Source organism: Brevibacillus sp. MER 51, assembly GCF_023714195.1.
GTDB lineage: Bacteria > Bacillota > Bacilli > Brevibacillales > Brevibacillaceae > Brevibacillus.
On sequence record NZ_JAMAUS010000007.1, the window covers coordinates 227092 to 284762 of the forward strand.

Below are 57671 nucleotides of genomic sequence, written 5' to 3' on the forward strand. Positions count from 1 at the left end.
TTAGAGAAGCTGAGCTTGAAGACGGAAGTAAGTCATACGCTAAACAACAAATAGCATCGTGGCGAAAAGCCGTTTACGTCGATGGTTCAGGCGTAACGGCTTTTTTTCGTAATGGCAGAGCATGAACAAAATGACGTTAATCACTTTTATTGCGGTAAAAGGTTTAATAAACATAATGTTTCATTTGCGGCAGCGGATTGTTACAATAAAAAACGCACTTTATCGGTAATAATAATCATTATCAATTACATCGAGTGAGGGACAAAAAATGAAGCAAACAAACGGAATGAAGCGTCTCGGCTATATGTTTTGGACGCTTGCACTGGCAGGTACAGTATTACTGACCGGGTGTGGCAGCGCAGAGCAAAAACAGCCAGCAGCAGGTCAAGATAGTGGGCAAACCGCACAAAAGCGCATCGTGAAACACGAGCTGGGCGAAACAGAAATTACCGGAGACCCGAAAAGAGTCGTCGCGTTGGAGTACTCCTTTGTAGAAGGGTTATGGGAGCTGGGAGTGACGCCTGTAGGAATCGCGCAGGAGAAGGATAAGGACGTAGAAGGATTGATCGGCAAAAAAATCGAGTATACCCCTGTGGGGACACGCCAGCAGCCGAGTCTGGAAGTCATCAGCTCGTTGCAGCCTGATTTGATTATCGGTGATTTGAATCGCCACAAGGACATTTACAAGGATTTGCAAAAAATTGCACCGACGATCATTTTGAAAAGCCGCAACTCGACGTATCAGGAAAACTTGAGCTCGTTTGCCACGATTGGGGAAGCACTGAACAAGCAAAAAGAAGCAGAACAGCGCCTGATCAAGCACAAGGAGATCATCGCAGAGTTTAAAAAGAAAGTACCGGCTGAAGATTCCCGCAAAGTCATGCTAGGAGTATTCCGCGCAGATTCGCTGTCTGCACATGGAGCGAAATCGTTTGATGGCGAGTTGCTCGAAATGATTGGAATCAAAAATGCCATTCAAGATGCGCCAGAACCAACAGTAAAAATCAGCCTGGAGCAAATGGTGCAGTGGGACCCAGATGTGATTTTCCTGGCGGAAGCCGACGACGCGCTTTTGAACGAATGGAAGAAAAATCCGCTCTGGAACAATATCACCGCAGTCAAAAATCAAGAAGTACACAAAGTAAATCGTGACCTCTGGACGCGCTATCGTGGGTTGAAATCTGCGGAACGCATTGTAGAAGAGGCAGTGAATCTCTTATATAGCAAAGAAAAATAACATACGATGCAAATGCTGGAAAAGACCGATCGCTGATCTGGTCTTTTCCGTGTTCCTGCACGTCGTAGTTGATCGAGGTGGCTTGTATTGCAGAAAACAACGACACGACAACGAAAAAGTACCTTCGTCCTCATTGCAATCGGCTTGGCAATCCTCTTGTTCATTGGTTTGTTGCTGAGCTTGTTTACCGGAGTAGCTTCGCTGCAAATTCGATCATTAGTGACGCATTGGTTATCTGGTGAATACTCCAAAGAGCTCTTGATTTTCCAGACCATCCGCGTTCCGAGAGCTGTGCTGGGAGCTATCATTGGGGCGAATTTGGCTGTGGCAGGAGCCGTGATGCAGGCCGTTACCCGCAATCCACTGGCATCCCCGCAAGTATTTGGCGTGAATGCGGGGGCTTGTTTGGTGGTTGTACTCGCGATTGTGTTTTTACCGGATATCGGGAAAGCCAATCTCATCTATTTTGCCTTTGCTGGAGCGATAGTCGGGGGACTTGTTGTCTTTGGATTCGCAGCTTCCCGCGGGATGACCAATCTCAAGATTGCTTTGGTAGGAATGGCGATCCACCTGCTGCTCACCTCCATTACGAAGGGAATTATCATTTTTAACGAACACATCTCGAATGTATTGTACTGGTTGTCTGGCTCTATTAGCGGAGTGGCTTGGACGGATGTGCAATTGATTTTGCCATGGTCGATAGCGGGACTCCTGCTGGCGATCTGGCTGTCCGGCTCTTTGTCAGTGTTTCGACTGGGGGAGGAAGTCGCGATGGGGTTGGGACAAAAAATCGCCCGCGTCCGACTGCTGTCTTATGTTGTGGTCGTTATTTTGGCAGGCGCCTCTGTTGCTGTCGCCGGAGCTGTTGGTTTCGTCGGATTAATGGTTCCGCATATCGCAAGGAGGCTCGTGGGTACGGACTATCGGGTCGTTATCCCTGTGTCTGCGCTTGGTGGTGCCGTCCTGGTGACAATCTCCGATGTACTGGCTCGATTGATTTCCTATCCGTTTGAGTCTCCTGTAGGAATTGTAACGGCTCTCTTGGGAACCCCGTTCTTCCTTTACTTGGCGAGAAAAAAGGGGAGGGAAATGGTATGAGTTCGCGAAAAAACACCCTGCTCCTGGTTGGCCTCGGTGCCCTGGTCATAGTGGCAGCGTTGCTTAGCATGGGGATCGGCCCGATCTTTATCGGCCCTGATCAAATGATCCGAGTGATCATGGGCGAACCTTCGTCGCTTACATTTATGATTGAAAACTATCGATTGCCGCGGGCGCTGCTCGCGATTCTTGCCGGAGCGGGCTTCGCGATCGCTGGTGTGATTTTGCAAGGAATGATTCGCAATCCGTTGGCATCTCCGGATGTCGTAGGGGTAACCAAAGGGGCGGGCTTGTTCGCGGTTGTGGTCATCATTTTGTTTCCGCTGGCTTCACCACTTCTTCTCCCGATTGTCGCGTTTTTGGGAGCATTAGCGGTAGCGATTGCCCTCATCTATTTCGCTCGGAAAAGCGGTGCACAGCCAACTACGTTTGCCTTGGTCGGCATGGGAGTAGGGGCAATCTGCCAAGCGTTGACGGAATTCATTATGGTGAAGTATCCGATGCAAGCCAATGATTCTCTTGTCTGGCTGGCAGGGAGCTTGTGGGGGAAAGGTTGGGATGAAATTTACGCTTTGCTGCCGTGGCTGCTCGTATTCATTCCTATTAGCTTTGCCCTGCATCGTAAGCTGGACATTATCAGTCTGGATGAAGGAAGCTCTACGGGGCTTGGATTGAATGTCGTGCAAACACGCTATATGCTCTTGCTGCTCGCGGTTGCCTTGGCAGGCGCATGTGTAGCGGCAATTGGCTCGATTGGCTTTGTGGGATTAATTGCGCCACATATGGCGAGAAAGCTGTTCGGTCATCAGCATCGTTATCTGTTGCCGGGTGCGGCGTTTTTGGGAGCGTTGATTCTCGTCATTGCAGATGCATTGGGGAGGGGACTGAATCCTCCAATCGAGATTCCCGCGGGTATCGTGACTGCGGTCATCGGTGTTCCGTACTTCTTGTATTTGGTGCGTCAAGAGAAGAGAAAGTAAAAAAAGCCATCGCTTTTGTCCTTCATAAATTGGCGTGCAGCTGATCATGCTACTACTGACAGCTCATTCCCGACCATTTCCTTTCATGGTAAACTGTCATGTAAGTGTCATGCTTCACTCATTCTTTCCTACCAGGTGGTACATACATGCGGTCTATATGGAAGATTTACAAAACGGACTGGATTAACATTTTCAAGGTCCCGACCGGGATTTTTCTGATCATCGCCATCATTCTCATTCCTTGTTTATACGATTGGATCAACATCAAATCAGTATGGGACCCTTACGCCAATACGCAAGGGGTCAAGGTGGCAGTGACGAGCGAGGATCAGGGAGCTATGGTTGACGATAAAAAGGTCAACATCGGAGACGAGCTGATAAAGAGCTTGCATAACAACCAGAAACTAGGGTGGACCTTCGTGGACAAAGAAGAGGCCAGACGAGGCGTGGAGCGGGGCGATTATTATGCCAGCATCCTGATCCCGGCTGACTTTTCCACAAGAATCACGGGAATTGTCCATGGCAACCTGACCAAGCCCGAAGTGATCTATACGGTCAATGAAAAAGTGAACGCCGTCGCACCCAAAATCACCTCGTCAGGTGTTTCGGCGATTGCCAAGCAGATCAACGAGAGTTTTACGGAAAGCGTCAGTGAAGCCTTGCTCACGAAGCTTACAGAGATCGGCATTAAAATTGAAGAGCAATTGCCGACCATCCGCAAAATCGAGAGTGGCGTTTTCCAATTGGAAAAAAGCCTGCCTGAGATTCATGCCGCAGGGCAAAAAGTACTGGAGATTGAGAAGAAACTTCCCGAGATTCACGAGAAAGCCCAGATCATTCTGGAAGTGGAAAAAAGAATCCCCGAGATCAATCAAGCAGGGCAGGCCGTCCTCAAAATCCAGCAAAACTGGTCGAAAATCAATGAGGCCGCGTCTGTCATTATCGGGATGGAAGACAAGCTGCCGGTGATTGAGCAAGCCGTTGGACGAATTGAAGAGCTGGATCGAAATTTTGATAAAGTCGCAAACGCAGTGACTACAGCCACAGAAAAAGCGAGTCAGGCCATTGAGATCGTTTCGGCTGCGCAACAAGCGTTGCCGCGTATCGCTGATCTGACTGATAAGGGCGCGTCTGTTGCCGATCAGCTCAATGACTTTTTTGCGAAGCATGACGGTGCCTTTGAAACGATTGCACCGCTGATCAAGCAAAATCTCATCTTAGCCCAGCAAGCCGCGGATGCCCTCACACAGCTTACGGACAGGCTGCTGCAAATCAATCCGGATCGCCTGCCTACTGCCAGTGAGGTAAATGCCGTGAAAGACAGGTTATCCAGGGCTGCGAATGTTTTGGGGCATACCGCATCGATTGTAGAGAAAGTAAACAGTTATATTCCAGGACAGCCACTGAGTCATTTCGCAGAGCGGCTGCGTACGATTGAGAACAGAATGAACCGGCAAATCGAGATTCTCGGCATGATTGCAAGCGCGCTGGAAAACGGCAAACAGCCTGCGAAAGATTTGGTGGAGAGCCTGAATCAGCTCTCGAAAAACACCAGTGCAGAATTGGGAGACATCCTGTCCCGTTACGATAGCGAAATCGTCCCGAAAATATCCGAGGGCATTGACAGGCTAAAGGTGATCACAGGAGAATCTGCTGATCTACTGCATAAGGCCAAAGAAAAACTTCCGGATATCGAAGCGATTCTCCAAGAAACAAAGACGGGCTTGGAGCTGGGATTGGCAGAATTGAAGCGAATCCAGCAGGAGATGCCGCAAATACGGGCGCACGTCCACGAGCTAGCACAAACGCTCCGAAGCAAGTCGGATGCTTTTGCAAATGCGATTCGCGTAGCAGGGCCATTCCTGAAGAGCAATCTTCCTGCCATCGGGAAAAAGCTCAACGAGGCGGCAGCATTTGTCCAGAATGATTTGCCCAAAGCGGAGGCAGATTTGACCAAGCTGGCTGATTTTGTGCGCTACAAGCTCCCGGAAGTGGAGACAGGAGTCCATAGAGTTGCTGCATTGGTTAGAGACGATCTGCCTAAGCTGGAGAGTGCCATTGGGCATGCGGCTGACAAGCTGAGAGAAGTCGAGGCGAACAACAACTTCGCCGATCTTGCCAAGCTATTGCGCGGCGACATTAAAAAGGAGAGCGAATTCCTCTCAAGTCCCGTGCAGATCAAGGAAAACCGCCTATACCCGATTCCGAATTATGGTTCGGCCATGTCGCCGTTTTACGGTGTGCTGTCTCTCTGGGTAGGCGCGACCTTGTTGATTTCCCTGCTGAAGCCGAATGCGGAAAATCCAGGCGGCGTATACAAGCCGTATCAGTTGTACCTCGGTCGCTTGGGGACATTTGTGACAATCGGGTTATTTCAAGCGTTGTTCGTCACACTTGGTGATATTTACATCCTCGGGGCCTATGTAGCGGATAAAGCTCCGTTTGTGTTATTCGGTATGCTGGTCAGCCTGGTGTTCGTCACGATTACGTACACGCTGGTGTCCGTCTTCGGCAACGTGGGCAAAGGCATAGCGATTATTTTCATGGTATTCCAATTCTCCAGCTCGGGCGGTACGTTCCCGATCAGCATGACCGCGCCGTTTTTCCAAGCGCTGAACCCATACATGCCTTTCACGTATGCGATCAGCCTGTTGCGTGAAGGGGTGGGTGGCATTCTCTGGGAAACGGCGATTCGGGATATATTCGTACTATTTGGCTTTATCGGTATCAGCCTGTTTGTGGCGCTCGCGCTGAAGCGTCCGTTGAGCGGAATTATTGAAAAGTCGATGGAGAATGCGAAGAAGACCAAGATTATTGGGTAAAGGACACCTTTTTAAGGTGTCCTTTTTTCTTGAACAGGTACAGAACGTGTCGCCAGTCGGGCAGCAGATACCAACCCCAGTATGACGATGAACGTCTGAAGGAGCAGGGAAACCGTAATACCAATAGAAAGTGAAAACGCAAAGGCAGTCATCACAGATAGGATGGCGCCTCCCACCCCAATAACAATCGCAGGCGTAAATGTATCAGCGATAGATAGTTCAGCAGATACTTTTCCTTCTTCACCGGATTTTGCCAGAGAAAACGCAATAGCACCGCTTGTCGGGTGAGCCAAACCGATTCCGAAGCCCATAATGATCTGGCTAACAATCGCGGTCACGATACCGAAAAGGTCTTGTTGAACCAACGTCAGCGGTACGGTGGAAGCGACTCCGATGAGCATAATGACGAGACCGATGATAATTCGCTTTTTGCGACCAGCTCCCTGATCTCTTTTGTCCAGCTTTGCCTGTACATTGGCGGCCAGCGACCAACTAATTGCTGCGGAGGCAACAGCTAAACCAGCTTTGTCGGCGGTTAATCCTAAAATCGAAGTGAGTCCAAGGACGAGATACGTTTGTGTGCCGTAATAGGCGGCGACAAATAGACCCCGAGACGCCATGACGGCAGGTAAGCCTGGGCGTGCGACGAGGGTTCCTTTAGGCATCAGCTTATACAACGGGACACTAAGGGCAAGCAAACCCGCGATGGATAGCAAAAAACCGAAGATCGAGGGAATTTTGCCGAGTCCAAAAAGCAAGGCACCAGTCCCTATAGCCAAGAAAAAGGGTTGAAGAAGACTACGATTGTTTGCCGTGCTTGCTTTTGGCGACTGTAAGCCTCGGAAAGAGGGAGTGGTTAAGAGTGCAGACAGAAAGATAAAGGGAAGGATCAACCAGAAGACATATCTCCACGACAACTGTTCAGCAATAATCCCGGCGACATACGGTCCGAACAGGCCTGGAAGGATATAAGCGCTGGAGAAGACAGCAAGAATCTGAGGGCGAAGAGAATCAGGGTAACGCAAAGTAATCATGGTATACACACAATTGACCAAGGCACCGGCTCCGAATCCCTGCATCACTCGTCCAAGCAGTAAAGTAAGCATATCAGGCGCAATTGCAGCAACTACAATGCCAAGGGCAAAGAGCACGATAGTGACAATAAAAGGCTGGGCAGGCCCTTTTCTATCGACGAATTGACCTGTGACCACGGTTCCAATCAGCTGAGCCAACAAATAAGCGCTGAATACCCACCCATAGAGATCCTCACCCTGTAGCTCTCGGGAAAGACCGGGGGCGATTGTCGTGACAGCCAAGCCTTCAAATGCTGTAGCAGTCACCACAAGAATGATACCAATCGTCAATGCCCGGTAATGCGTGCTCCAAATCCCTTCTGTGCTCATCAATTTCACTCCTTTTTTGTATATATTTCGCCTTGAAAGTTGTTATAAATACTGTTGCTACAACAACTAATTATATACAAAAAATGACAGCCTGCAATGGTTTTTGTTTTTACAAGTTTTTTACGTTCTCATAAATGATATTGAGTGTTCTTCGAAATTGGTTCACTTCTTCTTCGGTCAATCCTGCAATGGTTTTCTCGTACGCTTCAATGGAGGGAGGAAGGACCTCGTCTTTTAAAAGTCGCCCTTTTTCCGTCAGATAGACACGTAGAGAGCGACGATCCTTTTTATCTGTTTCGCGATGAATGAACCCTCTTTCTTCCATGAGAAAGAGCATCCGTGCGATATTTGTTTTGTCCTTGTAGGTACGATCCGCCAATTCGTTCTGGGTCAGACCTTCTTCTTCCCATAACACGACAAAAATCATCCACTGATCGATGGTGATGTTATACGGATTGCATACTTTTTGATAATAGTTGTTCAGTTTTAAATCCGTTCGTTTCACGATGACGCCAATATACTCATCCAATTTCATTGCGAAACCTCCTCGGTTAGGCAGTCAGTGCAACTGTTGATAAGACAACTATAAGGATGCTTCCGAAAAGTGTCAATTTGCAGGGATGATATGTTGGACGCATGAAAAAGCCAAATTTGCTCAAAATAACAGCGGGATTTAATACTTATCAAAAAGGAGAAGGAATAGATGACTCCAATGCTCAGGAAAGTAACATTGTTGATGATTTGCGTGGCATTGCTTGGTGTGCCCGGTATGGCAGCAGCCAAGGAATCGCAAGGAAATGTAAAGCAGGCAGAATGTATAAAGCCGAAAGAAGTAAAACTACAAGGCGATATGCGCAGGCTCTGGATTGATCATTTGCTGTGGGATCACACCTATATGGTAAGCGCCTTGGCAGGGCTGGAAGACAAAGACGCCGTACAGGCACGACTCTTGAAAAACCAGGTGGATATCGGGAACGCAATCAAGCCGTATTACGGAGAAGAAGCAGGTAAAAAGCTTACCGAATTGCTGACGGCTCATATTACCATTGGCGGCAAAATCATTGACGCAGCCAAAAAAGGTGATCAGGCTACTGTGGCAAAGCTGGATAAGGACTGGCACCGGAATGCGGATGAGATCGCCAAGTTCTTGAGTAGTGCCAACCCCAATTGGAACGAGAAAGAACTAAAAGAGATGATGTACGTGCATCTGAAGCTGCTCACTGATAATCTCCAGGCGAGATTGAGAAAAGACTGGGAAGCGGATATTGCTGCGTTTGATCAAGGTGAGGATCATATCATCTCATTCGCTGATGTACTGACAGCAGGCATCATTAAGCAGTTCCCGAATCAGTTCTAAAAGAAACCTCTCTAACGAAATGAACGCCAGCACTTATCGTATTCCGTGCTGGCGTTTCTTTCTTTTTATCCTTGTGCCGTCTTTTTCAAATAAGCTCTCCATGTGATGCACCATTGATCAGGATCATCGAGCACGGACTCTAATACACGGTGACCTGTACTATTATGCGGCGCTGTTTTGACAATCTCCGGATTCTCATAGGCTTCCTGTGAAATATGGGTCAGTGCCGCGATGTATTCGTCGAGCTCTGCCATGGAGTAGGACTCCGTCGGTTCCAGTGTAAACGGCTCCGGCACGACGTACGGGTGGTGACTGGTCCAGTAATGGTGGGCAAAGTCGACCATGCGGCGCTGAACATCGTATGTCGTGACGCCTGTGTCTTCTTTTAGCTGCTGCCAGCTATAGCGAACCTGCTCCAGACGTCTGCCTTGTATATACGGAGCACTCGCACCACGGATTTGCAGGATTTTGTGATAGAGATAGTTGTTGTTGAGGCAAGCAATTTCGGCGACTTCCCTCAAGCCGTCAGCTCCAAGTGCACGGACCCAAGCGTAGGAGCGCAGGACAGCAGGTGGTACCCCATAAAAGCTGCGGACTTTTCCGATGCTGTTTTTCAAGTCACGCTTATAAAAGTAACGCTCTCCGTCGAAATCTACGATCGGTCCCGGCAGGAATGGCGCAAGCTCGGCAGTGACCCCGATAGCGCCTGTTGCAGGTCCGCCGCAAGCGTGTGGCACGGAAAAGGTTTTGTGCAGGTTGAAGAAGCATATGTCAAAGCCTGCTTCCAGTGCGCGGGTAATGCCGAGCAAGCCGTTGGCGTTTGCCTGATCGTAGCAGCACAGTCCCCCTGCGGCGTGGACGACGTCTGTGAACTCCTTGATGCGGGAGTTGTAAATGCCTGTATCCTCTGGATTCGCTACGGCAAAGGCAGCGGTTCGCTCCGAGACGAGGCCCTTTAGCGCTTCCAGATCAGGGTAGCCGTTTTCATCGGCAGGTACATAGATGATTTTGAAGCCTTTGACTGCGGCCGTCGCGGCTTGGGACGGATGGGAAAAATGGGTGGTAATAAACTCGTTGCGCTGCTCTCCTTCGCCGCGAGATTCGTGGTATTTGCGCACGATAGAGGCTTGGGTAAACAACGCCTGTGTGCCGCTGCCCGGTTGGAACGAAAATTTGTCCATTCCCGAAATCTCGCGAAGATATAAATCGAGCTGGTACGTCATCTCCAGCATCCCTTGGACAGTGGACTCGTCTTGCAGCGGATGAAGCTCCGCCATTTTCGGCGAGCGCACGAAGCGTTCATTGATTTTCGGGGAGTATTTCATCGTGCAGGTGCCTTGCCCGATCTCTACGTTGAAATCCGACCCCAGAACCTCCTGAGAGATGCGGGAGTAGTGACGGATCACGCGATACTGACTGATCTCGGGAAGATTCGGCCGTTTTTTCCGGCGCAGGCTGTCTGGCAGCTGAGAAATGCCATCGCCTACGGTCTCTACGATTTGTGGCTCGACGGGTGGTACCTCGACGCCACGCTCACCGGGCTGGCTCAGCTCGAAAATGACAGGCTCATCCCACTTTGCTTGGTGGAAGCGGCGTACCTTATGGTCTCTCGGAATCCGTTTCATTTTGTCGATTGTTCCTTCGGATGTTTTCATGGGCGGTTTCCTCCTTTTTCGTTTTTACAAAATGCTTTTCATGGCAGTAACGAGCGTATCAATATCCTCCTGGGTATGGACCTCCGTGACGCAGTAGAGTGCACATTGACCCAATTCCGGGTAGTGTTCAGTCAAATCAACTCCGCCGAAAATGCCTTTGGCGAGAAGTGCAGCGTTGATGTCTTTGACGGTTTTGCCTGTTTGCGAGAAGTCGATCACGAACTCCTTGAAGAAAGGAGCGGCGAATTTGGCCTCGACCCCGGGAATGGAAGAGAGCTGCTTGGCGGCGTATTGGGAGCGTTGCATGATGCCTTGCCCGACTTCTTCCATGCCCACTGGTCCCATCGTCGCCAAGTACACGCCTGCGGTGATGCCCCATAGCGCGGTTTGCGTTCCGACGGACTCCTTACCTTTTTCACGTTTGGCAAAAGAGGTGCGGTCATACGCGACATCTCCGAAGCCGTATTCGCCTTCGACCTCTGTCGGAGCGATTCCGAACAGGCGGGACGGATATTCCATGACGTAGGTCGGGTCGTCATGCGTCGCGATAAAGCCGGATTGTCCGCCGCCGTAATGCATGTGTACGCCAAGCGGTTGCAAATCTCCGCACACGATGTCCGCGCCGTAATTCGCCGGAGCTTCCATCACGCCGAGAGAGATGGGATCGACGCCGACTACGCAAATGGCACCCGCTGCATGAGCCAAGTCCGCAATCATCTGTCCGTTTACTTCCACGGAGCCGAGGAAGGTCGGGTTTTCGAAATAAACCGCTGCTGTATCTACACTGAGCTTTCCTTTTAGATCATTGAGGTCGAGTCTGCCTGTTTCGTTCTCAAAGTCGATCAAGGTGACGGTAAGATCAGGAGACGTATAGTTTTTGATGATCAAAAGCTTGTCGGGATGGATATTTTTTGAGACGAGTAGCTCTGTGCGTTTGGTGATACGTGCTGCCATGCGCAGAGCAGTAGAAGCAGCCTGTGCCCAGTCAAAGGTCGGAACGTTCACAACATCCATATCGACCAGCTCAGCTACGAGGCTTTGGTACTCGAACAACGCCTGAAAGCGCCCTTTGTCTTCATAAGGCTCACCAGCATACGCCGTTACAAACTCTGCACGGGAGTTGATTTCATCACAGACAGCCGGAACAAAATGGGGCCAGCAGCCTGCGCCGAGGAAGCTGATATTTTCTTTCGTTGTTTTGTTTTTGTTCATGAGCTGGTTGACGTGGCGTTCCAGTTCGTATTCGGTCAAAGCTTTCGGGATGTTCATTTTTTCTTTTAGGCGCAGCTCCTCGGGAATGTCCGCATAGATATCCTCGATGCTGGAAAAGCCGATTTCGGCAAGCATTTTCTCTTTGACTGCAGGTGCAGAATTCGGAATATACGGGTGGGCATAACGCTGTACGCTCATCTCAGGTTCCTCCATCTCTTCGTTGGAATATTCAGTCGGAATAATGAAAAATTAAGCCAAACCGCCGCCATCGACGACCAGTACGGAACCCGTCACCCAGGATGACAGATCGCTGGCAAAGAACAGGACAGCATTGGCAATATCTTGCGGAGAACCGAGACGCTCCAGCGGACGCCCTTGGGCGGAGGAGACGAGGAATGCTCCTTCTTCCTTTTCCAGCTGGCGCGCTTCTTCACGCAACAGAGGTGTGTCGGTATCGCCAGGTGATACGCAATTCACACGAATGTTTTCCGGACCGTGGTCAATCGCCATTGCCCGCGTCAGGTTGACGACGCCTGCTTTTGCCGCGCAGTAGGCCGCAGCCTTGTCACCGCCCTTGATGCCCCAGCCAGAGCCTGTGTTGATGATGCTGCCTCCGCCTGTTTTCGCCATGACCGGAATGACGAATTTGGATAGGTTGTAAGCGCCCTTCAAGGAGACATCGACGACCAGATCCCAATCGTCTTCTTCCAGCTCGACGACCGTTTTTCTTCTGATCACGCCTGCGTTGTTGAACAAAATATCGATGCGACCGTACGCTTCCTCGATCGCTTGCGTTACTTCACGACAATCCTGTTGGGAAACTACATTGCATGTAAAATAACGGGCTGACCCGCCCTCTGCTACGATTTCTTGTGCCGCCTTTTCCCCTAGCTCCTCGTTGATATCAAGCAGCATAACGTTTACTCCGAATTGGGCCAGTCGTTTCGCTGTTGCAAGTCCGATACCGGAAGCAGCACCTGTCACCAAGGCTACCTTTCCTTGCAGATTGAATACCTCGTTCGTGTTTACCATGGTTGATCACTCCCCCTAGATGAAAAGTTTATAATGCAAACACTGTGCCAAGTGAGAAGTGAATCCCGCTGGGCAACATGCTCCTTACTGGACCGCAAAAAACGAGGTTCCGCCTGTGTTTCGTACCGTTATGACAGTGACAAAAGTGGCAATGAGTTGTCATGATTGGCAAACATCAGTGGCAAAACGTTTGTGAACTATCTAAATATTTCGTAAAATGGAGAGCAAGGACAATAAGCAGGGAGGATATCCATGGTTTCGTTGGATCTGTGCAAACCAGCCATCGAAAAGGTCATTACAAGCATTTCAGATATATTGAACGTGGATGCAGCGGTGATTAACGAGCGCGGTCTCTTGGTCGTGAGTACGGAGCGCTACTTGAAACAAAAAGGCGAAAATGTACATGTGCCCTCGATTGAATTCGTGTTGGCAAAAGGACAGTATGTCGTAGACAAACCCGGCTCCATGGAAATGTGCAAAGGGTGCCGTTTTCTCGACAGCTGCCCTGCCAAAGTCGAGCTGCTCACTTCCATTAAGGTAGCCAATCATGCAATCGGGGTCGTTTCTCTCACATCCTTTACGAAAGAGGGACAAAATCGGCTCTCCAGGCATACAGAGAGATACCAGCAAATCCTGACAGAAGTCAGCGAGATGATTACGGCGATAGTACAGTCCCATGAGACGAGACAGATCGAATCGTCTAATGACACCATTCGGCTATTGGAGGGGGCACTGGATACCGTCGCCGATGCGTATTTCACCTTTGACCGAAGTGGCAATGTCATTCACACGAATGCCAGCGCGCGCAGACTGCTGTCCCAGCATGAGCTGCTGCCAGCGGAGGTTTCACGGATGCTGCTACCGTCATTATCCGGGATGACCGCGCATTCCTTGCCGATCGCCAATTGTCTCGTTGACAAGCTGGATGCTCCGACCGAGGCCACGCCGATCATCGTTAACAATCAGCTCATCGGCGGCGTGCTTCGCGTGCAGAGGGGATCGCTAACCGTTCCGCGTCTGATGGATCATCAAGGGAGCGGTAAGCCCGGCAAAGCGGATAGCCTTGCTCAAATCGTAGGAAACAGCCCAGCCATCAAGCAGGTCAAAGAAATGGCGATGAAAATCGGTAACAGCAGCTCCACGGTACTGATTACCGGCGAAACAGGGACAGGCAAAGGGCATCTGGCAAAAGCGATTCACGAGGCAAGCACGCGCGCTTACTACCCGTTTGTCGCCATCAATTGCGCCAGCATTCCGGAAAATCTGTTCGAAAGCGAATTGTTCGGTTACGAGGACGGCGCGTTTACTGGAGCTAAAAAGGGAGGAAAGCCAGGACGGTTCGAAATGGCAGAGGGAGGTACGCTTTTTCTCGATGAAATAGGCGATATGCCGCTATCGTTACAGGCAAAGCTACTGCGTGTCTTGCAGGAAAAGGTCGTGGAACGCATCGGCGGCACGCGATCATTTCCCATCAATGTACGAATCATCGCGGCGACGAACCAGAACCTGGAGGAGCTCGTGGAGAAAAAAGTGTTTCGTGCCGATCTGTACTATCGGTTGAACGTCATTCCGATACAGGTCCCGTCACTCGCAGAGCGCAAGGAAGATATCGAGCTCCTGGCCGTTTCATTTATGGAAAAGCACGGAGAGCAAGCTGGACGCACCTTCTTCGGAATAGCACGAGAGGCGATCAACCTGCTCATGGACTATCACTGGCCGGGCAATGTGCGGGAGCTGGAAAACGCCATCGAGTACGCCATGAACATGGAGCAAGACACGGTTCTGACTGCTGACAGCTTGCCTCCGCGCCTTCGTGCATGTCCTCCAGTGGCTCCTTCGCATTCAGGTCCAGCTATCAAAGCGAGAGTCGCCGATGCACAAGCGGACGCCATTCGCGCTTCGTTGCAAAAGCACGGCAGTGATTTGAAAGGGAAGCAGCGAGTGGCAGAAGAACTCGGGATCGGGCTCCGCACCTTGTATCGGAAGCTAAAGCTGCTCGGTATTTAAGAATTCGGCAGGAGCTTGGTGTAAACTTGTGGGAGAAACGATAGGGGGAGGAAGAAGCATGAGTGAGCTGAATGTTTTATTTCGGAAAAGAATCGGTATGCCTGAAAATGAAACGATTACCTTCGATACATTGGATCGCCTCCTTGATCTGACAGCATTGGCGATTCCTTTTGAAAACCTGTGCATTGTGGAAGAGCGAACGAGCGTAATCTCCAGACAGTCCATCATGGAGAAGATATTGGTCAAAAACGAAGGCGGTCTTTGCTACGAGCTCAATCCCATACTGTATTACTTCTTGTTGGAAAATGGCTTTGACGCTCATCTGATTCGTGGAGTTGTTTACAGGCATGACGTTGGCGATTATTACACGATTGGCCGAACGCATGCCACGATTTTGCTTACATATGAGGGGCAAACGTATTTGCTCGACACGGGCTTCGGCTCGAACCTGCCGTTGAAGCCTGTTCCGTTAACAGGGGAGACCGTCTCTTCGCGCAATGGTGAATTTCGGATCAAGAAAGAGCAGACGGAGTATGGCGATTATGTACTCGAAATGAAGCTGCGGCACAAGGATACGGACTGGAGGACCGGCTATACGTTTGATTCACAGAAGCTGGTGACGGATGAAACGGAGTTAAACGAGATTCAGACGATCATCGCTGAACATGAACAGTCTCCCTTCAACAAAAGCCCATTGCTTACGCAGCTTACAGAGAGAGGCAATGTCACGTTGACGAATAGTTCTTTTACGCAATGGGTGGATGGTGTTATGACGAAAGAGACGATTGATGAGGAACGATCTAAAAAGCTGGCGAAGCAGCATTTTGGGTTATAAGAAAAAAGCAGAAGCGATTAAAAACGATGAAAACCCATCAGATGTTCTTAACCTGATGGGTTTTATAATGGGGTTACTACTGTGTATTCGCATTCAAAAGCAGCTTCATCGGATCAACGGGTATACCATTTTCGAGAACCTGGAAAGCAAGATGCGGTCCTGTGCTGCGTCCCGTACTTCCCAACAGCCCAATGAGCTGGCCTTGGGTCACAGTAGCGCCAGCGGTGACCTCCAGCTTTTCCAAATGAGAGTAAACGGTTTGATAACCTCCTTCATGCTCCAGAATGACCTGGTTGCCTTTCCCTGTTTTTGTATCGTACTCAGCTTTGAGTACCTTACCTGCGGCGGCTGCCTGAACGGGCGTATTCAGGTCGTTTACGATTCTCAAGCCCATTGTTTGGTCAACAGGACTTTTGAGTGTACCTTCTGCGGGGACGACGAAGGCATGCTCGTTCCCAAGTGCTTTTGTTGCATCGGTCAAAGTGAAGACGCCTAAAGCCAAGACGACCACGATACCAGATAGGGTCCACGTATACGCCCGTTTTTGAAAGTGACGAATCATTTCTATTCTCCTTTTCACCTGTTTTTTGGAGCTGGAGAACCCGGCAGTGAAGTGGATTTGTTTGGGCTGGGCATACAGCTCGAGCATTTTGATCATGGTGTATCCGTAGCGAGGTACCTCCGTCTCCTGCAAATAGCTCAAAGCCAAGGCATCACAAGCCATTTCCTGGTCCTGACGCATGCGGGAAGCGGCGTACCATAACAGCGGGTTGAACCAGTTGAGGATCAACAGCACGCTCATGATGCTGTTCACAGGAATATCTCGTCTTTTCCAATGCGCCAGCTCATGCAAAAAGATGTGGCGCAGCTCGTGCTCGTTGAGCTTGTCCAACAGTTTTGCTGGCAGCCAGATTTGCGGTCGCCAGATTCCCATCAAGGCAGGACTTGTCATCTGATGACTCATGCGCAGGGGAATGGATTTGGTGATGCCCATCTGTTTTTGGCATTGGGAAAAGACGCGCAAAACAACTTCATCCTGTACGAACACTTCGTTTTTTAGCTGAGAGAGCAATCGGTATGTACTGCGAGTCATGGTGATAGCGAAAATAGCGATGCCGCCGAACCAGATGAGGGAAAGCAGGCTAATCCAGGAAAAGCTCGCTTCGTTTGCTAGAGAGGAATCTGGTTGGAAGGCAGATTCATGCGGTTGCAAAGCCTCAGTAGCGAGAACGATCAGTTCCGTAGGCGGGTACGCTTCCTGCACGGATGTCCAGGACGAAGTAGGCAGCCAGTTATACAAACTGATCGTGCTGTCTATCGACCAGGGAACAGCGAGCTTCCAGAGAAGCAGGAACCATACGGCGTGGTGCCAGCGGATGGGGAAATGCTTTTTGCCGAGCTGCTGGCAGAGCAGGATCAGGATTACAAGAAAACTGGCCTCGATGGAGTTATACAGTGTCCACGTAAATGCTTGGTTGAGGGTGAGTGTGAGCCATTGCCAATCCACCAGCTTATTTCTCCTTTTCGGAAAGGATTTTTTTCAGCTCGTCAATCTCTTGGGAGGAGAGCTTTTCTTCTTTTAAAAAGTGAACCAGCATGGGCTTTAAGGCCCCGCCGTACACGCGCTGCAAAAAGGATTGGCGCTCTTGGCGCTTGCAATCTTCCTCTGTGAGCACAGGGGAGTAATAGTAGACGCGATTGATCTGCTCATAGGTGAGAATGCCCTTTTGCAACAGGCGGCTGAGCAAGGTTTTGATTGTGTTGTCTTTCCACGTCTTGTTGTCCCGCAGGGCGTGGATGACATCGGCTGCTGTTGCGGGTGACTTTGCCCAGATGACCTTCATAATCTCCCACTCGGCATCCGAGATTCGCGGTTGCTCGTCCAAGTACGAAACCTCCCTTGACTACATTTGTAGTCGTGAATTCTGTTTTAAAGATTACACTTGTAATCATCGTGTGTCAACTATCATTTTTGTAAATCTGTTCCATGTGACTGTCGTTGGAAGATGACGAGCGAATTGGTACACTGAAGAAAAATCGGATAAAGGCTGTGATAGATATGAATCTGGCTGAGCATTTTGGCGATATGGATATTTACTTGTTTGATCAGTTGTTAAAGGGGCGGGTAACGAAGGAAATGCAAATACTCGATGCCGGTTGCGGTTCGGGGCGGAATTTGGTCTACTTTTTGCGAAATGGCTATTCGGTGTATGCGGTTGACCAATCGGCTAAAGCCATTGAAGCTGTACAGCGAATGGCATCGCAACTGGCACCGAACTGGTCAGCGGAGCGCGCTCGTGTGGAACCGATTGAGAGCATGGGCTTTGAAAACGAAAGCTTCGATTTCATCATCAGTAATGCCGTTCTACATTTTGCTGAAAACGAAGAGCATTTTCGCCAGATGCTAGAGGAGCTGTGGCGAGTTCTGAAGCCAGGAGGCATTCTATTTATGCGTCTTGCATCCTCGATTGGGATTGAGGATGCTGTACAGCCACTGGGGAACGAACGTTATTTGCTGCCGGACGGAAGCACCCGTTTTCTCGTAAACGAACGGACGATGGTGGGCATGACGGAAAAACTGCAAGGTTTGTTCCTGGAGCCAATCAAAACAGTGAACGTAGCCGGACAGCGTTGCATGAGCACGTGGGTAATCAAAAAGAATGATTAAGCACAAGAAGCCGCCTTCCAGTTGGAGAGGCGGCGTCTTTTTCTCACTCAAAAATCACGCGTCTGATCAAAAATAGCAAAAAGCTCATCTACATCTACTTCCACACCTGCAGTAGCCAAATTCCGTTTTGCCGACTGAAGCAGCTCATCGAGCACAACGAAAATTTCTTCCCGCTCAACCGTTTCAATAAAGCCTGTTCGTCGGTCTATCTTGTTGAAAGTCTCTGTGTACTCTTTGACCAAGGCACGCAAAGCAGTTCGTATTTCTCCCGCATTTGTCGCGTCTTCGCTGCCTTGCTTTTCGAGCGCGTTAATCGCAGTGTTCATTTTTTTATAGAGACTGGCGGCTTTGTTGGCGTGAGCCTTTGAGATGTGTTCCCTGCCATCCCAATCGCGAAACGGATTAATCAAATTATTGGCCAGCCATTCGGGCTTGCGCGGCTTGGTGATGGACAAATCCAGCCCATTTTTCACTTCTTTTTTATAGGCGGCTTTAATGGTCTTGGCCGCTTCTGCTGGGAGGCTCGTCATCCAGAGCGTGGAGAGCTTGGGACATTGATCAGGCGAAGGGAACTCGTCCCCGGAGAAGCCAAACAGATCGTAGGTCGTAAACGTCAGTAGCTCCTTCAAGTGCTTGATACTGCCCAGATTGCTGAGGGTACCAGGCTTGCCCCATAGACGGATGTCCCGGAGAGAGGGATACCGCTGGACGAGTGGCTGCAAGTCCAGCTCCGTCACATTACGCAGACGAAGTGCTCCTAAAAGGTCAAGTCCGCGGTGTAACGGCAGCGAATCCGAGAACGAGGCGGTCAGCCAATACCCGGCCTCTTCGGCTTCTATGAACAGGTTGGATGAAATGCCCTTGTCCAGTATGAGTTCCCTAAGACAATCGTTCAGATGCAGTGACTCCAGGCCGTCTGCGTTTTGGAGAGAGAATTTACTGAGATGGCTTCCTGTCAGATCAAGAGAGGAGCCATTGGCTTTTTCCAAGTGAAGCTCCAGTAAAAACGGATTGCTTTTGACAAAGGCAAGCAAGGAATCGGTGAGCTCCTCTGCATAGATTCTTGTCAGGCAAGGGAGCTTTTCCAATTCAGAGATGTCCGTCAGGCCTTGCAGGATGTCGGCATGAAGGACGTTGATTGATCGGCGCAGGTTTACCCCGCCTAACGAAATCATCGTGTCATCTTTTGCGGCTTGTTTAAATAGCTGGCGACGCTCTTCGGGAATTTGATTCCATCTATGCTGACGATAGAGGCTCCCTCCGACATCCCAACTGCCGTAGCTTCTTGTTTCTTCTGTCACGAGAGGGGGTATATTCCCTACTTTTATGTAGCCTTTAGGCACCACATTATCGACATAGCTGTGCTCGAGCACATTGTCCCAGAAGAAGTAGTCACAATATAAGGGCTTCATCTGGTACAGCTCTGATTCATCAGGCAGTGTATCGCTGCTCCAGTCCAGCTCGAGGATACTGATGAGGTTGGATTTACTCGTGCCAGGCTCTTTGATCGATGTGACCTGGCAAGCTGCGTACTTTTGCAGCTTCTCGACAAAAACACAGTAGATGTCTCCGACTGTGGGTGTCATTCCTACCATCCTTTCCATCTCGCAAGGCTTGTCATTATGGCTATTTTTACATATTTTTCATGTGTTGTCGTTGTTCTTGCTGTTTTCTATAATGAAAAAATAAACACGGATCGGACATTACGGCGTGTGGAAGGCGGCGAAGAGATGAAGAGAGAAGAGAGTACGGAAAAGTGGATGAGCCGCGTATTGGAGGCCATTGTTGAAACGTCGCGCGATCATTTGTTAATCACGGACCCTGAGGGCTACATCCGGCTGGTTGGCGATTCGTCCTATGAAGTGTATGGCATCGGGAAGGAAGAGCTCTTGGGCAAGAACGTCATCGAGCTGGAAAAAAGGAAGGTCTTTTCTCCATCTGTCACGCGAAAAGTCATGGATGCCAAGACGCCGCAGACGATCATGCAGGAAATACCCGGGGGCCGAAAGCTGATGGTGACGGCGTTTCCCGTCTGGAACGAAGATGGCAGCATGCATTCGATTATCAGCTATTCGCATGACCTGACTGAAATTATGGAATTGAAACGGCGCTACGAAGGTCTGACAGAGCAGCTCAAGCAGTTTGAAACCGAGATTGAGGAGCTGCGAGAAAAGCATCAGGAGGGCTTCGTGGCAGTGAGCCAGCCGATGCAAGCCATTGAGCGTCTCATCAAAAAAGTCGCGGCTGTCGATTCGACTGTCCTGATCCTCGGAGAATCGGGTGTCGGGAAAAATGTGATCGCAAAAGAAATTCATCGCAATAGCCGCCGTGCGGGTGGGCAATTCGTGGAGATCAACTGTGGCTCGATCCCGGAGGGCTTGCTGGAATCCGAGCTGTTTGGTTATGAGGCGGGTTCGTTTACAGGTGCCGCCAAGCAGGGCAAGCAAGGGATTATCGAGATGGCGAACCAAGGGACTCTCCTCTTGGACGAGCTGGGGGAACTGCCACTGACCTTGCAGGCCAAGCTGTTGAAGGTGATTCAAGAAAAACGGTTGCAACGCGTTGGGAGCACACAGTACCGCGACGTGGATTTTCGTTTGATTGCCGCCACCAATCGTGATTTGGAGAAGATGGTGAAGGAAGGGAAGTTTCGGCAGGACCTGTATTTTCGCCTGAATGTTGTCCCGATCCACGTCCCGCCGTTACGAAATCGGCCCGAGGATATCGCGGCTCTCCTGAAACGCGCCGTGCGCTCGCTCAATGAACGATACGGAATGGACAAGCGACTGGACCCTGCCGTAACACATGCCTTGATGCAGTACGAATGGCCCGGCAATGTACGCGAGCTGGAGAACGTTTTGGAGAGAATGGTGGTCACAGCGGACGAAGACGTGATCACTTCTTCGCACCTGCCCGTTGAAATCAGATTGGCAGGGGAAGAGCAGACAGCTATGGAGCCGAGTCTGGCAACTTCCAAGATGTCGCTACGGGAAGCACTGGAGCAGGTAGAGGAAAAATGGCTGCGCTATGCATCCGAGCACTGCCGGACCACGGGAGAAATCGCGGAGTTTCTCGGCATTAGCCAGCCATCTGTCGTGCGGAAGCTGCAAAAATATCGGATTCGTTCCAGGTGATTCAAAAATGAATCGTTTATTCAAAAACGAATCGAACATTCGGGTGTTTTGATTCATTTTTGAATAATTTGATGTAAACGTAGTACGGAAAACGCGATTTCATCAAACTCTGGCGTTTGGCATAGGTATTGCTACATATAGTAGTTGAGTTTACAAGCAAGCAATCCAACCAATACCATCTCGAACGAGGAGAGGAAACGATATGTCCAAACAACGTCAATTTGTAAACGTAGCTGCTGGTGTGCCAGGTCCCAAGGGAGCAGCCCTGATTGAAAAAAGAAAGCAGTTCGTGCCAAAAGGTGTCGGCAACAATACCCCTGTTTTTGTAGAGTCAGCTTCAGGCGCATTGGTAACGGATGTAGATGGCAATACGTATATCGATTTTGCCGGAGCAATCGGTACACTGAATGCCGGACACTGCCCGCCGGAAGTTGTTGAGGCACTAAAAGCACAGCTGGACAAATACATTCATCCTTGCTTCCATGTAGGGATGTATGAGCCATATGTGGCCTTGGCTGAGAAACTGACGCAAATCACGCCAGGCAGCTTTGAAAAGAAGACGATGCTCGCAAACAGCGGGGCAGAAGCGGTAGAGAACGCGGTGAAAATCGCCCGCAAATACACAGGACGCCCAGGCATCATTTCCTTTAGCCGCGGCTTCCACGGTCGTACGCTTTTGGGCATGTCACTGACTTCCAAAGTGAAGCCGTACAAATTCCAGATGGGTCCATTCGCTCCAGCTACGTATAAAGCGCAGTTCCCGTATCCACTGAACAAGCCGGAATCCATGACAGATGATGAGTACGCGCAATTCTGCGTGCGTCAGTTCGAGGACTTCCTTTTGACTGAGGTTGCACCGGAAGAAGTGGCTGCCGTGATTATGGAACCGATTCAGGGAGAAGGCGGCTTTATCGTTCCGCCTGTGTCTTTCGTTCAAGGCGTCTATAACATTTGTAAAAAGCATCAAATCCTATTTATTTCCGATGAGATTCAAACAGGCTTCGGTCGTACGGGCGCCATGTTTGCCTCCACCCATTTCGGAATCGAGCCAGATATCATCACCATGTCCAAATCCATAGCGGCAGGCTTGCCCATCTCTGCGGTTACGGGACGCGCAGAAATCATGGACGCGCCAAACCCGGGCGAGATCGGCGGTACCTATGGAGGAAGCCCGCTTGGTTGCGTAGCGGCGTTGGCAGTCATTGAGAAAATGGAGCGCGAAGACCTGGCAGGCCGCGCGCAGGCGATCGGGGACAAGATCAAAGCGCATTTCCACGCGTTGCAAAAAGAGTTCCCTGTGATCGCGGAGGTGCGCGGACTAGGTGCGATGTGCGCCGTAGAATTTATCGATCCAACAACCAAACAACCAGCGAAGGAGCTCGTTGCTGGCTTGACCAAAGGCTGCTGCGAGTCTGGCGTCATCGTGCTTTCTGCTGGCGTCCACAGCAACGTACTGCGCTTCCTGTCTCCGCTGGTCATTACAGACGAGCAACTGGAAGAAGCGCTGGACATTATGACGGATGTTCTGAAAAGCCAATACGTGACGAACTAAAAACGCCCGAGGGGGTTCTCCATACTCATGAAAAAGCATCTCTACATCAACGGACAATGGAAAGAAGCAAAAGAATACGCGCCGCTCCACTCCCCGTATTCTGGGGAGCTGCTGGCTGAAATCGCTCAGGCAGACGATCATGACGTCGACGAGGCAATCAAGGCGGCAAAAGCTGCTGCCAAAGTCATGGCGAAAATGCCAGCTAGTCAGCGAGCTTTGATACTAGAGAAGGCCGTTGCGATTATGGAGGCACGCAAGGAAGAACTGGCGATCATCCTCGCACAGGAAGCCGCCAAGCCACTTCGCACGGGTCGTGTAGAAATTGCTCGGACGATCCAGACCTACAAGTTTGCAGCAGAAGAAGCGAAGCGTATCCACGGAGAGACGGTGCCGCTCGATGCAGCACCGGGCGGTGAAGGACGTCTTGCTTTTACCGTACGCAAGCCGATTGGCGTAGTTGGCGCGATCACGCCTTTTAACTTTCCATTCAATCTCGTGGCACACAAGGTCGGGCCTGCCATTGCCGCAGGAAATACTGTCGTGCTGAAGCCAGCGAGTCAGACGCCGCTCAGCTCGCTGATCCTGGCCGACATTTTCGCAGAGGCGGGATTGCCTGCCGGAGCGCTCAATATTTTGCCTGGAAAAGGCGCAGTCGTAGGGGAAAAGCTGGTCACTGACAGCCGAATTGCCGCGATCACGTTTACCGGAAGTCCTGCGGTTGGAATCGCGATGAAAAACAAAGCGGGACTCAAACGCGTGACCTTGGAGCTTGGCTCCAACTCCGCAGTGATCATTGACCACAACGTGGAAATTACGCAAGCATTGATTGATCGTTGCGTGACGGGTGCCTTCTCCTTTAGCGGTCAAGTGTGCATCTCGCTGCAACGCGTCTATATTCACCAGAGCAAGTACGAAGAGTTCCTGGAAAAGTTTAAGGCTGGCACAGAAAAGCTCGTGCTGGGTGATCCGCTGAACGAAGCGACAGACATGTCCTCCGTGATCTCCGCCAAGGATCATGAACGCATGGGAGCATGGGTACAGGAAGCAGTAGAAGCAGGGGCACACGTAGTTACTGGCGGGAAGCCTGTCAGTGACAACCTCTTTGCCCCTACGATTCTGACCAATGTCGGCGCTCATGTTGCCGTCTCTTGCCAGGAGGTATTCGGTCCAATCGTAGTCGTTACACCGTTTGAGACGATGGACGAAGCGATTGAAGCGGTAAATGACTCCCGATTCGGCTTGCAGGCAGGTATCTATACGAGTGACATTCACGCGGCTATGCGCGCAGCGGAAGAGCTGGAGGTCGGAGGCGTGATGATCAACGACATTCCGACGTTCCGCGTGGACAACATGCCGTATGGCGGTGTGAAAGACAGTGGTTTTGGCCGCGAAGGTATCAAGTATGCGGTCGAGGAATTAACGGAACTAAAATTAATCGCGATCAAACTGTAACAGCGAATGACGGGCCCGATGAGGCTCGTCTTTTTTTGATAATAGCGTCTTGATGGCGATTTTCCCAATTTCCATAAATTGTCACATATGAAACCGCTTCATAAAGTTGTTTGATTTAGATGGTTATGTTAGTCTAGCGTGTGGAGGCAGACTATGTTCATTTTTGCGGAGGAGTGTTTGATTACACTTGACTTGTTGCGCAGATGAAATAGTCGTTTTTTTATGCGAAAAGGGCATTTCTTACATGAAAAGGGGACAATCATGATTAGTCATTGGAAAGGGGCCAGTGGGTTCCGAGTATTTCAATGGATCTCCCTTGTAGGGATCGTGGCATTATTGGCAGGCTGTTCACCGTTTCAGGGGAATGAAAACGGTGCAGATAACGGACCTGCGTCAGTCAAACCTGAAAAAATCGAGCGTTACAAAGGGGAAAAGAGCAAGGCAGTGTCGATGGTCTACACGACGCAAAGACAGCTTGCCCTTACTTTTAATGGGATGGCAGATAAAGACAAGATGAAAAGATTGCTGGATGAGTTGGACAAGTACCACATCAAGGCAGCTTTTTTCATGCCAGGAATGAGAGTAGCTGAAGAGCCTGACATTGCGCGAGAAATTGTCGCCAGAGGTCACGAGATCGAAAACAATACGTTGAACAATTCTGCTTTGCAGAACCAACCTTACGAGAAAATGTACAAAGACATCGAGTTGACCAATGAGGTCATTCATAGAGAAACGGACAAAACACCGCGGTATATCAGAACAAAGTCGGGTGAATACAACGACGATCTCCGATTGGTAGCTGCTCACAATGGACAAGAAGCCGTCGTGTCCGCCAGTCTGTTTCTGCACAATTGGCAAAAAGAGACGGAGGAGCAAAAAATTCATTACCTAAGAAAATATATGAATCGCGGCGGCATCATCGCGATGGATACAGAGGAGAACAAGTCTGTCGTAGAAAACATCCGGCTACTGGCAGAGGCAGCTACTCATGTCGGTTACAGATTCGTCCCCTTGCACGAATTGATTGCACAAGGAGGGGAGCGAAAGCCGCTGCAAGATATTCCGGGTTTTGATGCAGCAAAAATGAATGTGGCGTATTACGAGTCCAAGCCAAATCTCATCTATCGAAAAGAAACGGACAAGAAGATGGTCGCCTTGTCTTTCGATGATTGGGGTACGGATCAAACAGTTACGAAGATTCTCGATATCCTGGACAAAAAGGGAGTAAAGGCTTCGTTTTTCCTTCGTGCAGATGGTGTAGAGCGAAATCCAAACTTGGCGAGAGCAATTGCGGAAGCGGGACACGACGTAGCCAATCACACCTATTCTCACCCGGTGAATACCAAAATTGCGCCGGAAGAGTTACAAAAAGAGATTGTTAAAGCCCATCAGATCATTACGGAAGCGATTCAGCAGAAGCCGACGATGTATTTCAGACCGCCGACTGGGGCGTTCGACGATCAGACACTCAAGGCGATTGCAGCAACGGGCTACAAGGATATTACGATTTATGATGTGACGCCGTCCGATTACGACAAGAAACGGAGTGCGGACGATATCGTCAAAACCATTATGGAGCAGACACGGAGCGGAAGCGTGATCCTGCTGCACATGCTCGATGATATTCACACAGTAGAGGCGCTACCAATCGTAATTGACCAGCTTAGAAGCAAAGGATACACGCTTGTACCCATGACAGAGATGTTTGGCCAATAAAGCCCAAAACAGAACAGGGAGAGGGACCAGCTTATGAATTTGTACGAAGGGATTGTGGAGAGGAAGGAAAAAATTGCTGTCGTCGGTCTTGGGTACGTAGGCTTGCCGATTGCGATGGCACTGTCAAAACGTTCTTCTGTGATTGGATTCGATGTAAACAAAGAGAAAGTAGCAGCCTATCAAAAGGGAAACTTTCATGATGTGGACGTGGAACAGGAGCTGACGAGTGACTCTGCTATTGAATTCACTTCAGATGAAAATAGATTGCAGGAAGCGCGATTTTTTATCGTGGCCGTGCCTACTCCGGTCAAAAGCGGCAATGTTCCAGACCTGAAATTTGTAGAAAGCGCGTCCCGCATGGTGGGCAGACAGTTGAGAAAAGGGGCAATCGTCGTATTTGAATCGACTGTTTATCCTGGGGCAACCGAAGATGTTTGCTTGCCGATTCTGGAGGCGGAATCGGGCTTGCGTTGTGGTATAGACTTCAAGATCGGCTATTCACCTGAACGCATCAACCCGGGAGACAAGGTAAATCGTCTGGAAAACATCGTCAAGATCGTATCGGGGATGGATGAAGAAACACTGGGAATCGTAGCAAGCGTCTACGAGCTCGTGATCAAGGCAGGCGTTTATCGAGCAGAAAGCATCAAGGTAGCGGAAGCGGCAAAAGTCATTGAAAATGCTCAGCGGGATGTCAATATTGCGTTTATGAATGAGCTGGCGATGCTGTTCAACCAGATGGATATTCCGACGAAAGCAGTATTGAAAGCGGCAGGAACCAAGTGGAACTTCCTCCCTTTTTCACCGGGCTTGGTTGGCGGGCATTGCATCGGTATCGACCCGTACTATTTAACGTACAAAGCAGAAGACAGCGGCTATCGCTCCCGCATCATTTTGGCAGCTAGACACATTAACGATGGCATGGGGAAATATGTCGCCCAACAAATCATTAAGATGGCTGTTCGCTCGAAGCTCGATCTTCAAAATGTAAGGATCGGTATATTAGGTCTGTCATACAAAGAAGACTGCGCAGATATCAGAAATACCAAGGTGACGGATATTATTGAGGAATTGAAAGAATACGGCATAAATCCGTTGGTCGTAGACCCGATGGTGAATCCTCGGGAGGCATACGAGGAATACGGCATCGAGCTGTCAGAGATGGGGGCTCTCCACGACTTGGACATAGTGGTTGTAGCGGTACCGCATGCTCCCTTTGCCCAGATGGAAGTCGCTGATTTTGCCGCAATGTACGGTAAGAATGAAGCAAAAATCATGATCGATATAAAAGAGATTTATTCCAAAGCTGACTTTGTAAACAGTGGATTTCATTACTGGAGCTTGTAGGCAGTGGAGGGGAGAGAGCGGCAGTGATGAAACGGTTGATAGAGAAAATAAAGCCGAAAAAGAAAGAGAAAATCCAAGAAGTACTGACGGTTTCCAAAACAGAGAGGCGCGTGTTATCGAATGTGCCAGACCCGGAGAAAATTCGTGTCCAAGTGGATCGCCGCGGTGCTAAAGATACGAATGAGCCAGGAAAGCTGGAGGACCCGGAATACCTGAATCGCATTCGGATGCTGAGTCTGCGCTATATGGCGGATTTCCCGGTGACGCTGTTGACCAAGAAACAGCGGATCAAGGATGGAATCAAGGCCAGAGCCGTCGATATTTCTTCGACTGGTCTATTAGTGGAACTAGATTCGGAGATGGAAGACATCCAGATGGGACAAGTGTTTATGATCCAGTGCACAATCCCGCCAGGTACAATGCCAGAAGGCTATGAGTCAACGGTGAAGCTGGATGCAACGGTTGTTCGCTCGTTTACCCAGGAGGAGGACGGGCGTCAGAAGTTCATGCTCGCCTTCGAGTTTTCCAAACCGCTGACCGAGTATTTTCACAAAAAGCGCTGGGGATACGCCATTTATATTGCAAGTACTTTCTTGTTTTTCGCTGCGGCGTTTATCGTGCTCATGCGCGCGGAGAGTGTGATTTATTTCAAATACAACATGTACTTGTATTTGTACAGCTTGATTGCCGCTGCCTTTTTGCTGACACGGTATTTATTCGGTGCTCTTTATCGGGGGGTTCCCGTCAATCCGGACTATACACCGGGCGTGAGCATCATTATTCCGTGCTTTAACGAAGAGCAGTGGATTCACCGGACGATTTTGAGTTGTGTGAATCAGAACTACCCGATTGATAAGCTGGAGGTCATCGTGGTAGACGACCGCTCGACAGACCGATCAGCAGAAGAGATTCAAAAGGTCATCGATATGATTCATAACGAGGCCGAGCGCTATATGACCCGCGAGCGCGTGAGGATGCACATTCTTCCGGAAAACGGCGGGAAACGGGTCGCTTTGGTAAAAGGTGTGGAAATGGCCAAGCACGATTTGGTTGTCTTCGTTGATTCGGACAGCTTTTTGGAACCGACTGCGATTCGCAACCTCGTACAGCCTTTCCAAGACCCGAAAATGGGTGGTGTCGCAGGGCGTACGGATGTGGAAAACAAGTTCACCAACTCAATCACCAAGCTGCAAACCGTTCGTTACTACATTGCCTTTCGCATCATGAAAGCGGCTGAGTCGTGGTTTGACAGTGTCACTTGCTTGTCTGGGCCGTTGTCTTGCTATCGTAAGGAATTGATTTTGCAGCATTCTGAAGCATGGCTGAATCAGAAGTTTCTCGGGCAGCCAGCCACTTTTGGCGATGACCGAAGCATGACCAACTTTATTTTGCGAACACATCGGACGGGCTATCAGGATTCTGCGATTTGCTCGACGATTGTGCCGTCAGATATGAACGTATTTTTGAAGCAGCAGATGCGCTGGAAGCGTTCGTGGTTGAGGGAATCTTTGCGTGCCAGCGGCTTTATTTGGCGCAAGGAGCCTTTTATGGCGATCTTCTTTTACATTGGTCTGATTGTTCCTATCGCTGCTCCTGTCATCGTCCTGTACAACCTCGTATACGTCCCGCTCGTTCATCACATTTTCCCGGGCACGTTTTTAATGGGCTTGCTGTTGATGGCGCTCTTAATGAGTTTGGCCCATCTGTTTTTCCGTAGAAGCAAGCTATGGGTTTTCGGGATTGTCTTTTGTGTGTTTTATGAGCTGGTGCTGTTGTGGCAGATGCCTGTGGCTTGGGTGACATTCTGGAAATCTACTTGGGGTACGCGAGAAACACCGCAGGACGTCGAAGCGAGATTGAAAAAAGAAGCCCGAAAAAAGAACAAAAAAGGCTTTGGCCTGCCATTTTAAGAGGGAAAGCCAAAGGGAGTGAAGGTGTCAGGAGCTATGGGGAAAACGACGAGCGATGTCTTGGACTATCGGAAAAAAGATCGCAATAAATTCATCAAGACGCTGATCCAGGTCGCTATCTTGGTCGTCCTGGGTGTCATGTTATATAATGCCGCCTTTGATTGGAAGAAGTACGAGGAGCCGAATAAAGCGAGCTGGACGAATGACAAAGGCTTTATCGCCATCTCCTATTTTGGCGTAGGTCGTACGGGGACACCGAAATTAGTAGCCAAGAAGCAATTGGACGAGCAGCTGCAGGCGTTGTATGACCAGGGGTATCAAACGATCTCGCAACAAGATATCTTGGATTTTTACAAGAAAAAGAAGCCACTTCCTGACAAGGCTCTGTTCCTAGCCTTTGAAGATGGCCGCAACGATTCGAGCTTGTTTGCCCAGCCGCTTTTGGAGAAGTACAACTTCAAAGCGACGGCATTGTCATACGGCAATAAGATGGGAAACAGCGAGAACAAATTCCTGCAGCCGGAAGACATGAAAAAAATGATGGAAAACGGCTACTGGGAGCTCGGTTCCAACGGTTATCGACTGACGTATATCAATGTATTTGATGATCAGGGCAATTTCATCGGGGTGAAGGATGAGAGTGAATTATCGAATAAAACAAAGGTAGGCTACTATAATCATTACTTGATGGACTTTATTCGTGACAGCAATATGATCCCGATGGAAGACAGAAGCAAGATGGAAGCGAGAATCAATGAAGACTACAAGCTGATGAATGATACATATATGGATCAATTGGGCTTTGTCCCGGGTGCCTATATGATCATGCATGCGAACACCCTGTATGGCGGGATGAATCGCTTGGTAGCGGATGCGAACGACGCGAATATCAAAAAGTATTTTACGATGCACTTTAACCGGGAAGGAAACGCCTACAACGACAACAAGAGCAATCTGTACAACCTGACTCGCGTGCAGCCAGAGCCTTATTGGTACACGAATCATTTGTTGATGCGCATCCAAAAAGACACTGACGAAAAGATTCGCTTCGTGCGCGGCGATGAAGAGCAAGCGAAAGAGTGGGACCGTCTCGGTGGCGCTGCGCAATTTATGGAGGATCAGATTGTCTTGACCTCTCCAGCTGCTGGCTCTGGCATGTTATATTTAAAAAACAGCGACAGCCAGCAGGATATCAAGCTTTCTGCCAAGCTGGAAGGGAATGTAATCGGTAAGCAATCTATTTATTTGCGCTATGATCGGGAAAAAGACAGCTATGTACGGGTCGTCCTGCATGATAATGAGCTGCGCGTCGAGCAGAAGAAGGAAAAAGGCGAGGTACAGGAGCTTTTCAAGACGGAATTGAGCCAAGTGATTTGGAATCCTGAGGATTTGACCTTCGACCGTGCCTCTGTTTATACGAGAGAACAAGGTGAGTCTGGTGCTCCCGAGCTGGAAAAATACCCGATCAACATTAAAAATACGCGTTCATTCGAAATGACTGTTCAAGGGGACCGTCTCAGTGTTTCCGTGGATAAGACAACGCTCTTGGACAAGCAACAGATCGACCCAAGCGTTAGCAACGGTGGAGTTGCATTGGAAGCGGCCTATAGTGAAGTGAACAAAAAGGACGACATTTATGACGGGGTGTTTGCGGACGTACAGATTGCGTCCTTAGAGCAACCAAATGATGAGCAGCAGATGCTGTTCAGCAATGTGCAGACAGGGCTTGCAGGAGTCGTCAGTTCGATCAAGAAAGCTATTTCTGTCGCAATGGACTGGGTCATCGACACCTTTTAAATCCGAAACAAGGGGGCTCCGTGCAAGGTGTCAAACATCAAGAAACGATCGATCATTTTGACTGCTCTTCTGATAGTAGTGTGTGTCATCCTCGTATGGTACATGATGAAATGGAACGATACCGAAAGCTTGGAGAGTGTAGATGCGGCTAACAACACGACGGAATTGTCCGCTTGGGTGGTAGACTGGCAGTGGGAATCCGGTTTGGAGGATTTCCGCAGGATGACGGATGGCTTGTCCAGTTTGCAGGTTTTCGCGGCGTATTTTGATGAAAATGACAAGCTGCATTTTACTGACCGCATGATCAAGGCGATGCCTGAGATCAAGGAAGCATCGAAGCAGGGTAGCTATGTCGACCTAGATTTGACCATTGTGAATGATCGCCTTAACAATGATGGTACGCAGGTTCAAAAGGACCCGTCGATTGTCAGCCGTCTCATGGCGACAGATGCAAGCCGTACCAAGCATATTATGGAGATCAAGAATGCCGTGATCCAGAATGGCTTTCATGGTTTAGAAATCGATTATGAGAGAATTGACGAGAAAGACTGGGACAACTTCCTTACTTTTATCCATACCTTGTATCAGCATATGGAGAAGGAGGGAAAGTCGCTTCGCTTCGTATTGGAGCCGCGCGCGCCGATTGAAGAGTTGGCATTGCCAAAGGGCCCTACTTACGTCATGATGGCTTATAATTTGTACGGTACGAATACAGAGCCAGGGCCCAAAGCTGATCATGCATTTATCGAGGAGCTTGCACATCGTATGCAAAAAGTGCCGGGTGACAAGGTCATGGCCCTATCTGTAGGCGGGTTTGACTGGGCTAGTGATGGAAAAGTGACGGCAGTGACAGAAAAGCAGGCAGATGACCTTGCTGTGTCAAGTATCGAGCCACCCAAGCGAGATAAAGCGAGCGGCAGTTTGTACTTCGACTATATGGGTGAGGACGGTCAAAAGCACACGGTTTGGTATGCGGATGAAGAGACACTGTCTCAATGGGTTGCGGTCGCAAAGAAAGCGGGTATTGAGAGAATCGCGCTTTGGCGACTCGGTGACATGGGGGAAGGGACGTTGCAATATGTGAATCGATGAGGGGCTGTGGTGGAGGGAAGAAGCGAATTTCCAGTCTACGCTTCGGCCTACGCAGCTCTTGATTCACATCTTGCAGAGTTGATATAAATCAAGAAAAGCAAGATGGCTATCACTGTGGGGACAACCCATCCATCCGGAATTTACTAGAATGTTTTTCGATCACGATGTAACTTTGTACCGGAGATGAACGTTATAATGCTAGAAGCGGTAGTCTGCTCTTTTACAGGGCGGCTGCTACATTATGATTTTGGACTTCATTCATAGGAGCGTGGAATTTTTGGGTCTCTGGGAAGCGTTTGTTGCGATTGTGCTGGGGCTAGTAGAAGGTTTGACTGAGTTTGCTCCGGTTTCCTCTACGGGTCACATGATCATCGTGGATGACTTTTTGTTCCAAACGAAAGATTTGTTTTCACCGGAAGTGGCCAACACCTTCAAAATTGTCATTCAGCTCGGCTCGATTTTGGCTGTCGTGGTTTTGATGTGGGATCGGTTCATGAGTTTGCTCGGCCTCAACAGACTGGCTGGTAAGCGTGAGGTTCAGGCAGGACCTCGGCTGAATTTGGCTACGGTCATTGTCGGTTTGATTCCTGCGGGGATTCTGGGTGTTCTGTTTGACGACTACATCGATGAGTATTTGTTTTCGACGAAGACTGTGGTAATCGGACTCGTGCTAGGAGCTCTTCTCATGCTTGCTGCGGATTGGTTCCGACCAAGACGGCCCAAGATCGAGTCGGTTGATCAGATTACGTACAAGCAGGCATTTCTGGTCGGACTTATTCAATGCTTCTCCCTGTGGCCTGGCTTTTCCCGTTCAGGTTCTACGATCTCCGGGGGCGTACTGTTGGGCATGAGCCATCGGGCGGCGGCAGACTTCACGTTTATTATGGCGGTGCCGATCATGGCGGGCGCGAGCTTTTTGTCGCTGTTGAAGCGTTGGGATGCGATTACAATGGATAGCATTCCGTTTTTCGTCATCGGTTTTATTAGCGCGTTTGTGTTTGCGCTCCTGTCGATTCGTTTCTTCTTGAAGCTGATCAACCGCATCAAGCTGACGCCTTTTGCGATTTACCGTCTGGTGCTGGCAGCAGTTATTTACTTTGTATTTATGTAAAAATCAAAAATACGACAAAGGCTCCCAATTGGGAGCCTTATTTTAATCATTCGCCTTTATCTCACTCGGTTTTTCAATAATAATTCCGTTTAACTTAAGCGTAACAGGATTCGCGATCGTATCTCCAACGGGGCATGTTTGTTCCAAAAACTCCACAAAAGACTCTACCTGCTCTCTAGGAGCATCGGTTTTGATATGAAAGGTGTATCGAATCTCGGAATACCCGCGTCGGACATCAGATTTGTTCATGAAGCCATCCGTATCGAGATCGCCTTCAACCTCCACCCAAAAATCGTCGAGTTGAACGTTAAACTTCCTGGCATATACTCTGGCAACGATAGATTGGCAGGCGCCTAATGCGGAGAGTACCAGTTCAACCGGGTTCATGCCGGTATCCGTACCTCCCAAGCTTTTCGGTTCATCGATGGTTATCTCGAAATTTCTCGAACTGGCCTTCACAACCATTCCCTTCTGTAGATGTGCAGTTGCTTTGAATGTTTCAACAGGCATGATACACACTCCCTTCTGGATAATCAATACAAGTAAACTCTACCATAGTTTTCCAATAACCATTGAGAAAATTTCTGCATTTATGCAAACGGGTGTCTCGTTCACTGCACACAGCTAATAATAAAAAGGGGCTGTCCCAAAAGTCGATTTCCCGACTGAGAGACGCCCCTTCTATCTTTTATTTCAAAAGATAAACCGCACGCGTAGTCATAAATCCTTTGACATCTTCGCCTTTATCCAGCTTTTGCTCGACGAAAGGAATGCCAGCTTCTTGCAGACGTACTTTCACCGCATTGAAATGGTGGAAGTCTACGACCAGCGTTTTGTTGCTTGCTTTGATTTCTTCTAGCTGCTTTTTCACTAATGCATTGGCGCCAGACTGTCCAATGATATGAGAAGCATTTACCATTACCATATTGGCGAGTAAAATGACGACCAGAACCCTGCCCGCATAGCGGAAAAAGCCCTTCTGAATATCCCAGACTGCCAGCGCAATCAAGAGTGGAATCAGCCAAAGTTGCGGAACATAGCGCGCCCACCAGCTTTCCGGATTAATCAGCACGGTCACGAAGAGCACCAGACTGATCCACAAGAAAGGTGCCGCCTTTTTACGATGAGTCCCCAAAAGCAAGGCGACGAGAATCAGGCATGTGACAATCACAGTTCCTCCGAAAAGCGGTCCGAATCCGGCTACACGCACGTCAGGAGAGTAGAACACAGCGAGCTCTTTCCATGTGACCGTAAATGGCACTTTCCATGTAGGGCTATGGGGTGTTGCGATGTTCTCCGATTTGGAAAATAAGGAGATAGCCAGATTTTCTATGCTGGAATTGTCTTTTAAGCCATGCGGGCTGTTCGAGGTCATGATATCAACGGCGCCTTTGCCCGCCAACGGATAAAACGGATGTCCCTTGGTTAGCGTGTTGGTGACATACGGGTTGTACCCGACAACCCCTACGGTGATAACCAGACTAATTGAAAGCCACACGAGCATGCTTTTGAAGTGCTGACGGCGATCGTAGAAAAGGAAGAGCACGAGAATTGCCAAGCCGAGCAGTCCGGCATACCCCAATGCCGTGAATTTGATCTGGGCCAGCAGCATGAGCGCTGCGCATAGTGCCAGTAGCGTCCAGGCATGGTATCGCTTATACAGCAGATAGCCAAGAGCGCAGATCATAAGCACGAGTGAGCCAAGCTGTCCGTCAATATAGAAGGAAGTCGATTGCGTAATCACAGTAGGATTGAACGCTGCGAGCAGCGCGAAGGCAATCGCCGCCCCTTTTCTCTCTGGGAAAGCGGTTCGGATGGCAGCGAGGGTCAGGAAAAAGGACGATGCAATCAACAACAGGTTAAATATTTTGCTAACCTCAATCTGACCAGTAAGTTTATACATGACCGCATCAAGCATCCAAGGACCTTTGGCGTAATGATTGATCCACAGGTGAAAGGCCGAGAGAATCTCTTTATTGTCCATCTCCTCCACTTCTTTTGAACCAGGAGGCTTGAGGATGGGCTGGTCATGAACTGGGTTCCAGCCGTTGGTTATCTTCACGATTGCTTCTTGATGATACGTTTGTCCGTCAAAAGAGAGATCAAACGTATTGGCGCTGATGAAGTAGCTAATGCCTGAAACAATCACCAGTCCAGCCAATAGGGAGAAAAACCAGGCCCGGCGACGTGAACTTACGAAGACCGACACCATTCCTCCCAATGCAGCCAAAGCGGCAACGAGGCCAATCCAAAAGCTGGCGGCCGTCACGGATACGCCGAACAAAAATAAAACCGATGTGCTAAGCACAATCGTAGCCATAAACAATAGCAAAGCCGTCCCGAGCAGGAACGAGTACGTAGCTGTACGGTTATTCATGAACATAATCTCCTGTCTACGAATCTACTAGCCAATGAGGTTAGGGAGGTTCGCTGCCAGCAGATGCAATACGGTAGCAAGCAGTACCCCGAGTACCAGACCCCCGGCAATTTCCCATCTGGTATGTCCCATGCTTTCGCGCAAAGGCTTGGTGGGAAACACGTCCGGATGTTCCTTTGCGAGCTTGTTGAGTGCTTCTGCATGTTTTCCTACCGCTCTGCGCAATCCAGTCGCATCGATGATCACAATAAAAGTCACAGCCACGCCCAGCCCGAATGCCGGATGAGTAAAGCCCTCCTGCAAACCAATCAGAAACACAGTGGTCACCATAACGGTTGTGTGCGTGCTGGGAAACCCGCCGTTCCCGACCATTTCTTTGGCCCGAGACCCAAAACGGAGGTAATTGATCAAAAATTTGGTTATTCCAGACACGAGCCAGCCGATAAACGGCGCTGCTGCATATAACATGAGAAAACTCCTCTACGTGATGATTACGACTGAGAAATGACGACGACGCCCACGACGATAATCGCCAGACCGGCAATGCGTGTAAGGGACAACGGTTCGTTGAAGATCAAGAAGGATAGCACAGCTACCAACACGTATCCAAGCGCTGCCATGGGATAAGCATAGGAAAGCTGCACCTTTTCCAGCGCAGCAATCCAGATAAACGCAGAAAGTCCGTAAAGCGCAAGTCCCACCATAATCGGCAGGTTCGTGAAATAGTGCAGGAACTTCAGTAACAGCATGTCATTGTTGCTGGTGAGCGAGGATGCGCCCATCTTCATCGCGACTTGTCCACACGCACTGAGGATCACGGAAACGATGATGAGAACAATAGATGGCATAGTCTGATCCACAACCTATCTGTGCAAGTAACTTCATGTACAAAGCAGGTTCAAAAAGTTGGCTTCCTTTTTGAACTTCCTTATTTAAATTCAAACACGTAAATAATCCCGGCTACCATGACGACATACAGGGACACCGTAATGAGAATCGGCTTGTCCTGCAACAAAACTTTTTCCGGACTGCCGCCCTGGCCTGCGACGGTGATCAAATACAGGTAACGGAAAATACCAAAGATCACGAGCGGAATGGTCCACATCAAGTGAATCGTGCGTCCTGAGGTAAAAGTGAACAAGGAATAGCTGATGATTGTCATGGTCGTCACAATCGTATTCAACTGATTCAATAACTCGGACGAATAACTGTCGAGCACTTTGCGATGCGTTCCTTTATCCTGCTGTAACAAAATCAGCTCGTGGCGACGTTTGCTGATGGCCAAAAACAGCGCGAGCAGCATCGTACAGAGTAAAAACCACGGCGTGAACGGCGTTTGGATCATCAGACTTCCGCCGATGGCACGCAAAACAAAGCCGGCTGAGATAATCATGACGTCCAGAATGACCACATGCTTCAGCTTCAGCGAGTAAGCGACGTTGAGTACAAAGTAGACCAGCAGCACGAGCGCGAATAATCGGTCAAAGTAATAAGCACTAAACAGGGAACCCAGAAGCAAAAACACACCAAATGCTAATGCGAGCGCTGGCGGCAATGCCCCAGAAGCCATGGGCCGGAACTGTTTTTCCGGGTGATTTCGGTCATTTTTGATATCGACAAAATCATTGAGGATGTAGACGCAGCCGGATACAAAACAAAACAGCAGGAAGGCCAGCACTGACTTTCCAATGACATCCGGACTTACTTTGTGCAAGGAAAATAGCAAGGCAGCAAAGACGAGCAAGTTTTTCGTCCATTGATGTGGACGAAGCTGCTTCACTAATAGGTAGACCATATTTTGTCGAACGCGTGGCGTTGTTTTGACGTCAACTTTAACAGAATTTGATGTTGCCCCCATATCTAACTCCTATCCTATTATCGAATCGTACCTTCTAATGACGGAAAATGTAAAAAGAAGGTTACACCTGTAATATGGTAACACAACTTCCCCCATAAAAATTTAACGATAACAGAAAAAATGTGAACTTGCGAGAAAGAATGATTGCCAAGAATAATATCGGGGGTTACAAGAAAACGCAGCCCTCGTGATGGAGCTGCGTTTTTCAGGGTATCTCTTTATTTAGTTCACCCGCGGAATCGGAGTGGCAGCTTTTTTTCGAGAATACAGGAACAAATTGAAGAGTACGATCACGAGTATGATCAATTGCGGGATCGTTGTTTCCCAGCTCGCGTAAATGCCAAGCGTCGGTGCGTACAACAAGTAATCGCTGCTGTGTGCAGATAAGCTTCCCGTTACCTGCAAAGCGTGGATGCTGACGCCGACGAATTTAAATGCCATGTAGTAGAGCAATAGACTGGCTACAAAAAAGAACGGACGTACCGGAATGCGTGCACTGAGCTTGATGATAACAAAGCCAATTACGGCCAAGACGACAAGCGCGCTCAAAATGCCGATCGCCAGGTCTGACATGGAGATCGTAGCGGCCATCCCCATATAAAAGATAATCGTTTCTGCCCCTTCGCGGGCGACAGCGAGAAAGGCGGTGAATGAGAGTGACCACAGAGCTCCTTTTGCCAAAGAAGAGCCGATAGATTTCTCGACAAACTGATTCCATGCCTGCAAATTGGACTTCTTATGCAACCACGCACCGATCGTCACCATAAAGAAGACGGCAATCAGTCCGGTTACTCCCTCAATCGTTTCTCGCGAGTTGCCTGTGGAGAGGTTGGAGAAAACAACACTGAGGATGACGGCAAGAATAGCGGAAACCACGATCCCGGCAAATGACCCAGACCAGATCCATTTGCGCTTGTCGGCATTGCCTGACTTGTTCAGGACAGTAAGCAAGGAGACGATGATCAAGATAGCCTCCAGTCCTTCACGGAACAAGATGAGTCCCGCATCCCAGGCGGTGTACGAGGATGCCGTCGCAAATGGCGAAAGCTCTGTCTTCATTTCTGCAAGATGAGCCGCTGCCTTTTCCCATTGCGGGGGATTGGACAGGATGAGTGTCGGGATGGCGACCATCTTGGCTTCAATGCTGCTGTAGGTAGCAGGCGATTTGGTCATGACTACGCCTTCTACAGAGGGCCAAGAGATGATAAAGGTCTCCATTTTGTCCGAAGCAGCAGTTGCATCCTGATTGGCGATTTCTGTTTCTACCGATGCAAGGAGTACCAGTAGAGACGAGATGGTGGGCTGCTCGGAAGAAGGATTCGCAGCGGCCTGTTGGACTGCCTTTCCTGACAAATAATTGTTTACCGCAGTAATGAGTGCCTGTACCTTCTCTGCGCTCTTTTTAGGATCGGGTGGTTCTGTGTTCAGGGCAATGCGCGCACCGCTGATTTTGATTTCCATATCCCCGTAGACTGCGGCATTTTCCGCTCGAACAAGACCCTCTGCCTTATACCAGCCGGTGACGAAGCTGTTGTACGACTGCTTGGCTTTCGGCAGATCGCCTTCCGTGATGGCTGTCATGCTGTTTTGCAAGAGCGGTAGCAATGCCGCAATTTGCTTGTGTGCCCGTTCTTTTGGCTGACCGCCTTCTTCTTTGGACGAGACGTAACGATCCGTCGCTTTTGCCAGACTGGAGATAGCTGCTTTTGCGGTGTCAGGATTCGCCTTCGCTTGGGCAAGGGCTTGCTCTGCTTCCGCGATTGCTTGCGTCAGCGCTTGGGCATCTGCAGAGGTTTCTTCCGAATTGCCCTCCCAGATGCTCTTCATGCTGCTGAGTGCTTTAGCTGCTTCTTCCCAGTTGTTATCTCCACTGCTAATCAAGGCATCGCTGGAGAGGGCGATCATTTGCTTGAGCTGCTCTGGCACCAACGGCGCGGCTACAGCGGCAGACAGAGCAGATGTCCATAGCAGCATGCATGTACAAAGGATAAACAGATAGCGTTTCAAGGTGTTCACTCCATCCCAGGTAGTTGGTTAAAATAGCGTGTCCCCGATGTATCCGCCCTCACTTGCACCAGGTAGACAGGCGTACAAACCACTGCCAACATGGGTGATATATTCATTGAGCAGGTCGACAGATGCGAGCTTTTGTTGCATCGGTATGAATTGCTTGCGTGGATCACGATTGAAGCAAATGAACAACAGCCCAGCATCGAGCTGACCAGTCTTGAGATCCATTCCACTCGAATAAGAGTAACCGCGACGCAAAATTTTCACCTTGCCGTCCATATGGGCCAGGGCGACATGGGAATCGACAGGAATAACGGGTTTGCCCTTGGCATCCTTTCGATCCAGCTCCAGCTCGTCAAACTCATTTGCTTTGCCAAGAGGAGCCCCGGTTAAACGGTGACGACCAAATGTATTCTCCTGATCGGTGAGGGAGGAGCGATCCCAGACCTCGATCCGCATGCGGATTCGACGCATGACCATGTAGCTTCCGCCTGCCATCCACGCGGGACTTTCAGCAGTGTTAGCCCAGACGACTTCATTTGCAATAGCGGGATCGTTCACCTGCGGATTGTTCGTGCCATCCTTGAAGCCCATCAGATTCCGTGGCGTGGAGCCAGTCGGGTCGGATGCACTGGTACGCTGGAAGCCTTCCTGCAGCCAGTGGAGGACAGCTTTTCCTCGAGCGATCCGAGCCAAGTTCCGGAGGGCATGGAAGGCTACCTGTGGATCGTTGGCACAGACCTGCACGACAATATCGCCACCCGACCATTCCTTTCGCATTTCATCGCTGTTGAAGCGAGGTAAATCGACCAATGGAGCTGGGCGTTTGGATGCAAGACCAAAGCGCTCATCGAAGAAAGAAGCGCCAAGCCCAAATGTGATCGTCAATTTCATTGGGCGCAGGCCCATGGCTTCTCCCGTGTCGACAGGAGGAAGAAGGGCGTGATCGCTCTCCTCATCGACGTTTTTGCCGGCAGTCATGCGTGCTGCTGCCTGTGTCCAGCTTTGAAACAAGCTGCGGACATCCCCTAGCGAGGTCGTCGTCAAATCAAAAGCACCCATGCAGATAAAATCCTGCATAGGTGTAATGATCCCGGACTGATGCTTGCCATAAAAGGGAATGACCTCATCTGCACGGGTCGGAGTGGTACTTGTCTGTTCATTTTTGGGAGAGGAGGGCAAAAGGGTATTGACCCCAGTCGCCCCCAACAGCAGTCCAATCCCTCCGACCCCAGCCAACTTCAGAGCCTCTCGACGTGTGATTTTGTTCGCTGTGGTGTTTGCGAGATGCTTGTCATTCATCTTGTTAGCCTCCTACGATCTTACCCATTTTGGACAATGGCTCAGCCAATGCATCGAGGGACTGACTCAGCTTTTTCACTTGGTCTTCTTTCAATTCGGTGTACAGCACGTAGCCGTCGCCTTTGCGGTACGGTGCGAGGGCTTTGTCCAAATCAGCAAATCGAGTTTCAATTTCACTTGCAAGAGCAGAGTCTTTTGCCGTAACAGCAGGCTTCAATACTTTATAAATTTCGTGAGCGCCTTCCACGTTTGCAGCAAAGTCATACAAATCCGTGTGGGAATAGCGTTCTTCCTCACCAGTCACCTTGCTCGTCGATACCTCGTTCAAGAGTTCAACCGCACCCGTTACTAGCATAGGTACATCAATTTCGACGCTCTCAACCTTCACGCGGAGCTGCTTCACATCTTGCAGCAGTTGATCTGCCACTTTTCCTTGGTCAGCAACCGATTTGGTTTCCCAGAGTGCTTTCTCCAATTTGTGATAGCCGCGCCATTCGTTATCAGGCACATCGCCTTCGCGGGCATCGATCCACGGATCAAAGTCTCCGAGAGATTCAGCGATAGGCTCGATTTTCTCAAAGTAAGCACGGGCTGGAGCATATTCCTTTTTCGCTTTCTCCATATCGCCTGCTTTGACGGCAGTGGTGAAGCTTTCTGTTGCCTTTACGAATTGGTCAGTTTGGTCAACGACCCATTTTCGGTATTGATCAATAGAGGCTTGCAGCTCAGGAGAAGTAGCAGGAGCAGTGCTCGCTGTCGCGGACTGATCAGCAGCGGCAGGCTTGTCTGGCTGCGTAGCTTCCGGTTTTTTCTCTTCAGTTTGTGTTTGTGCGTTTCCGCAAGCGGCGAGTAAGGATGAGCCGAGAACAACTGCGGCGAGTGGATAACTCCATTTTTGAATCATGAAAAGACATCCCTTCATATGATATGAGTGTATAATTATATGATTATATTTCGATAATGAATATCATTATCATCCACAAAGAATTTTACTCTTTCTTAGACAGTTTGCAATCTTTTTTTGGCAACAATCACTTGGTTAGTTTTGGAGTTGTTCACATAAAACCAAAAGTAGCTCAACAATCCCTTAACAATGACCTGTTATGATCGAGCTATCAACCAAATGAATAACGTCTGTAAGTGGGTCGAGACGTGGAGAAAGCCCTCATACAGCAATAGATTTGAAAAAGACCGTTCGATCGGTTTGTTTCTTTGTGCTATTGCCGTGTATGAGGGCTTTTTGTGTTTTCGAATGAAAGGAGCGAGCAGGGGATTTGCTAGATACAGATAGGTACGATGCGTATTTTTTTGATTTGGATGGAACGATTTTTCTCGGGAATGAACTGCTTCCTGGGGTGGAAAAGATACTTGCCGAGCTGCGGGAGAAGCAGAAGAAAATCATGTTTTTGACCAATACGACGGTACAGACAAGAACAGCTTGTCAAACTCGCCTCCAGAATCTCGGATTGACTGCCCGGCGGGAAGAAATCATGACGGCTGCCTATGCAGCGGGATTGTATCTTCAAGAATTTGCGGAGCAAGCGCGTGTCCTGATCGTTGGGGAGCCCGCCTTGGAGGAAGAGATTGCGAGCTTTCATATAAAGCAGGTGCAAGATGCGGAGGAAGCTACGCATGTATTGGTTGGAATGGACCGTGGATTTACGTATGAAAAGCTGCAACAGGCTGCTGACGCTGTGCGAAAGGGAGCGCACCTGATCGTAGCGAACCCCGATCCGGTGTGTCCGGTGCCAGGGGGTGCCATTCCTGATACGTGGGCGTTGGCGAGAGCGATTGAAACGGCTGGTGGGGCCTCTGTCTGGGCGATGACTGGCAAGCCGTCTCGGTACTACGCCGAGCAGGTTTTTCAACAGCTTCAAGTACAGCCCGAAAAATGCGTCATGGTGGGTGACCGTTTGGAAACAGACATTTTATTGGGGAAAAACAGTGGCATGAAAACGGCGCTGGTCATGACAGGTGTGACGACCAGTCGCGAGCTTGAAGCCACAGAGATTCAGCCAGATTACATCCTTCCGACGATGGAAGCCATGGTGCAAGTCGAGTAGGAAAACGAGGAGGCATGGGAGATGGAGTTGGGAAAGAGCAGCAAAAAGTGGTTGTGGTCACTAATGGCAGCAAGTCTGGTGACAGGCAGTATTGCGCCTGTGATGGCGCAAAGCGCGGTGAGCAAAACCTTGCTCATCACCGAAGTTGTCAATGATCCCCTTTTTGATGAAAGCACAGGCGAATTTATCGAAATCACCAATATCTCCAACGACCCGATTGATTTGAGTGGATATATGATCGGCGATGAGGAAAAGCGTGGAGGAAATGAAGGGATGCATGCGTTTCCGGAAGGCACCATGATTGAGCCTTACCAGACGATTGTCATTTCCCGCTATGCCGACGGGATCGTGGAACGCCATGGCGTCACGCCCGATTTTGAATTGTTCGATTCCATGGAGGACGTCCCTGAGCTGTTGCCGACAGATTGGGCGACAGGCAGCATTTATTTAGCCAATGGCGGCGACCACGTCATTCTGATGGACCCTGAGTACAATGTGGTGGATTCGATGGCTTATATGGATGCGAAGGTTCCGGGAGTCACCTCTCATCCGGGAGTTGCTGGCGGGCATTCAATGGAACGCCTGACGGAAAAGGATACAAATGATGCATCCAAAGATTTTGTCGATCAGCCCAAGCCGACCCCTGGTGAGCTGTTGTTTGGTCCGAATGCACAAAAAGACAAGATTCCGGTCTCTGATCTGAAAGACGACGTACTGATTGTCCCTGAGCCTAAGACGGGAATTGTGCTTCCGCCGACGGTGATTGCCATGTACGACAAGAAGTCCGAGATCGATGCGATTCTGGAAGCAGAGGCGTCTTCCGTTTTTATTCCGGTGAAAAAATCCGGGAAGAACGGAGTCGTCACTCAAGACGGCACTCCTCTGGACGAGGTGCTGAACGAGATCAAGGGCAAAGCGATTCCGGTGATTCATATCGAGGACAAGAAACTGGTAGCGGAGGTCGATCGCCTGCTCCAGAAAGAGAACCTCACTGATGTGCACATTGTGTCATCCCGACCGGAAATCGTTCAAGAGATGCGGGAGAAAAACAATGAATACCGTGGTGCCCTCGTGTATGTCGACGGCAAGCTGAACGAAAAGAAACAAAAAGAGCTCGTACGCTCGGCCAGGAGCAGTCGTTCCAATGTGATCGTTCTCTCGCAAACTGCGATGACGGAGGAGGTCATTCGCTACTTCCGCAATCGCGGGTTGTCTGTGTGGGGAATTGATCGGGCGAATAAGAGCCAAGCGAGCGAAATGATCGAGATGGGAGTGGCGGGGGTTGTCTCACACGATCCAAAAGAGGTGCATGAGCTGCTCGCTGCGTACCCAGAGAAAAGTATCACGCAGCCTCCGATGGTCATGGCGCATCGAGGTATCCCTTCCTTAAAGCCGGAAAACACGATGTACGCCTTTGAAGAAGCAATGGAGCTGGGTGTAGAAATCATTGAGACAGACGTCCACAAAACGAAGGATGGCCACCTTGTCCTGATCCACGATTTTGATCTGGAGCGTACCACTAACGGGACAGGGAAGGTAAAGGATTTCACGCTAAAGGAACTGCGCGAATTGAACGCGAACAAGCTCGACCCGGCAAATCCTTCCTGGTATCAGCCTGAGATTACCGATGCTGTCATTCCTACCATGGATGAATTGCTGGAAGCGGCCAAGGGCAAAGCGGTGGTCATTTTGGAAGCAAAGGGGATCGGGTACGAAAAGGAAATGGCGAAGGTCATCAAGGAGCACGACATGGTGGAAGATGTGATTGTCAGCAGCTTTAGCTCAGAAGTGTTGGAGCGTTTCGCCAAGCTCAATCCAGAATTGGGACTGGGCTTTACCTTGAGCGGGACCAAGCCAAAGGAACAGTTGGAACAATATGCCGAAAAGCAGATAACAGACGCGGTACAACTGAATGCCCAATACTTTATCAACCATCAGATTGTCACGCCAGAGCTGATCCGTTTCGCCAAGCATAGGGGAATCATTCTGACCGTGTATACCGTTAACGAAGAAGCAGATATGAAGCGGACAACCGAGGCGGGAGTCGGCGGAATTATTACCGACTACGCACAAAAACTTTACAATACCCAAATATTACCTCAGTAAGCAATTGGTATAGTCGAGGGATACGTAAAAAAACAGCGAGAAATTCAGGGGGGAAAGTCGTGGCTGAAGTGGAATTGCGGCGCATTTCCAAGATGTATGGGGGCCAGAAGGTAGTCAATGAAGTGAGCGCTCGTATTCTGCCAGGAGAATTTTTCGTGCTGGTAGGGCCTTCTGGTTGTGGGAAATCAACCACACTGCGCATGATTGCCGGGCTGGAGGAGATCAGCACGGGAGAGCTGTTGATTGGCGGCAAGCCGATGAACCAAGTCCCTCCGAGCGGGCGAAACATCTCCATGGTGTTTCAAAATTACGCACTTTATCCGCATTTGACGGTAAAAGATAATATTTTGTTTGGTTTGCAGGTTCGAAAAGTAGACAAAGCGGAGCAGGGCAAGCGGTTGGAGCGTGTAGCAGAGATGCTGGGCATCGCGCATCTTTTGCAACGCAAGCCGAAGGAATTATCCGGGGGACAACGACAACGCGTTGCACTCGGACGGGCTATCGTCAGTCAGCACCCTATCTGCCTGATGGACGAGCCGTTATCCAATCTGGATGCCAAGCTGCGCGGGCACATGCGTACGGAAATCCGTCGCTTGCAGCAAGAGCTGGGTATCACGATGATTTACGTTACACACGATCAGGTGGAAGCGATGACGATGGCAGACCGCATGATGGTCCTGCGCGACGGAGAGGTTCAGCAAGTTGGAAAACCGCTCGACGTGTACAACCATCCAGCGAATTTATTCGTGGCGGAGTTTACGGGGGCACCCCCGATGAATACGGTACCTACCATTTGGCGGGCAGGAGATCAGGCAGGGATTGAGTTGGAAGGTCAGCATTTTTTGCCGCTTCCTATGTTTCACGGTATCAAGGACCAGACCCCGGTCGTTCTCGGTCTGCGTCCAGAGTCATTGCAGCCCGCCCTTGAAGGGCAATCTGTCGATGTTTCCTGCCAGTTCCCTGTCACTGTACAGGGAGTAGAGATACTGGGTTCTGAGACCATTGTGGAATTCACCGTGGGAGACAAGCTGTGGAAGGCCAAATGGAACGGGCAATGGCACTGCAAAAGAGGCGAAACCATGCATGTTCGTTTTGATCCAGCTCAGGTGAACGTGTTTGATGGAGAAACCGGAAAAAATCTAGCGGTTACGACCAATTGAGAAAAGAAAAGGGAGAGGTACTGCGATGCGTAAAGTTGTCAAAAGCTTGTTTGCGGTCGTCATGAGTATGAGTCTGATCACGGGTTGCTCCAGTGGCAATTCTTCGTCCACGAACAACGCGGTGCAAGGAGCCAATTCGTCAGGCAAAACAGAGCTGTCCTTCTATTATCCAGTTGCGGTTGGCGGTCCTTTGACCAAGATCGTGGACGGCATGGCAGAGGAATTTAACAAAGAAAACCCGGATATCACAGTCAAGCCAGTTTATACAGGGAGCTATCAGGATACAACGACAAAAGTACAGGCGGCTGTACAAGGCAAAACTCCTCCCGACGTAGCGGTGATGCTCTCCACTGAGCTACATACGATGATGGACATGGACGCAATCCTGCCGTTGGACGACTTCATTGCCAAGGATGGCGGCAGCGAATACGTAAATGATTTCTTCCCGGGCTTCTTGGCGAATTCCCAGGTAGACGGCAAGACTTACAGCATTCCATTCCAACGCAGCACCATCGTGCTCTATTACAACAAGGACGCGTTCAAGGAAGTCGGCCTCGATCCGGAAAAACCGCCGACATCCTGGGATGAGCTGGTTTCGTACGCTACCAAATTGAAAAAGGACGGACGCTACGGCGTAGAGATTCCTTCCTCGAGCTTCACGTATTGGATGTTCCAAGCGCTGGCCCTGCAAAACGGCAAGAACTTGATGTCCGAAGATGGGAAAAAAGTGTTCTTGGATACGCCAGAAAATGTAGAAGCTCTGCAATTTTGGGTAGATTTGTCCAAAAAGCATCAAGTCATGCCTGAAGGCGTTAACGAGTGGGCGACTGTGCCTTCTGATTTCCTGGAAGGCAAAACGGCGATGATGTTCCATACGACAGGGAACCTGACGAACGTGAAGAAAAGCGCGAAGTTTGATTTTGGCGTAGCGTTTTTGCCAGCAAAAAAGAACTACGGCAGCCCGACAGGTGGCGGTAACTTCTACATGTTCAAAGGAACCGATGAAAAGAAACAGGAAGCAGCATGGAAGTTTATTCGCTTTATGACCGAGCCTAAGCGCGCTGCTCAGTGGAGTGTCGATACGGGTTATGTTGCGACACGCAAATCTGCTTACGAGGAAGAGACGATGAAGCAATACGTCAAAGACTTCCCGGCAGCAGCAGTGGCTCGCGACCAGCTGGAATACGGACATGCTGAGCTGTCTACACACAATAACGGCAAAGTGACAAAGCTCTTGAACGACACGCTGCAATCCGTGATCACGGGTCAATCCGAGCCTGCGGAAGCATTGAAAAAAGCGCAGGAAGAAGCGGACAAGATGCTGGCGCCGTTCAATAAATAAATCAATCAAGCAAGGCAATGGGGGAGCGACAATGGGGGAACTACGCGCAAAATGGAAAGTGAACATGTACGCCTGGCTCTTGCTCCTTCCCTCCCTCATCTTCCTGCTGTTGTTTACCTTCTATCCGGTTATACAAACGTTCATACTCAGTTTTCATCAAGCGGATCTGGGTTCTCCAGAGCCGTTTTTTAACGGGATAGATAATTATAAACAAATGGTGGAAGATGAAGTGTTTTGGAAGGTGCTGACCAATAATATCTGGTTTGCTATCGGAACGGTGCCGACGAGTGTGGCTCTCGCGCTGGGTATGGCTCTGTTCGCCAACAAGGCATTACGAGGGAAGAGCTTTATCCGCACGGCTTATTTTTACCCGACAGTTGTTCCGATGATTGCCGTGGCGAACATCTGGCTGTTTATTTACACACCGGAGTACGGTGCGCTTAGTCATGTGATGGAGTGGTTCGGAAAAGGCGACATGAACTGGCTCGGCGATCAGAAAAATGTGATGTGGGCGATGATCTTCATGGTCATTTGGAAGGAAGCGGGCTATTTCATGATCTTCTATTTGGCAGGGCTGCAAAACATTTCACAGGAGCTATACGAATCCGCCTCCATGGAAGGGGCATCATCGTGGACGGTTTTTCGCCGCATCACCTTTCCGTTGCTTATGCCAACGACGATGTTTGTCAGTATTATCGCCTTCACCAACTCTTTCAAGCTGGTAGACCATTTGGTGATCATGACCAAAGGCGGGCCGGATAATGCCAGCAATCTTTTGCTGTACTACATATACGAGACGGCGTTTTCCTTCTGGGATCAAGGAATGGCTTCGGCATTGACGATTGTCATGGTCGTGCTGCTCTTGTTAGTTGCTGCTTTTCAGTTTTTTGGTATGGATAAAAAGATTCACTACAACTAAGGGGGGATGGCAGATGCTTCGCAAAATCACAACGGTTGGAATGTACGGCTTGGCCGTTCTCTGGTTGTTTCCTTTGCTCTGGGCGGTCTGGACTTCCTTTCGCCCGAGGGAGCTGGCGACTTCGTGGTCGCTCAGTGCAGATTTTACACTCGATAACTTTGCGAAGGTGTGGGACGCAGCACCCTTTGACCAGTACTACATCAATACCTTTTTGATCGTGACCGGTATTTTGGTGGCGCAAATGATCACGGCTACACTGGCGGCCTATGCCTTTGCGAAGCTGCAATTTTGGGGAAAGGATGTGTTGTTTGTCCTGTTCCTGGTCCAACTGATGGTCCCGGCGGATATTTTGATTTTCCCCAACTACAACGTCCTGCGTGACTTGTCTTTGCTGGATACCAAAATCGGCATTATGCTGCCGTATTTCGCTTCGGCCTTCGGGGTCTTTCTGTTGCGACAGACCTTCAAGACAATCCCGCACGAGCTGGAGGAGGCGGCACGGATGGAAGGCTGCTCCTGGTTCCAGATTTTGTGGCGGGTGTATGTTCCGCTAGCGAAGCCGACCTACATTGCGTTTGGTTTGGTCTCGGTCAGCTACCATTGGAACAACTTCATGTGGCCGCTGATTATTACGAATTCCGTGGAAAATCGTCCGTTGACGGTCGGTCTGGCGATTTTTGCCCAATCGTTTGAGACGGGGGCGCAATGGGCCGAGGTAAGTGCAGCGACGGTCATGGTGATTTTTCCGTTGTTGCTGGCATTTTTGTTATTCCAGCGGCAGTTTATCAACAGCTTCATCCACTCCGGCGTGAAATAAGAGGGAGGGTCATGAATCATGAGAGACAAGGGCTCGTTTTCCGTATCCACCTATGCCTTATTTGATCTATCCTTGCGTGATGCGATTGTTCAGCTTTTGCAAAAAGACTGGAAGGGCATCGAGATTATGTGTGAAGAGAATCATGCCGACTTCTTGGACTGGTCCTGGGAGCGGCTGAAAGAGTTGAAGCAGCAGGGAAACGAGAGTGAGATTGCCTGGTCGATTCATGCGCCGATTAGCGGCTGCAATCTGGCGGCGGACTCAGGACCAACCCGGGATCAAACGTTGGACACGATGAAGCGTTGCCTGGAGATTGCCAGCTTTCTCGACTGTACCCACGTCGTGATGCATGCGGGGGAAGTAGAAGATCGACTCGCGGAATCAGAGCGTGCCAGAGGTGTGGAAAATGTGAGTCAGGCACTCCACGTGTTGACCTCTGAGCTGTCCGCAGAGAGCAGAACCATACTGACAGTCGAGAATGTTCCCCCTTACCCAAAAGTGCTGGGGTGGAACGTTGAGGATCTCGTGCGTATATGCCAGCATGTCGATTCGTCTCGTGTGCGGATCGTGTATGACGTAGGCCATGCCCATTTGATTCGTCCGGGATATGCGATCGATGCATTGCAGAAGGTGCTTCCTTATTTATCCGCTCTGCACCTGAGTGATAACTTTGGCAAGCTCGACGATCATTTGGCAGTGGGGGAAGGAACGATCCCGTTCGAGCCTATGCTGTCACTTTTAAAAGACAACGGATTTGCGGGTCATTGGGTTGTAGAGACCAAGCAGCTTGGCTGCGCTGAGGCAAGTGTGGAACGGCTACTGAGGGCAGGAGGCAGATAACATGGACATGCAAACGATTTTGAAAACGAATCCGGTTATTGCGGCAACCGAACAGGATCGCTTGGGAGAGGCGATGGCGTCCAGAGCTTGTGCGATCCTGTTGATGTACGGAAAGCTGACCAAGCTGATGGAGGAAGCTGAAACCATCCGTCAGTCGAGCAAGCCGATTTTTTTGCACACAGACCTCATGAATGGCTTGTCCAATGACAAAGAGGCTTTTCGTTTCTTGTCCACCTATATCCAACCAACAGGCATTGTCACTACCAAAGGACCGATGATTCGCGCGGCCAAAAAGGAAGGGATGCTGACGATCCAGCGAGTCTTTTTGATCGATTCGACCTCTCTCACGACGACGATCAAAAACGTCTTGGAAAACCAGCCGGATGCGATTGAAATCATGCCGGGGATAGCGCCGTCTATTATTTCGTATATCAAGGAGCATTTGTCGCAGCCGATTATTTTGGGCGGGTTGATTTGGAATATGGAGCAGGTCAATGAAGCGTTGAAGGGTGGAGCAGATGCTGTTTCATTGAGTAAGTCGGAGATGTGGAATCATATGAGGGTTTAGGAGAAAGGGCAGGTGTGAATGCACCTGTCTTTTTTGTATGTAATAAATCTTTACGCCCTTCCGCCTACCATTTTATCTGGTTTCCCATCCATCCATGTTTCTTACAGATATGTGTCCAAATGCCTACATGATTGGTAATCGCACAAGAGTAATTTTATAATGTTAGTAACAAAATTCTACGATGAAGAAAATAACAGCGAAGTGACACCCTTCAGCGTGAAAAGAGGGTAATATGGAACCAATTCAATTGATGGAAGCGGCAGAGCAATTTATCCGGACATGCTATCGTGAACTGGACAAGACAACGGACGAAACCGAGCAACGACTGCAAGAAGTACGACAGCTGATTCATCAGCAGGGATACTATGAGCATACGGCCGAGGAGCTTCGTCATGGAGCAAAAATGGCCTGGCGCAATAGCAATCGATGTATTGGGCGATTCTTTTGGGAATCGTTAGTGGTGATAGATGAGCGGCATGTCGAAACAGAAGAAGAGATGGCGCAGGCCATGCTCCGCCACATCGACTTTGCCACCAATGGAGGGAAAATTCGCCCGACCATTACGGTATTTGCACCTGCTGTAGCAGGCAGACTCCCCATGCGCATCTGGAATGACCAACTGATTCGCTACGCGGGATACGAGACAGAGTACGGCGTATTGGGTGATCCAGTTTCGCTTTCGCTGACGAAGCTATGTGAGAGCTTGGGATGGCAAGGGAAAGGCACAAACTACGACGTTTTGCCGATTGTCGTGCAAATTGGAGATCGGACGCCGCAGTTTTTTGAGATTCCTCAGGAGCTGGTCTTGGAGGTGCCGATCGTGCATCCTGATTTGCCGGGCTTTGCTGATTTGGAATTACAATGGTACGGGGTTCCTATTGTTTCGAATATGCACATGGAGATTGGCGGTATCGACTATTTGGCCGCGCCTTTTAACGGCTGGTACATGGGTACGGAGATCGGTGCGCGCAATTTTGCCGATCAAGAGCGATATAACATGCTGCCAAAGGTCGCAGAGGTCATGGGGCTTGATACGAGCAGGGAAGTGACGCTGTGGAGAGACAAAGCACTTATCGAGCTGAACGTAGCCGTCCTGCATTCCTTCAAGGAAAAAGGAGTATCGATTGTCGATCACCATACAGCGAGCCAGCAATTCAAGCGATTTGAGGAAAGAGAAGAGAAATGTGGTCGAGCCGTTACGGGTGATTGGACATGGCTGGTTCCGCCGATCTCGGGTACAGCTTCACACATTTTCCACAGTCTGTACGACAACACAATCCATAAGCCGAATTTCTTTTACCAGGACAAGCCGGAGCTCAGCAAAAAATAAGGTCTTCCAATGTCGCGAACATACTTCGCGGCATTTTTTTGTGACGGGTTGTAAATGGTATCTCGGACCATGCTATGGGAAACCCGTATTTTAAAGGGAAGCTGGATGGTATCGAAAGCGTGGGCGACGGAACATCGCTAGAAAAAGTACTTTACTAAAATAGCTCCAACGGTAGTGATTCCATACGCCAAGGGGATCTGATGCGTTTGGGCACAACTTTGGAAGGGGTGGAGACATCCTTTACGGCGAATTCTAGTTAAAGGCTCCGAATGCCGTACAAAAAGAAACCATTGATAGCAATACCGGCTGGGAGGAGGTCTCGCTTGAAACACTACCGGACTTTGCGGGAGACTACATTTTTACCAGTGCATGGTCTGGAGATGATGCCAATCCGGAGGCTGTATACAGTACGGACGTTTGGAAAGGCTTGTCGGCAGTAAAAAATAACAACGTAGAACAAAAACCCCCGAAACATGTAGCAAGTATGCTCTGCTACAAGTATTCGGGGGTAATTTATTTAGCGGTTGTAATAACTGCTAAGAGCTGGGAGCAGACCCAATGGATTTTTCCGCAAGTCCTTTGCACTAAAGAAAATGCTGCCCTGGACCTGAGGAACCATCGCGTTGTAATTCAACTGGTTGATAATCTCTTGGGCACTTTGCCAGCCGGCCTCAGCCGTTCCCAGCTTGTAAGGGGAGTGACCGATGTAGAGCTTGACGTTCGTGCCTTGTACTTCGTTTGCCCACCAAGTGACGAGCTTGTCATATTGGGCAGGGGCGAAGGAAAAGCTCCAATAAATTTGTGGAGTCACATAATCGATCCATCCTTGTTGAATCCACGTACGCACATCGGCAAACATGTGGTCATAAGCAGTAACGCCAGCTTTTGTATCGGAGCCAGTCGGATCGACGTTGCTGTTGCGCCATACACCGAATGGACTGATCCCAAACTGAACGTGAGGCTTGACGCTCTTGATGGACTGATTCAATTGTTGAACAAACTGATTGATATTATCGCGGCGCCAGTCTGCTTTGGACACGATTTTTTTGCTGTTAAAAGCCTTGAATGCTGCATCGTCTGCAAAGGCGACATTGGAAGGATAGAAATAATCATCCAAATGGACACCATCGATGTCGTAGCGCTGCACGACTTCCATTACTTCATTGATAATTTGCTGACGTGCCGCCGGAACACCCGGATTGATGTACAGCTTTTTGTTGGCATTAACGATCCAGTCAGGGTGCTGCTTGATCACGTGATTCGCTGGCAATTGGTCTGTTTTTGCATCTGTAGTGGCACGGAACGGGTTGAACCAAGCATGGAATTGCATCCCGCGTCTATGCGTTTCTTCTACCATAAAAGCAAGGGGGTCGTATCCAGGATCTTTCCCTGGAGTTCCCGTCAAGAATCTCGACCATGGTGTGAGCGTAGAAGGATACAAAGCATCTCCAGATGGGCGAACTTGCACGAAAGCAGCGTTCATTCCCATCGCTTGTAGCTCATCGAGCAGCTGTATGTATTCTTGTTGTTGCTTTGCTGGGTTTCCGTAAGAACCAGAAGAAGGCCAGTCCAAGTTGTAGACCGTAGATATCCATACCCCGCGCAAATCTCCGTTTGTCACCACAGGTGTGCCTGGTTCCATACCGCCAGTCTCACTCAATACATCCTGTGGCGGCGGCGTCATGGTAGCGACGTTGCCGCTTTGCAGGCGAATGGTTCTTGTTTTGTCTTCCCATTTTACCGTAAGGCCCAACTGCTCAGAGACAAAACGCAGCGGAACCATAATTCTTCCTTGTTTGTTCTGAACAGAAGCATCGAGTGGGACGCTATTGTTGTTCACGAGAGCGTTCTTTTGATTAACCGTCAGCGACAACAAGGTATCTTGCTTACTGATCGTTGCGGTTTGAGACTTTGGCTCCCAATTTACTTCGGCTCCCAGATTTTCACCGATCACCCGCATTGGGACCATCGTTACGTCTGCTTTTGGAACAATGTACGGAGCGACGTCACTTTTGATTTGTTGCCCGTCCAAATAGATGCTGATGCCAGAGGATGTCTGCGCGGCCTGCACGGATATCCCCATCGTTGGAATACATAGTACGAACATTAGCAAAAGCATAAACCACTTGCGTACCTTCATTTTTGCCAATCCTCCGACAAGTATAGATTTGCTTAATACATTAGCCAATTCGTTAGACGCTTTATTATATCGCTTTGTTACGCTCAAGTGGGAAGATTATTGTAACGATTCGCCCCATTGTGGCAAAAAATGACGGAACTGATGAAGAAAGGGAACCTCCCAAGCTTATCTGACATAGGCAAAAGCATATGTTGTTTTCCTTCGAGTCATGGGACAAAAGTGAGGGAGAGGAGTGCAAGCATGAGTTCATTTCTTGCGCAGAAGGCACCGATTGTTTTTGTTCCGGGGCTGTTTGGGTCGATGAGTGATCGAATTATTCCGGGTACTGGTGACTGGGGCTTCGGGTTTGCCCGAACGGCTTATGAGCCATTTATCCGTTTGCTTGGAAAAATGGGTTACCCCCTCAATGAACAATTGTTTGTAGCCTTTTATGATTGGCGAAGGCAGATCGATATTTCCGCCGAGCGCTTTTTGCTGCCTGTTATCGAGCGAGCGAAGCAAACAACAGGCTCCCCTTGTGTTAATCTCATTTGCCATAGCATGGGGGGCCTTGTTGCTAGAGCGTATGTCCAGAGCGAATTTTATCAAAACGATGTGGATCAGTTGCTCATTTTTGCGACTCCCAACGCAGGATCGCCTGTCGCCTACAGCTATTGGGCAGGAGGGAAGCTGCCCCGCTCTGTTTCTGCCAAAAGAAATGTCGTGGAACTATACATGAATGTATATCTGGCCTATATGGAGCAAAGCATCCCTTTTCATCGTATACAAGCTATTCACAGACACTTCCCCAGTCTCCTTGACCTTACCCCGTCAGCAGCATACGGTGATTATTTGCTGGAGAAAAACCAGGGGGTAGAAGCCTTCGTACCTTATGGGCAAATGGTCGTGAAAAATCAATACATGGACTACTTGAACGCAACGATGGGGATTATCGCAGCCCGCAATATTCGCGTCACGCTGGTAGCTGGCATCGGACATGAAACGATTCATTACCTGCGAACGGTCCCTTCGCTGTCTCCCGATAAATGGGTCGATGGAAGAGTAGTGGGCTCGATCAATAGTGACGCTGGGGATGGGAATGTCATGGCAAGCAGCGTATTCGCGCTGGAAGGTGAGCGTTATTACGTAGAGGCGACACATCTGGAGATTTTATATAAAAGTGAACCGCTTCTCCGGCAATTGCTAGAGTAGGGAGAAAAAAGAGGACCAAGCCAGGGAGATCTCTGGACTTGGTCCTTTAGATGAGCTACGCTTTTTTGCTTCTGCGATACATGATCGAAATACCGATCAAGATCGAAACGATACCCGCAACGATAGGGAGTGGGTTAGCCTGTTCTCCAGTCTGCGGCAATACTTTGCCTGTTGATGGAGATTCGTTGCTGGTTTCCAAGACGTTGGAGTTATTGGCAGCTCCCGAATCGTTTGGTTTGGTCGTATTTTCTGTTTGATTCAGCTCTTCTGAAGTGTTGGGGTTCGTGGTGTTGTTGTTTGCATCAGGAGTGCCCGGTTGATTCGAGTTGCCAGGTTGGTCTGGGCTGCCAGGTTGGTCTGGGTTTCCAGGTTGGTCTGGGTTTCCAGGTTGATCCGGTTTGCCAGGTTGATCCGGTTTGCCAGGTTTATCGGGTTTGTCTGGTTTGTCTGGCTTCTCCGGTTTGTCTGGCTTTTCCGGTTCGGGCTCTGGTTTAGGTTCTGGTTCTGGTTCAGGCTCTGGCTTTGGTTCTGGCTTTTCAGGCTCTGGTTCCGGTTTTGGATCAGGATTTCCGCCACCGCCACCACCACCGCCGCCACCACCGGAGGTCACGTCATTTTCGACAGTGACGAGCACATGGTCGCCAGCTACTTGGTTTCTTTTAATCTCGAACTCAATCGGCTTGCTGCTTTTTACATAACCAGCAGGTGCTTTTGTCTCGATAAACTCATACTTGCCCGGATTCAGGCCTTCAACAATCAGCTCTCCGTTGCCATCCGTAGTCAGCTTGGTAAGCTCCTGACCGTTCATATCTTTGGCTACCTGACCATGTTCATCCCGGAGCGTAAATTCAGCTCCTTTGAGTTTATGATTTGGGTATCCTGTTCTTACTTTGGTCAGTTTCACAGATCCTGGGTTCAATCTGTTGGTCAACGTGAGAGAGGCAGTTCCTTCCTCTGTCACTTCGAATTTCAGTGGTTCAGCAAGCTCATAATCAGCCAGGGCTTTTGTTTCCACGAGCTGGTAGAATCCTGCTTTCAGGTTTTCGAGGAGAAGGATACCGTCCTTATTCGTTGTGAGTCCACTTTGCAGTACTTTCCCGTCGGCATCTTGAAGCTCAAAGGTTACGCCAGGAAGTGGTTCTTTGGTGTAGTGGTCCACTTTCAGCAATTGAACAGACCCGATATTTTTGGCGTTCTTTTTCGTAAGGGTCACAATTTCTGTCTGATTGGAGGCGATTTTGAATGAAATAGGAGTCGCATCCAGCTTGTATCCCTTCGGAGCTTTCGTTTCGACTAGCTGATAGTTTCCTTCTGCCAGATCGCCTTTGGAAACTTTTCCGTCAGAGCCGGTTGTCAGCTCAGCGATCGTTTCGAACGCTCCGCCCTTTTCAACCTGTAGATTGAAGACAGCGCCTTCCAGTGTTTTGCCAGTATTCTCCGCGTCAACTTTGGTTAACTCAAATCCTTGACGGAGCAGCTTGTTCCCGATGGTCATTTCGATTGTAACTGGAGCGGCAGGGTCAGCACCTACAGGAGCTTTTAACGTAATGTCTTTTCCGTTTCTGTACTCGTCTGCGATGACGTACCCAACAGGAGCGGATAGTTCTTTTAGCTTGTACGCTTTAAATTTGTAGCCTTTGAAGGTGGCAATGCCATTTTCGTCGGTCACGACTGTTTCCAGCAAGGTATTTCCTGTCTTGTCGTACAGGCCAAACGTGGCTCCTGCCAATGCTTTTTTCGAATCTGCGTCTGTTTTGACGATTTTCAAGTCGCCTTTACCAGGTGTGCCGGCTCCGCCACCAGCGCCCGACAAGCTGACTTTGACACCATCTTGTCCGTCTTTACCTTTACCTACAACCTTTTTCCCTGCAAAAGAGGCTTCGTTTTTGATGATTTCTCCATGATCAGCATTGATAAAGGAGCGGTACTCCAGGATGTAGGCAGTGTGCAGGTCGTTTTTGAAAGTCAGTTTAAAGGTGTTGCCGACCACTTCTAATGTGTAGTCCTCGACTGCCACTTCTTTTCCGATTGCCAAGGCACCGGATTCAGAGACGGTTGTCGTAAAGAGCTTGAAGGATTCTTTCATCAGAATTTGATTGCTGGACAGCGTATCGGTCAATACAGCACCTGCCGAAATGTAAGACTGGCTCGGATTGATTTTTACTGTCCATGTTGCATACTCTGAATCTGCTCCTGTACCCTGTACGCCTGTTTTGAGGACGTACTCCCCA

The 57671-nt window shown here is 49.5% G+C and carries 46 protein-coding genes and 1 pseudogene (2 of these 47 only partly in view); 29 read left to right on the forward strand and 18 right to left on the reverse strand.

The window, feature by feature from the left end:
- From M3630_RS17100 to M3630_RS17120, 5 genes are all read left to right on the forward strand, one after another.
- Window positions 1–54, forward strand: partial view of a glycosyltransferase family 2 protein gene (locus M3630_RS17100; RefSeq protein ID WP_237899657.1) — the 3' portion only. Its footprint begins 1095 nt before the window's first position; only the last 54 of its 1149 coding nucleotides appear in the window; its start codon lies beyond the left edge, outside the window; it ends in the stop codon at window positions 52–54.
- Between the two features lie 214 nt (window positions 55–268).
- Window positions 269–1237, forward strand: a complete 969-nt coding sequence (locus M3630_RS17105) for an ABC transporter substrate-binding protein (protein WP_251252849.1) — start codon at window positions 269–271, stop codon at window positions 1235–1237.
- An 87-nt stretch (window positions 1238–1324) separates the two neighbouring features.
- On the forward strand, window positions 1325–2335 hold the full coding sequence (locus M3630_RS17110) for a FecCD family ABC transporter permease (protein WP_251252850.1): 1011 nt from the start codon (window positions 1325–1327) through the stop codon (window positions 2333–2335).
- A complete protein-coding gene (locus M3630_RS17115; RefSeq protein WP_251252851.1) occupies window positions 2332–3315 on the forward strand; it encodes a FecCD family ABC transporter permease in 984 nt (327 codons plus the stop codon). Before M3630_RS17110 ends, M3630_RS17115 begins: the two co-directional genes overlap by 4 nt.
- Window positions 3316–3461: 146 nt before the next feature.
- On the forward strand, window positions 3462–6137 hold the full coding sequence (locus tag M3630_RS17120; protein WP_251252852.1) for a YhgE/Pip domain-containing protein: 2676 nt from the start codon (window positions 3462–3464) through the stop codon (window positions 6135–6137).
- A gap of 11 nt (window positions 6138–6148) precedes the next feature.
- Here M3630_RS17120 and M3630_RS17125 read toward each other — a convergent pair whose 3' ends face one another.
- A complete protein-coding gene (locus M3630_RS17125) occupies window positions 6149–7540 on the reverse strand; it encodes an MFS transporter (protein WP_251252853.1) in 1392 nt (463 codons plus the stop codon).
- A 109-nt stretch (window positions 7541–7649) separates the two neighbouring features.
- Window positions 7650–8075 (reverse strand): MarR family winged helix-turn-helix transcriptional regulator, encoded by a 426-nt coding sequence (locus M3630_RS17130; RefSeq protein WP_048035355.1) that lies wholly within the window; start codon window positions 8073–8075, stop codon window positions 7650–7652.
- 168 nt (window positions 8076–8243) lie between these two features.
- On the opposite strand from M3630_RS17130, the gene M3630_RS17135 reads away from it, so the two are divergent.
- A complete protein-coding gene (locus tag M3630_RS17135; protein ID WP_251252854.1) occupies window positions 8244–8897 on the forward strand; it encodes a glycosyltransferase in 654 nt (217 codons plus the stop codon).
- A gap of 65 nt (window positions 8898–8962) precedes the next feature.
- Here M3630_RS17135 and gcvPB read toward each other — a convergent pair whose 3' ends face one another.
- From gcvPB to M3630_RS17150, 3 genes are read right to left on the reverse strand one after another with little or no spacing between them, the layout of a single operon-like run.
- Window positions 8963–10552 (reverse strand): aminomethyl-transferring glycine dehydrogenase subunit GcvPB, encoded by a 1590-nt coding sequence (gene gcvPB, locus M3630_RS17140; protein WP_251252855.1) that lies wholly within the window; start codon window positions 10550–10552, stop codon window positions 8963–8965.
- Between the two features lie 24 nt (window positions 10553–10576).
- Window positions 10577–11962: an aminomethyl-transferring glycine dehydrogenase subunit GcvPA gene (gene gcvPA / locus M3630_RS17145; protein ID WP_232773666.1), complete on the reverse strand. Its 1386-nt coding sequence runs from the start codon at window positions 11960–11962 to the stop codon at window positions 10577–10579.
- A gap of 51 nt (window positions 11963–12013) precedes the next feature.
- Window positions 12014–12796: an SDR family NAD(P)-dependent oxidoreductase gene (locus M3630_RS17150; protein WP_173611757.1), complete on the reverse strand. Its 783-nt coding sequence runs from the start codon at window positions 12794–12796 to the stop codon at window positions 12014–12016.
- A 252-nt stretch (window positions 12797–13048) separates the two neighbouring features.
- Here M3630_RS17150 and M3630_RS17155 point away from each other — a divergent pair, with 252 nt between their 5' ends.
- Both M3630_RS17155 and M3630_RS17160 read left to right on the forward strand, forming a co-directional pair.
- Complete coding sequence (locus M3630_RS17155; RefSeq protein ID WP_251252856.1) at window positions 13049–14803, forward strand: sigma-54 interaction domain-containing protein; 1755 nt, start codon at window positions 13049–13051, stop codon at window positions 14801–14803.
- 58 nt (window positions 14804–14861) lie between these two features.
- Entirely contained in the window at window positions 14862–15638 is a 777-nt protein-coding gene (locus M3630_RS17160) for an arylamine N-acetyltransferase family protein (protein ID WP_251252857.1), read from the forward strand.
- Between the two features lie 76 nt (window positions 15639–15714).
- Here M3630_RS17160 and M3630_RS17165 read toward each other — a convergent pair whose 3' ends face one another.
- The gene (locus tag M3630_RS17165) at window positions 15715–17145 is read right to left on the reverse strand and encodes a M56 family metallopeptidase (protein WP_251252858.1); all 1431 of its coding nucleotides are present in this window, start codon (window positions 17143–17145) and stop codon (window positions 15715–15717) included.
- Between the two features lie 4 nt (window positions 17146–17149).
- Window positions 17150–17524: a BlaI/MecI/CopY family transcriptional regulator gene (locus M3630_RS17170; protein WP_251252859.1), complete on the reverse strand. Its 375-nt coding sequence runs from the start codon at window positions 17522–17524 to the stop codon at window positions 17150–17152.
- Between the two features lie 113 nt (window positions 17525–17637).
- Here M3630_RS17170 and M3630_RS17175 point away from each other — a divergent pair, with 113 nt between their 5' ends.
- Window positions 17638–18306, forward strand: coding sequence for a class I SAM-dependent methyltransferase (locus tag M3630_RS17175; RefSeq protein ID WP_251252860.1), 669 nt, complete (start codon window positions 17638–17640; stop codon window positions 18304–18306).
- 47 nt (window positions 18307–18353) lie between these two features.
- Here the strand turns inward: M3630_RS17175 and M3630_RS17180 are convergent, their stop codons facing one another.
- Window positions 18354–19892: a hypothetical protein gene (locus M3630_RS17180; protein WP_251252861.1), complete on the reverse strand. Its 1539-nt coding sequence runs from the start codon at window positions 19890–19892 to the stop codon at window positions 18354–18356.
- 144 nt (window positions 19893–20036) lie between these two features.
- Between M3630_RS17180 and M3630_RS17185 the strand changes: the two genes are divergently transcribed.
- The 9 genes from M3630_RS17185 to M3630_RS17225 all read left to right on the forward strand — a co-directional run bounded on the left by M3630_RS17185 (window position 20037) and on the right by M3630_RS17225 (window position 33417).
- Window positions 20037–21440, forward strand: a complete 1404-nt coding sequence (locus M3630_RS17185) for a sigma-54 interaction domain-containing protein (protein WP_173611801.1) — start codon at window positions 20037–20039, stop codon at window positions 21438–21440.
- Between the two features lie 202 nt (window positions 21441–21642).
- Window positions 21643–22992: a 4-aminobutyrate--2-oxoglutarate transaminase gene (gabT, locus tag M3630_RS17190; RefSeq protein WP_251252862.1), complete on the forward strand. Its 1350-nt coding sequence runs from the start codon at window positions 21643–21645 to the stop codon at window positions 22990–22992.
- A 27-nt stretch (window positions 22993–23019) separates the two neighbouring features.
- Window positions 23020–24444 (forward strand): aldehyde dehydrogenase family protein, encoded by a 1425-nt coding sequence (locus tag M3630_RS17195; RefSeq protein WP_173611764.1) that lies wholly within the window; start codon window positions 23020–23022, stop codon window positions 24442–24444.
- A gap of 261 nt (window positions 24445–24705) precedes the next feature.
- A complete protein-coding gene (locus M3630_RS17200; protein ID WP_251252863.1) occupies window positions 24706–26160 on the forward strand; it encodes a polysaccharide deacetylase family protein in 1455 nt (484 codons plus the stop codon).
- A 33-nt stretch (window positions 26161–26193) separates the two neighbouring features.
- Window positions 26194–27507, forward strand: coding sequence for a nucleotide sugar dehydrogenase (locus M3630_RS17205; RefSeq protein WP_221868726.1), 1314 nt, complete (start codon window positions 26194–26196; stop codon window positions 27505–27507).
- Window positions 27508–27533: 26 nt separating this feature from the next.
- Complete coding sequence (locus M3630_RS17210) at window positions 27534–29417, forward strand: glycosyltransferase family 2 protein (protein WP_251252864.1); 1884 nt, start codon at window positions 27534–27536, stop codon at window positions 29415–29417.
- Between the two features lie 36 nt (window positions 29418–29453).
- Window positions 29454–31214, forward strand: coding sequence for a polysaccharide deacetylase family protein (locus M3630_RS17215; protein WP_251252865.1), 1761 nt, complete (start codon window positions 29454–29456; stop codon window positions 31212–31214).
- A gap of 27 nt (window positions 31215–31241) precedes the next feature.
- The gene (locus M3630_RS17220) at window positions 31242–32306 is read left to right on the forward strand and encodes a glycosyl hydrolase family 18 protein (protein ID WP_251252866.1); all 1065 of its coding nucleotides are present in this window, start codon (window positions 31242–31244) and stop codon (window positions 32304–32306) included.
- Between the two features lie 277 nt (window positions 32307–32583).
- Window positions 32584–33417, forward strand: coding sequence for an undecaprenyl-diphosphate phosphatase (locus M3630_RS17225; protein ID WP_232773662.1), 834 nt, complete (start codon window positions 32584–32586; stop codon window positions 33415–33417).
- Window positions 33418–33459: 42 nt separating this feature from the next.
- Here the strand turns inward: M3630_RS17225 and M3630_RS17230 are convergent, their stop codons facing one another.
- The 8 genes from M3630_RS17230 to efeO all read right to left on the reverse strand — a co-directional run bounded on the left by M3630_RS17230 (window position 33460) and on the right by efeO (window position 41868).
- The gene (locus M3630_RS17230; protein WP_232773661.1) at window positions 33460–33927 is read right to left on the reverse strand and encodes an OsmC family protein; all 468 of its coding nucleotides are present in this window, start codon (window positions 33925–33927) and stop codon (window positions 33460–33462) included.
- 178 nt (window positions 33928–34105) lie between these two features.
- Window positions 34106–35794: a hypothetical protein gene (locus M3630_RS17235; RefSeq protein ID WP_251252868.1), complete on the reverse strand. Its 1689-nt coding sequence runs from the start codon at window positions 35792–35794 to the stop codon at window positions 34106–34108.
- 27 nt (window positions 35795–35821) lie between these two features.
- A complete protein-coding gene (locus M3630_RS17240; RefSeq protein ID WP_173611775.1) occupies window positions 35822–36262 on the reverse strand; it encodes a divergent PAP2 family protein in 441 nt (146 codons plus the stop codon).
- Window positions 36263–36285: 23 nt separating this feature from the next.
- On the reverse strand, window positions 36286–36642 hold the full coding sequence (locus M3630_RS17245) for an SMR family transporter (protein WP_173611776.1): 357 nt from the start codon (window positions 36640–36642) through the stop codon (window positions 36286–36288).
- 80 nt (window positions 36643–36722) lie between these two features.
- Window positions 36723–37652: a decaprenyl-phosphate phosphoribosyltransferase gene (locus M3630_RS17250; protein WP_251252869.1), complete on the reverse strand. Its 930-nt coding sequence runs from the start codon at window positions 37650–37652 to the stop codon at window positions 36723–36725.
- Between the two features lie 222 nt (window positions 37653–37874).
- Window positions 37875–39659: an FTR1 family iron permease gene (locus M3630_RS17255; protein ID WP_251252870.1), complete on the reverse strand. Its 1785-nt coding sequence runs from the start codon at window positions 39657–39659 to the stop codon at window positions 37875–37877.
- A gap of 27 nt (window positions 39660–39686) precedes the next feature.
- Window positions 39687–40964, reverse strand: a complete 1278-nt coding sequence (gene efeB / locus M3630_RS17260; protein ID WP_173611779.1) for an iron uptake transporter deferrochelatase/peroxidase subunit — start codon at window positions 40962–40964, stop codon at window positions 39687–39689.
- A gap of 4 nt (window positions 40965–40968) precedes the next feature.
- Complete coding sequence (efeO, locus tag M3630_RS17265; RefSeq protein ID WP_251252871.1) at window positions 40969–41868, reverse strand: iron uptake system protein EfeO; 900 nt, start codon at window positions 41866–41868, stop codon at window positions 40969–40971.
- 370 nt (window positions 41869–42238) lie between these two features.
- Between efeO and M3630_RS17270 the strand changes: the two genes are divergently transcribed.
- The 10 genes and pseudogenes from M3630_RS17270 to M3630_RS31195 all read left to right on the forward strand — a co-directional run.
- On the forward strand, window positions 42239–43027 hold the full coding sequence (locus tag M3630_RS17270) for an HAD-IIA family hydrolase (RefSeq protein ID WP_251252872.1): 789 nt from the start codon (window positions 42239–42241) through the stop codon (window positions 43025–43027).
- Between the two features lie 21 nt (window positions 43028–43048).
- Window positions 43049–45133, forward strand: a complete 2085-nt coding sequence (locus tag M3630_RS17275) for a glycerophosphodiester phosphodiesterase family protein (protein WP_251252873.1) — start codon at window positions 43049–43051, stop codon at window positions 45131–45133.
- Window positions 45134–45192: 59 nt separating this feature from the next.
- Complete coding sequence (locus M3630_RS17280; RefSeq protein ID WP_251252874.1) at window positions 45193–46293, forward strand: ABC transporter ATP-binding protein; 1101 nt, start codon at window positions 45193–45195, stop codon at window positions 46291–46293.
- 25 nt (window positions 46294–46318) lie between these two features.
- Complete coding sequence (locus tag M3630_RS17285) at window positions 46319–47635, forward strand: ABC transporter substrate-binding protein (protein ID WP_251252875.1); 1317 nt, start codon at window positions 46319–46321, stop codon at window positions 47633–47635.
- 31 nt (window positions 47636–47666) lie between these two features.
- The gene (locus tag M3630_RS17290; protein WP_047070124.1) at window positions 47667–48554 is read left to right on the forward strand and encodes a carbohydrate ABC transporter permease; all 888 of its coding nucleotides are present in this window, start codon (window positions 47667–47669) and stop codon (window positions 48552–48554) included.
- Window positions 48555–48567: 13 nt separating this feature from the next.
- Window positions 48568–49371: a carbohydrate ABC transporter permease gene (locus tag M3630_RS17295; RefSeq protein ID WP_047070123.1), complete on the forward strand. Its 804-nt coding sequence runs from the start codon at window positions 48568–48570 to the stop codon at window positions 49369–49371.
- Between the two features lie 18 nt (window positions 49372–49389).
- Complete coding sequence (locus tag M3630_RS17300; RefSeq protein WP_251252876.1) at window positions 49390–50211, forward strand: sugar phosphate isomerase/epimerase family protein; 822 nt, start codon at window positions 49390–49392, stop codon at window positions 50209–50211.
- A gap of 1 nt (window position 50212) precedes the next feature.
- Window positions 50213–50779, forward strand: coding sequence for a glycerol-3-phosphate responsive antiterminator (locus tag M3630_RS17305; RefSeq protein WP_251252877.1), 567 nt, complete (start codon window positions 50213–50215; stop codon window positions 50777–50779).
- A 232-nt stretch (window positions 50780–51011) separates the two neighbouring features.
- Window positions 51012–52109 (forward strand): nitric oxide synthase oxygenase, encoded by a 1098-nt coding sequence (locus M3630_RS17310; protein ID WP_251252878.1) that lies wholly within the window; start codon window positions 51012–51014, stop codon window positions 52107–52109.
- A gap of 289 nt (window positions 52110–52398) precedes the next feature.
- Window positions 52399–52503: pseudogene (locus M3630_RS31195) on the forward strand (iron(3+)-hydroxamate-binding protein fhuD); the annotation flags it as partial.
- A 123-nt stretch (window positions 52504–52626) separates the two neighbouring features.
- Here M3630_RS31195 and M3630_RS17320 read toward each other — a convergent pair.
- Complete coding sequence (locus M3630_RS17320; protein WP_251252879.1) at window positions 52627–54249, reverse strand: family 10 glycosylhydrolase; 1623 nt, start codon at window positions 54247–54249, stop codon at window positions 52627–52629.
- A gap of 240 nt (window positions 54250–54489) precedes the next feature.
- Here M3630_RS17320 and M3630_RS17325 point away from each other — a divergent pair, with 240 nt between their 5' ends.
- On the forward strand, window positions 54490–55440 hold the full coding sequence (locus tag M3630_RS17325) for a lipase/acyltransferase domain-containing protein (RefSeq protein WP_173611791.1): 951 nt from the start codon (window positions 54490–54492) through the stop codon (window positions 55438–55440).
- 55 nt (window positions 55441–55495) lie between these two features.
- Here M3630_RS17325 and M3630_RS17330 read toward each other — a convergent pair whose 3' ends face one another.
- Window positions 55496–57671, reverse strand: partial view of a collagen binding domain-containing protein gene (locus M3630_RS17330; protein WP_251252880.1) — the end only. The gene runs 2708 nt beyond the window's last position; only the last 2176 of its 4884 coding nucleotides appear in the window; its start codon lies off the right edge, out of view — the gene reads right to left on this strand; it ends in the stop codon at window positions 55496–55498.

Bases quoted from the DNA above. Each gene is read 5' to 3' on its own strand.
- M3630_RS17160 (WP_251252857.1), top strand. From the start codon at position 14,862: ATGAGTGAGCTGAATGTTTTATTTCGGAAAAGAATCGGTATGCCTGAA.
- efeO (WP_251252871.1), bottom strand. From the start codon at position 41,868: ATGATTCAAAAATGGAGTTATCCACTCGCCGCAGTTGTTCTCGGCTCA.
- M3630_RS17130 (WP_048035355.1), bottom strand. From the start codon at position 8,075: ATGAAATTGGATGAGTATATTGGCGTCATCGTGAAACGAACGGATTTA.
- M3630_RS17235 (WP_251252868.1), bottom strand. From the start codon at position 35,794: ATGAATAACCGTACAGCTACGTACTCGTTCCTGCTCGGGACGGCTTTG.
- M3630_RS17205 (WP_221868726.1), top strand. From the start codon at position 26,194: ATGAATTTGTACGAAGGGATTGTGGAGAGGAAGGAAAAAATTGCTGTC.
- M3630_RS17155 (WP_251252856.1), top strand. From the start codon at position 13,049: ATGGTTTCGTTGGATCTGTGCAAACCAGCCATCGAAAAGGTCATTACA.
- M3630_RS17305 (WP_251252877.1), top strand. From the start codon at position 50,213: ATGGACATGCAAACGATTTTGAAAACGAATCCGGTTATTGCGGCAACC.
- M3630_RS17135 (WP_251252854.1), top strand. From the start codon at position 8,244: ATGACTCCAATGCTCAGGAAAGTAACATTGTTGATGATTTGCGTGGCA.
- gabT (WP_251252862.1), top strand. From the start codon at position 21,643: ATGTCCAAACAACGTCAATTTGTAAACGTAGCTGCTGGTGTGCCAGGT.
- M3630_RS17285 (WP_251252875.1), top strand. From the start codon at position 46,319: ATGCGTAAAGTTGTCAAAAGCTTGTTTGCGGTCGTCATGAGTATGAGT.
- gcvPB (WP_251252855.1), bottom strand. From the start codon at position 10,552: ATGAAAACATCCGAAGGAACAATCGACAAAATGAAACGGATTCCGAGA.
- efeB (WP_173611779.1), bottom strand. From the start codon at position 40,964: ATGAATGACAAGCATCTCGCAAACACCACAGCGAACAAAATCACACGT.
- M3630_RS17200 (WP_251252863.1), top strand. From the start codon at position 24,706: ATGATTAGTCATTGGAAAGGGGCCAGTGGGTTCCGAGTATTTCAATGG.
- M3630_RS17215 (WP_251252865.1), top strand. From the start codon at position 29,454: ATGGGGAAAACGACGAGCGATGTCTTGGACTATCGGAAAAAAGATCGC.
- gcvPA (WP_232773666.1), bottom strand. From the start codon at position 11,962: ATGAGCGTACAGCGTTATGCCCACCCGTATATTCCGAATTCTGCACCT.
- M3630_RS17115 (WP_251252851.1), top strand. From the start codon at position 2,332: ATGAGTTCGCGAAAAAACACCCTGCTCCTGGTTGGCCTCGGTGCCCTG.
- M3630_RS17150 (WP_173611757.1), bottom strand. From the start codon at position 12,796: ATGGTAAACACGAACGAGGTATTCAATCTGCAAGGAAAGGTAGCCTTG.
- M3630_RS17195 (WP_173611764.1), top strand. From the start codon at position 23,020: ATGAAAAAGCATCTCTACATCAACGGACAATGGAAAGAAGCAAAAGAA.
- M3630_RS17240 (WP_173611775.1), bottom strand. From the start codon at position 36,262: ATGTTATATGCAGCAGCGCCGTTTATCGGCTGGCTCGTGTCTGGAATA.
- M3630_RS17185 (WP_173611801.1), top strand. From the start codon at position 20,037: ATGAAGAGAGAAGAGAGTACGGAAAAGTGGATGAGCCGCGTATTGGAG.
- M3630_RS17300 (WP_251252876.1), top strand. From the start codon at position 49,390: ATGAGAGACAAGGGCTCGTTTTCCGTATCCACCTATGCCTTATTTGAT.
- M3630_RS17210 (WP_251252864.1), top strand. From the start codon at position 27,534: ATGAAACGGTTGATAGAGAAAATAAAGCCGAAAAAGAAAGAGAAAATC.
- M3630_RS17245 (WP_173611776.1), bottom strand. From the start codon at position 36,642: ATGCCATCTATTGTTCTCATCATCGTTTCCGTGATCCTCAGTGCGTGT.
- M3630_RS17320 (WP_251252879.1), bottom strand. From the start codon at position 54,249: ATGAAGGTACGCAAGTGGTTTATGCTTTTGCTAATGTTCGTACTATGT.
- M3630_RS17250 (WP_251252869.1), bottom strand. From the start codon at position 37,652: ATGGGGGCAACATCAAATTCTGTTAAAGTTGACGTCAAAACAACGCCA.
- M3630_RS17105 (WP_251252849.1), top strand. From the start codon at position 269: ATGAAGCAAACAAACGGAATGAAGCGTCTCGGCTATATGTTTTGGACG.
- M3630_RS17125 (WP_251252853.1), bottom strand. From the start codon at position 7,540: ATGAGCACAGAAGGGATTTGGAGCACGCATTACCGGGCATTGACGATT.
- M3630_RS17120 (WP_251252852.1), top strand. From the start codon at position 3,462: ATGCGGTCTATATGGAAGATTTACAAAACGGACTGGATTAACATTTTC.
- M3630_RS17275 (WP_251252873.1), top strand. From the start codon at position 43,049: ATGGAGTTGGGAAAGAGCAGCAAAAAGTGGTTGTGGTCACTAATGGCA.
- M3630_RS17230 (WP_232773661.1), bottom strand. From the start codon at position 33,927: ATGCCTGTTGAAACATTCAAAGCAACTGCACATCTACAGAAGGGAATG.
- M3630_RS17295 (WP_047070123.1), top strand. From the start codon at position 48,568: ATGCTTCGCAAAATCACAACGGTTGGAATGTACGGCTTGGCCGTTCTC.
- M3630_RS17310 (WP_251252878.1), top strand. From the start codon at position 51,012: ATGGAACCAATTCAATTGATGGAAGCGGCAGAGCAATTTATCCGGACA.
- M3630_RS17325 (WP_173611791.1), top strand. From the start codon at position 54,490: ATGAGTTCATTTCTTGCGCAGAAGGCACCGATTGTTTTTGTTCCGGGG.
- M3630_RS17290 (WP_047070124.1), top strand. From the start codon at position 47,667: ATGGGGGAACTACGCGCAAAATGGAAAGTGAACATGTACGCCTGGCTC.
- M3630_RS17180 (WP_251252861.1), bottom strand. From the start codon at position 19,892: ATGACACCCACAGTCGGAGACATCTACTGTGTTTTTGTCGAGAAGCTG.